Source organism: Mycobacterium sp. E2699 (genome assembly GCF_001666745.1).
GTDB lineage: Bacteria > Actinomycetota > Actinomycetes > Mycobacteriales > Mycobacteriaceae > Mycobacterium.
This window is the reverse complement of sequence record NZ_LZJH01000077.1, coordinates 285,053-336,693: the sequence shown is the minus strand read 5'-3', so window position 1 is coordinate 336,693 and position 51,641 is coordinate 285,053. Positions and strand designations below refer to the sequence as shown.

Annotated in this window: 48 protein-coding genes and 1 pseudogene (1 of these 49 cut by a window edge); 19 read left to right on the top strand and 30 right to left on the bottom strand. The window is 68.7% G+C overall.

Annotated elements, in window-relative coordinates:
• Positions 1-276, top strand: a 276-nt coding sequence (locus tag A5696_RS13445; protein WP_231964313.1) for a nuclear transport factor 2 family protein, incomplete at its 5' end; no start/stop codon positions are given.
• Positions 277-278: 2 nt separating this feature from the next.
• On the opposite strand, the gene A5696_RS13440 is transcribed toward A5696_RS13445, so the two are convergent.
• From A5696_RS13440 to A5696_RS13430, 3 genes are all read right to left on the bottom strand, one after another.
• Complete coding sequence (locus tag A5696_RS13440) at positions 279-662, bottom strand: DUF5073 family protein (RefSeq protein ID WP_067879128.1); 384 nt, start codon at positions 660-662, stop codon at positions 279-281.
• Positions 662-1,447 carry a heavy metal-binding domain-containing protein gene (locus A5696_RS13435; protein ID WP_067879123.1) on the bottom strand — a complete coding sequence of 262 codons (786 nt, stop codon included), beginning with the start codon at positions 1,445-1,447 and terminating at the stop codon, positions 662-664. Before A5696_RS13435 ends, A5696_RS13440 begins: the two co-directional genes overlap by 1 nt.
• Positions 1,448-1,528: 81 nt before the next feature.
• A complete protein-coding gene (locus tag A5696_RS13430) occupies positions 1,529-2,929 on the bottom strand; it encodes a wax ester/triacylglycerol synthase family O-acyltransferase (protein ID WP_067879120.1) in 1,401 nt (466 codons plus the stop codon).
• 414 nt (positions 2,930-3,343) lie between these two features.
• Here A5696_RS13430 and A5696_RS13425 point away from each other — a divergent pair, with 414 nt between their 5' ends.
• Together A5696_RS13425 and A5696_RS13420 are read left to right on the top strand one after the other, a co-directional pair.
• Positions 3,344-4,042: an ABC transporter ATP-binding protein gene (locus tag A5696_RS13425; protein ID WP_067879269.1), complete on the top strand. Its 699-nt coding sequence runs from the start codon at positions 3,344-3,346 to the stop codon at positions 4,040-4,042.
• Positions 4,039-6,552, top strand: a complete 2,514-nt coding sequence (locus tag A5696_RS13420; RefSeq protein ID WP_067879116.1) for an FtsX-like permease family protein — start codon at positions 4,039-4,041, stop codon at positions 6,550-6,552. The genes A5696_RS13425 and A5696_RS13420 overlap by 4 nt, the downstream gene beginning before the upstream one ends.
• A 330-nt stretch (positions 6,553-6,882) precedes the next feature.
• Here A5696_RS13420 and A5696_RS28365 read toward each other — a convergent pair.
• From A5696_RS28365 to A5696_RS13390, 6 genes and pseudogenes are all read right to left on the bottom strand, one after another.
• Positions 6,883-7,444: pseudogene (locus A5696_RS28365) on the bottom strand (PPE family protein); the annotation flags it as partial.
• A gap of 108 nt (positions 7,445-7,552) precedes the next feature.
• Positions 7,553-9,115, bottom strand: coding sequence for a PE domain-containing protein (locus tag A5696_RS13410; protein ID WP_067879113.1), 1,563 nt, complete (start codon positions 9,113-9,115; stop codon positions 7,553-7,555).
• 263 nt (positions 9,116-9,378) lie between these two features.
• Positions 9,379-10,008: a class I SAM-dependent methyltransferase gene (locus A5696_RS13405; RefSeq protein WP_067879263.1), complete on the bottom strand. Its 630-nt coding sequence runs from the start codon at positions 10,006-10,008 to the stop codon at positions 9,379-9,381.
• Complete coding sequence (locus A5696_RS13400; protein WP_067879266.1) at positions 10,005-10,574, bottom strand: DUF4389 domain-containing protein; 570 nt, start codon at positions 10,572-10,574, stop codon at positions 10,005-10,007. The genes A5696_RS13405 and A5696_RS13400 overlap by 4 nt, the downstream gene beginning before the upstream one ends.
• A 56-nt stretch (positions 10,575-10,630) precedes the next feature.
• On the bottom strand, positions 10,631-11,821 hold the full coding sequence (locus tag A5696_RS13395) for an NAD(P)/FAD-dependent oxidoreductase (RefSeq protein ID WP_067879260.1): 1,191 nt from the start codon (positions 11,819-11,821) through the stop codon (positions 10,631-10,633).
• 132 nt (positions 11,822-11,953) lie between these two features.
• Complete coding sequence (locus A5696_RS13390; protein ID WP_067879110.1) at positions 11,954-12,841, bottom strand: SDR family NAD(P)-dependent oxidoreductase; 888 nt, start codon at positions 12,839-12,841, stop codon at positions 11,954-11,956.
• A gap of 479 nt (positions 12,842-13,320) precedes the next feature.
• Here A5696_RS13390 and A5696_RS13385 point away from each other — a divergent pair, with 479 nt between their 5' ends.
• The 3 genes from A5696_RS13385 to A5696_RS13375 all read left to right on the top strand — a co-directional run bounded on the left by A5696_RS13385 (position 13,321) and on the right by A5696_RS13375 (position 15,397).
• Positions 13,321-14,124 carry a SigB/SigF/SigG family RNA polymerase sigma factor gene (locus A5696_RS13385; protein ID WP_067879106.1) on the top strand — a complete coding sequence of 268 codons (804 nt, stop codon included), beginning with the start codon at positions 13,321-13,323 and terminating at the stop codon, positions 14,122-14,124.
• A 117-nt stretch (positions 14,125-14,241) separates the two neighbouring features.
• Entirely contained in the window at positions 14,242-14,871 is a 630-nt protein-coding gene (locus tag A5696_RS13380) for a hypothetical protein (RefSeq protein ID WP_067879103.1), read from the top strand.
• Positions 14,872-14,905: 34 nt separating this feature from the next.
• Complete coding sequence (locus A5696_RS13375) at positions 14,906-15,397, top strand: DUF2231 domain-containing protein (RefSeq protein WP_067879099.1); 492 nt, start codon at positions 14,906-14,908, stop codon at positions 15,395-15,397.
• An 8-nt stretch (positions 15,398-15,405) separates the two neighbouring features.
• On the opposite strand, the gene A5696_RS13370 is transcribed toward A5696_RS13375, so the two are convergent.
• Positions 15,406-16,509: a sulfite oxidase gene (locus A5696_RS13370; protein ID WP_067879257.1), complete on the bottom strand. Its 1,104-nt coding sequence runs from the start codon at positions 16,507-16,509 to the stop codon at positions 15,406-15,408.
• Between the two features lie 120 nt (positions 16,510-16,629).
• A complete protein-coding gene (locus tag A5696_RS13365) occupies positions 16,630-17,106 on the bottom strand; it encodes a nitroreductase family deazaflavin-dependent oxidoreductase (protein ID WP_067879096.1) in 477 nt (158 codons plus the stop codon).
• 137 nt (positions 17,107-17,243) lie between these two features.
• Here A5696_RS13365 and A5696_RS13360 point away from each other — a divergent pair, with 137 nt between their 5' ends.
• From A5696_RS13360 to A5696_RS13335, 6 genes are read left to right on the top strand one after another with little or no spacing between them, the layout of a single operon-like run.
• Positions 17,244-17,936, top strand: coding sequence for a TetR family transcriptional regulator (locus A5696_RS13360; RefSeq protein WP_067879093.1), 693 nt, complete (start codon positions 17,244-17,246; stop codon positions 17,934-17,936).
• Positions 17,933-19,156 (top strand): cytochrome P450, encoded by a 1,224-nt coding sequence (locus A5696_RS13355; protein WP_067879089.1) that lies wholly within the window; start codon positions 17,933-17,935, stop codon positions 19,154-19,156. Before A5696_RS13360 ends, A5696_RS13355 begins: the two co-directional genes overlap by 4 nt.
• Positions 19,150-20,112, top strand: coding sequence for an SDR family oxidoreductase (locus A5696_RS13350; RefSeq protein ID WP_067879087.1), 963 nt, complete (start codon positions 19,150-19,152; stop codon positions 20,110-20,112). Before A5696_RS13355 ends, A5696_RS13350 begins: the two co-directional genes overlap by 7 nt.
• Positions 20,113-20,114: 2 nt before the next feature.
• The gene (locus A5696_RS13345; RefSeq protein ID WP_067879083.1) at positions 20,115-20,702 is read left to right on the top strand and encodes an amidohydrolase family protein; all 588 of its coding nucleotides are present in this window, start codon (positions 20,115-20,117) and stop codon (positions 20,700-20,702) included.
• A complete protein-coding gene (locus tag A5696_RS13340; RefSeq protein ID WP_067879079.1) occupies positions 20,703-21,947 on the top strand; it encodes a Xaa-Pro peptidase family protein in 1,245 nt (414 codons plus the stop codon). It begins immediately after the preceding gene.
• Complete coding sequence (locus A5696_RS13335; RefSeq protein ID WP_067879076.1) at positions 21,937-23,046, top strand: Xaa-Pro peptidase family protein; 1,110 nt, start codon at positions 21,937-21,939, stop codon at positions 23,044-23,046. Before A5696_RS13340 ends, A5696_RS13335 begins: the two co-directional genes overlap by 11 nt.
• A 28-nt stretch (positions 23,047-23,074) precedes the next feature.
• Here A5696_RS13335 and A5696_RS13330 read toward each other — a convergent pair whose 3' ends face one another.
• The 8 genes from A5696_RS13330 to A5696_RS13295 all read right to left on the bottom strand — a co-directional run bounded on the left by A5696_RS13330 (position 23,075) and on the right by A5696_RS13295 (position 32,786).
• Complete coding sequence (locus tag A5696_RS13330) at positions 23,075-24,457, bottom strand: HNH endonuclease signature motif containing protein (RefSeq protein ID WP_067879073.1); 1,383 nt, start codon at positions 24,455-24,457, stop codon at positions 23,075-23,077.
• Between the two features lie 74 nt (positions 24,458-24,531).
• Positions 24,532-25,815 (bottom strand): hypothetical protein, encoded by a 1,284-nt coding sequence (locus A5696_RS13325; protein ID WP_067879253.1) that lies wholly within the window; start codon positions 25,813-25,815, stop codon positions 24,532-24,534.
• Complete coding sequence (locus tag A5696_RS13320) at positions 25,812-26,576, bottom strand: SDR family NAD(P)-dependent oxidoreductase (RefSeq protein WP_067879070.1); 765 nt, start codon at positions 26,574-26,576, stop codon at positions 25,812-25,814. The genes A5696_RS13325 and A5696_RS13320 overlap by 4 nt, the downstream gene beginning before the upstream one ends.
• Positions 26,573-28,891, bottom strand: a complete 2,319-nt coding sequence (locus tag A5696_RS13315) for a CaiB/BaiF CoA-transferase family protein (protein ID WP_067879068.1) — start codon at positions 28,889-28,891, stop codon at positions 26,573-26,575. The genes A5696_RS13320 and A5696_RS13315 overlap by 4 nt, the downstream gene beginning before the upstream one ends.
• 18 nt (positions 28,892-28,909) lie before the next feature.
• On the bottom strand, positions 28,910-29,878 hold the full coding sequence (locus tag A5696_RS13310) for an enoyl-CoA hydratase/isomerase family protein (protein ID WP_067879065.1): 969 nt from the start codon (positions 29,876-29,878) through the stop codon (positions 28,910-28,912).
• 28 nt (positions 29,879-29,906) lie between these two features.
• Positions 29,907-30,743 carry a mycofactocin-coupled SDR family oxidoreductase gene (locus tag A5696_RS13305; protein ID WP_067879062.1) on the bottom strand — a complete coding sequence of 279 codons (837 nt, stop codon included), beginning with the start codon at positions 30,741-30,743 and terminating at the stop codon, positions 29,907-29,909.
• Entirely contained in the window at positions 30,743-31,945 is a 1,203-nt protein-coding gene (locus tag A5696_RS13300; protein ID WP_067879059.1) for a cytochrome P450, read from the bottom strand. The genes A5696_RS13305 and A5696_RS13300 overlap by 1 nt, the downstream gene beginning before the upstream one ends.
• A 154-nt stretch (positions 31,946-32,099) precedes the next feature.
• Entirely contained in the window at positions 32,100-32,786 is a 687-nt protein-coding gene (locus tag A5696_RS13295; protein ID WP_067879056.1) for a TetR/AcrR family transcriptional regulator, read from the bottom strand.
• A gap of 121 nt (positions 32,787-32,907) precedes the next feature.
• Between A5696_RS13295 and A5696_RS13290 the strand changes: the two genes are divergently transcribed.
• Positions 32,908-33,765 carry a sugar phosphate isomerase/epimerase family protein gene (locus tag A5696_RS13290; RefSeq protein ID WP_369803333.1) on the top strand — a complete coding sequence of 286 codons (858 nt, stop codon included), beginning with the start codon at positions 32,908-32,910 and terminating at the stop codon, positions 33,763-33,765.
• A gap of 116 nt (positions 33,766-33,881) precedes the next feature.
• Here A5696_RS13290 and A5696_RS13285 read toward each other — a convergent pair whose 3' ends face one another.
• From A5696_RS13285 to A5696_RS13275, 3 genes are all read right to left on the bottom strand, one after another.
• Positions 33,882-34,880, bottom strand: a complete 999-nt coding sequence (locus A5696_RS13285) for a Gfo/Idh/MocA family protein (RefSeq protein ID WP_067879053.1) — start codon at positions 34,878-34,880, stop codon at positions 33,882-33,884.
• Between the two features lie 85 nt (positions 34,881-34,965).
• Positions 34,966-36,615, bottom strand: a complete 1,650-nt coding sequence (locus A5696_RS13280; protein ID WP_067879050.1) for a cytosine permease — start codon at positions 36,613-36,615, stop codon at positions 34,966-34,968.
• 81 nt (positions 36,616-36,696) lie between these two features.
• Positions 36,697-38,307, bottom strand: a complete 1,611-nt coding sequence (locus A5696_RS13275) for an arylsulfatase (protein ID WP_067879047.1) — start codon at positions 38,305-38,307, stop codon at positions 36,697-36,699.
• A 77-nt stretch (positions 38,308-38,384) separates the two neighbouring features.
• Between A5696_RS13275 and A5696_RS13270 the strand changes: the two genes are divergently transcribed.
• The 3 genes from A5696_RS13270 to A5696_RS13260 all read left to right on the top strand — a co-directional run bounded on the left by A5696_RS13270 (position 38,385) and on the right by A5696_RS13260 (position 40,772).
• Positions 38,385-39,404, top strand: coding sequence for a nitronate monooxygenase family protein (locus A5696_RS13270; protein WP_067879044.1), 1,020 nt, complete (start codon positions 38,385-38,387; stop codon positions 39,402-39,404).
• An 82-nt stretch (positions 39,405-39,486) separates the two neighbouring features.
• The gene (locus A5696_RS13265) at positions 39,487-39,957 is read left to right on the top strand and encodes a GbsR/MarR family transcriptional regulator (protein WP_067879041.1); all 471 of its coding nucleotides are present in this window, start codon (positions 39,487-39,489) and stop codon (positions 39,955-39,957) included.
• On the top strand, positions 39,954-40,772 hold the full coding sequence (locus A5696_RS13260) for a class I SAM-dependent methyltransferase (RefSeq protein WP_067879039.1): 819 nt from the start codon (positions 39,954-39,956) through the stop codon (positions 40,770-40,772). The genes A5696_RS13265 and A5696_RS13260 overlap by 4 nt, the downstream gene beginning before the upstream one ends.
• Before the next feature lie 15 nt (positions 40,773-40,787).
• Here A5696_RS13260 and A5696_RS13255 read toward each other — a convergent pair whose 3' ends face one another.
• The 6 genes from A5696_RS13255 to A5696_RS13230 all read right to left on the bottom strand — a co-directional run bounded on the left by A5696_RS13255 (position 40,788) and on the right by A5696_RS13230 (position 47,527).
• Positions 40,788-41,780, bottom strand: coding sequence for an alpha/beta fold hydrolase (locus A5696_RS13255; protein WP_067879036.1), 993 nt, complete (start codon positions 41,778-41,780; stop codon positions 40,788-40,790).
• A gap of 206 nt (positions 41,781-41,986) precedes the next feature.
• Positions 41,987-43,162 (bottom strand): serine/threonine-protein kinase, encoded by a 1,176-nt coding sequence (locus A5696_RS13250; protein ID WP_067879034.1) that lies wholly within the window; start codon positions 43,160-43,162, stop codon positions 41,987-41,989.
• Positions 43,163-43,370: 208 nt separating this feature from the next.
• Positions 43,371-44,639: an amidohydrolase family protein gene (locus A5696_RS13245; RefSeq protein ID WP_067879031.1), complete on the bottom strand. Its 1,269-nt coding sequence runs from the start codon at positions 44,637-44,639 to the stop codon at positions 43,371-43,373.
• A gap of 134 nt (positions 44,640-44,773) precedes the next feature.
• A complete protein-coding gene (locus A5696_RS13240) occupies positions 44,774-45,547 on the bottom strand; it encodes a class II aldolase/adducin family protein (RefSeq protein ID WP_067879028.1) in 774 nt (257 codons plus the stop codon).
• Positions 45,534-47,156 (bottom strand): class I adenylate-forming enzyme family protein, encoded by a 1,623-nt coding sequence (locus A5696_RS13235; protein ID WP_067879020.1) that lies wholly within the window; start codon positions 47,154-47,156, stop codon positions 45,534-45,536. The genes A5696_RS13240 and A5696_RS13235 overlap by 14 nt, the downstream gene beginning before the upstream one ends.
• Before the next feature lie 56 nt (positions 47,157-47,212).
• The gene (locus A5696_RS13230; RefSeq protein WP_067879017.1) at positions 47,213-47,527 is read right to left on the bottom strand and encodes a hypothetical protein; all 315 of its coding nucleotides are present in this window, start codon (positions 47,525-47,527) and stop codon (positions 47,213-47,215) included.
• Between the two features lie 97 nt (positions 47,528-47,624).
• Between A5696_RS13230 and A5696_RS13225 the strand changes: the two genes are divergently transcribed.
• Positions 47,625-48,134, top strand: a complete 510-nt coding sequence (locus A5696_RS13225) for a hypothetical protein (RefSeq protein ID WP_067879015.1) — start codon at positions 47,625-47,627, stop codon at positions 48,132-48,134.
• Between the two features lie 71 nt (positions 48,135-48,205).
• Positions 48,206-48,571: an SHOCT domain-containing protein gene (locus tag A5696_RS13220; protein ID WP_067879012.1), complete on the top strand. Its 366-nt coding sequence runs from the start codon at positions 48,206-48,208 to the stop codon at positions 48,569-48,571.
• 28 nt (positions 48,572-48,599) lie between these two features.
• On the opposite strand, the gene A5696_RS13215 is transcribed toward A5696_RS13220, so the two are convergent.
• Positions 48,600-49,340 (bottom strand): SDR family oxidoreductase, encoded by a 741-nt coding sequence (locus A5696_RS13215; RefSeq protein ID WP_067879009.1) that lies wholly within the window; start codon positions 49,338-49,340, stop codon positions 48,600-48,602.
• On the opposite strand from A5696_RS13215, the gene A5696_RS13210 reads away from it, so the two are divergent.
• Positions 49,339-50,223, top strand: coding sequence for a DMT family transporter (locus A5696_RS13210; protein ID WP_067879006.1), 885 nt, complete (start codon positions 49,339-49,341; stop codon positions 50,221-50,223). The genes A5696_RS13215 and A5696_RS13210 overlap by 2 nt on opposite strands.
• Here the strand turns inward: A5696_RS13210 and fadD1 are convergent.
• A protein-coding gene (fadD1, locus tag A5696_RS13205) for a fatty-acid--CoA ligase FadD1 (protein WP_067879003.1) crosses the window boundary here: on the bottom strand, positions 50,220-51,641 show its 3' portion. Its footprint extends 180 nt past the window's final position; only the last 1,422 of its 1,602 coding nucleotides appear in the window; its start codon lies beyond the right edge, outside the window — the gene reads right to left on this strand; it ends in the stop codon at positions 50,220-50,222. The genes A5696_RS13210 and fadD1 overlap by 4 nt on opposite strands.

The window sequence follows — 51,641 nt, the reverse complement described above, 5'->3', positions numbered from 1 at the left end:
ATCGATACGGTGATGAGCCTGCTCGCGGTGAGGAAGGCGGGATTCAAGGCCGAGAACAACCAGCGGCGCCACGCGCTGAACTCGTTCTGGTTCTCCGGCCAAAGCGACAGCGAGGCCACCGGGCACTGCTATGTCCAGGTCTTCGCGGTCAAAGACGGCGGCCCGCCCACCCCCGACCTGACCGGCCGCTACGAGTTCACCGCGGTCAAGCGGGACGGCGCGTGGCGGTTCAGCAGGTGGGTGGTGGCGCTCGACCAGCAGCAACCGGCCGACTGACGTCAGAAGCGGGTCCCGGAACCGGTCTCCAGGGCTTCGAGCGCCGCGTCGATGTTGGGAATGATCGTCGGACCGTAGCCGGTGACCAGCTGCCCGAGCGCGCGGGCGATATGCGGACCGACGGCGCCGGCGGCGAGCACCTCCTCGGCGAGGACGACGCCGTTCACCACATGGGCGGCGCCGAGCCGGCCGTCGGCGCTCAGCTCGTACCGCCAGTCGCCGATCTGGACGCGCTCCGGCTGCGAGCGGAAAAAGCCCCGCCGCGCCGGGACGACGATCACCCCGGGAACACCGGAGAACACCTTAACGACGAGGGCGACGCCTCCGGGGCCGGCCAGGGCCGACGCGATAGCGTGACTGACCCGCTCGTGGTCGAAGCCTGTCATCAATCGCTCATCGGCAGGACGAACGACGGCGTCAGGGTTTGCGCCTCGCCGCCGCGGCGCACGGCCGTTCCCGCGACGTAGAACTCCACCGTGTGATGCCCCCAGGCATAGTTCGAGATCGCGAAATGCACGCCGACGACGCCGTTTCCGCCGTCGCGCTCGGCCTCGCTCTGCATGCGCGACATCGCCAACTCCCGCGCCTGGTAGCTGCCCTGCGTCCATTGCGGCATCTCGGTATTGCGTCCCGCCTGCTTCATCATCGCCATAAACCCTTGCACGGCAACGTGAAACACGCAGTTGCCCATCACGAAGGCGACCGGGGCGTACCCGGACCGCAGCAGCGTCGTCATGTCCTGGCCGGACAAATGGCTGGTGAACGCCTGGCCGTTGGGGCGTCGGTACGCACCCGGCTTCGGCGTGTACCGCACGGCGGTACCGACCGCGATGAACTCGAGGTGCTCACCCTCCCCCTGATGGCGCCATTCGAGGCGGACGCCGACCACTCCGTCGGCGCCGAGCGAATCGGCCTCGGCCTGCATCCGTGACATCGCGTTCCACCGCGCGCGGTAGGTCGCCTCGGTGAGCACGGGCAGCTCGGATTGCTGCCTGATGCCGGTGAATTGGTAGCCGACGTGATAGACCGATACGCCCATCACGAGTTCGATCGGTTCGAAACCGGCCCCGTGCAGCAAGGCGAATTCGTTGATCGACAGGTCGGAGGTGAAGACCTTGCCTGCGTGTGACAGCCGTTCGCTGGCCACCGGGTCGAGCGGGTTAGGTTGCATCGGCCACCAGCCCTCCTGAGGTTCGGAAGGCCAGCGTAGCTTGCCGACGGGCGATCGCCGGGTGGCTTGACCTCGCGAGAACTAGCTCGGGCAGCTACCCGCCGGCTGATGCTCTCCGCATTCCAGCAGTTCCTTGAGCGCGTCGGGAAATGCATCGGCGATGCCCCACAGGTCGGGCAGCAGGTCGGGACAGGCGATGATGCCGATCCCCAGGTCCCCGTTGAGCGACATGACGGTGATGTTCAGGCCCGCGCTGCCGATGATCGGGCCCATCGGATACATGCTGTCCACGTGGCAGCCCAGGAAATACAACTGGTTCTGCGGGCCGGGCACATTCGACAGGATCAGGTTGTACGCGGGGCTGTGCGATATCGGGATGTGCGGGAGGATCCGCATGGCCGCACCGAACATGGTTGGTCCGCCGAACTGGGTCCAGTCGTGCAGCAGCGTCGGCCCGATGGCCGCGGTGTGGTCTTTCGCGGCGGCATTACCCGCCGCGGTGGCACGGATGCGTTCGGCCGGATCGCCGATCTGGCTCGGCACCCGGCAAAACATCCACGTGGTCTGGTTGCGGCCGGGTCGGTCGCACTTCTCGTGCACCGACACCGGCACGGTGGCCACCAGCGGCTGGTCGGGCAGCTCGCCGCGCTCGAGCAGGAACCGCCGCAGCACCCCCGCGCAGAGGGTCACGACCACGTCGTTGACCGTCACGCCGAACCGGTCCTTGACGCGCTTGACGTCGCGCATGTCCAGCTGGGTGAAGGCGATGTTGCGGTGCCGGCTCACGGCGCCATTGAACGGCGTCGGGGGTGCCGTGAACGGGGCGGCCATGGTGCGGCCGTCGCGCGCGCGAAGCATCGTTTGCGCCAGGGTCAGCATTGTCGCCGGCACCACGGTCGCGAGCCGCAATGGCCGCAATGCGAAACCCATCAGTCCGCTCGCGGCAATCTGCAGCGAATTACCGCGGCCGGCGCCGCACGCCGGCTGTGGTGGCGGCGCGTCGGGCTCCAGGGTGCACAGCTGGGCCAGCAGATTCGCGCCGGCGACCCCGTCGACCACCGCATGGTGGACCTTGAGCATCACCGCCACCGCGCCCGTGCGGGCACCGCCTTCCAGCACCCACATCTCCCACAGCGGGTGATCGCGATCAAGCGGAAGCCCGGCGATATAGCCACAGATGTCGGCCAGCTCGCGGCGCCCCCCGGGCGCCGGCACCCCGATGCGCCGAAAGTGTCGTCGCAGGCGGAAGTCCTCGTCATCCACCCACACCGGGTGATCCAGGTTCAGCTGCGTATCGGCGAGCTTCATGCGAAATTCCGGCATCGCGGCCACGCGTTTGGCCACCGCGGCGCGGAAGCGCCCGTAGGTGTAGCCGCCCGGCATCGTGGACGTGTCCAACTCCAAAATGCAACACACGTTCAACGGCTGCGTCGGCGTCTCCAAATAGAGAAAGAATGCGTCAAGTCCGCTGAGTCGTTCCATAGCCGCCCGCCCGACTAGTGACCTGTAAATCCCCGCCTAACCCCACAGAGTTTAGGTAGCGAAAATGCGGACATCCACTGCTTAACAAATCTTTACGCGTTAATTGTTGATGACCGTGGCGTGGTATCACCGGCCCGCTCCGAAACAGGCCGCAATAAGCCCCCGGGTGCGGCGCGCGCCCCTCAGGAACCGTCGGATTTCCCCGGACGCCGCGAAAGTTAAACATCCCTTTCGGCCATCGCCGCCCACGAGACGCAAGCGGAGTGAACCGATCGGGGCGCGGCCTCGTTATCTCCGATACCAGCGCCTCGGGGGCACGGTCTGTGTGGGGCGGTGCGTGCGCTGACGAGTGCGACGCGCGGGAGGATCATGTCCGGACGGATCGACACCTGCGGTGCTACGACGCACCGACCGCTGACCATCGAGCTTCGCGACGTCGTGCGCGAGTACCGGGTCGGCGGTCAGTCCGTGCGCGCGCTCGACGAGATCGGGCTGCGCCTCGACGGCGGGCACTTCGTCTCGGTCGTCGGGCCTTCGGGGGCGGGCAAGAGCACCCTGCTGCATCTGCTCGGTGCCCTCGACTCGCCCGATTCGGGGTCCATCGAATTCGACGGCGACGAGATCGGCCGCCTCAGCGATGAGCAGCAGTCGGCGTTCCGCCACCGCCGGGTCGGCTTCGTCTTCCAGTTCTTCAACCTGCTGCCGACGCTGTCGGCGTGGGAGAACGTCGCGGTCCCGAAGCTGCTCGACGGCGTCCGGCTGGGCAGGGCCAAACCGGACGCCATTCGGCTGCTGGGCCGCGTGGGGCTGGGCAACCGGACCGAGCACCGGCCCGCCGAGCTGTCGGGCGGCCAGATGCAGCGGGTCGCCGTGGCGCGCGCATTGATGATGGATCCACCCCTGATCCTCGCCGACGAACCGACCGGGAACCTCGACTCCACAACGGGGGCGTCGATCCTGGCGCTGCTCGGCGAGGTCGCGCACGATCCGGGCCGCCGCCGGCTGGTAGTGATGGTGACCCACAACGCGGAGGCGGCAGACGCGACCGATCGCGTGATCATGCTGCAGGACGGCCGGATCAGTTCCGATGAGCGGCTGGCGGTCCCGGTGTGACACCGGGTTCCGTGATCGGCGCCGCGGCGAGCCGGCTGCGCCTGTTCAGCCTGCGCGAGCTTGCCGTGCACCGCCGGCGCACGATCGCGTCGATCGCCGTGATGGCCGTGTCGGCCATGTACCTGGTCGCGGTTTTCGGCATCTTCGGCTCGATCACCGGATCGGTCAATCGGCTCGCCGACGGGATCGCGGGCGTCGCCTCACTGGAAGTGTCGGGCATCACCGACTCCGGGTTTCCCGACACGGTCACCGCCGACGTGGCCGCCGTTCCCGGCGTGGCGACCGCGGCGCCGATGATCCGGACGACGGCGTCGACACCGTCGGGGCCGGTCCTGCTGTTCGGTGCCGACGACCGCCTCGCCGCGCTGGGCGGAGCCCTGAAGGACGCGTTGAAAGGCGGGGTCGACGACGGCGCGCCGGGGCGGCTGTCGCCGAACGCGGTCCGGGTGGGTCCCGGCGTCGGTCACGCCAAGGGTGACACGTTCACGCTTGGTTCGGCCCCGGTGACGGTCGGCGAGGTGCTCACCGGCAGGCAGGCCGCGGCCCTCAACGGCGGGCACTACGTCCTCGCTCCACTTGCCCTGGCGCAGAACGTCACCGGGCGGCAGGGCCAGCTCGACTCGATCCTGATCACCACCGAGCCCGGCGCCGACCTCGCCCAGGTGCGCGCGGCCGTCACCCGCGCGGTGAACGGCCGGGCCATCGTCGCCGACCCCGGCATGCGGGCTACGCGTGCCGGCGACGGTGTCAAGCTGATGAACTACATGGCCCTGATGGGCGCCATGGTTGCGCTGATGGTCGGCGCGTTTTTGATCTACACCACCATGACGATGGCGATCAGCCAGCGCCGCCCCGCCATCTCGCTGCTGCGTGCCCTGGGCGCCCGGCGCGCCACCATCGTCCGCGACATGCTCGCGGAGGCGGCGATACTCGGGGTCGTCGGCGGGGCCCTGGGGTCGGCCATCGGAATAGCGCTGGGCCACATCGCGATTGGCCGACTGCCTCCGGCCATGACCCAGGGGCTGGAAGCCCGCATCGAGTACTGGCTGCCGGGCTACGCCATCCCGGCGGCCGTCGCGGTGACGGCGCTCACCAGCGTGGTGGCGTCGGCGATGGCGGCGCGGCAGGTGTACAAGGTCGCCCCCATCGAGGCGTTGGCGCCCGTGGGGGTTTCGGCCGCCGACCGCGTGACGCGGTGGCTGCGGATCACCAGCGGGGTGGCGGCGATCGCGGTCTTCGGTGTGTCCATCGCGGTGGTGCTCAACGAGCGTGGCGCCCCCACCTTTGCCGCCGTCTCCGCGGTGTTCGCCGCCGAGATAGCGCTCGGCTTCGCGCTCACCGTGCCAGTTGTCAGCGCCACCGCCGGCGTGGCCCGGGCCTTCGGCTCCGTCGGTGCGCTCGCGGCCGCCACCATCGAGCGCGCGCCGCGACGGGTGTGGGCGACCGTGATGACGGTGCTCATCGCCGTGGTCACCACCGTCACGATCACCGGCACCAATGCCGACATGATCCGGTCCGCGCGGGGCATCTTCGCCCCGGTCGCCGAGGTTCCGGTGTGGGTGAGCGCCAACGCCCCCGACGGGTTTCCCACCGACGCTCTGCCACAAGGCATTTCGGAGACGGTCACGGCGTTGCCCGGCGTACGTCGCGTCACCGAGGGCGCGCTCGGCTTCGCCGAGGTGGGCGGCACCCGCGTCATGCTCGACGGGTTCGCCGCTGGAACGGCCGATCCGCTGTACCGCGCGCTCGACGAGCGTGCTCGCGACGACGTGCTCGCCGGCCGGGGCGTGGTGCTCTCGCAGAACCTGGGCGCGACCCTGCACGTTCGGGTCGGCGGCCAGTTGCGGATGCAAACACCGCACGGAGCGCGTGCGGCGCGGGTGCTGGCCCTCGTCCCCTACTTCTCCACGGTCATCGGCACGATCGGGATGGGCCTCGATCAGATGCGCGCCTGGTTCGACCGCCCGGTGGCGACGACGCTCGAAATCGCCGCGGCGCCGGGCGCGGACACCCGGCGCCTGCTGGCGGAGGTCCGGGGCGTGGTGCCGGCGCCGAACTACGTCTACGACGGTCGCACCAAGCTGGCCGGCCTACAGGCCCCGATGCGCCAGAGCATGTTCATCGCGAATGCCGTGTGGATCATCGTCGCGTGCGTGGCCGCGGTGGCGTTGCTGAACACCCTGACCCTGTCCGTGCTGGAACGGCGTCGCGAAATCGGTGTGTTGCGGGCGATGGGCGCCAGTCGTCGGTTCACGCTGGCCATGGTGCTGGCCGAGGCGATGGGCATCGGCGTCATCGGTGGCGTGTCGGGGCTGATGTTCGGGTTTGCCGACCAGTGGCTGTTCAGCCTGGTCAGCGGGGACATGATGAATTTCCGGGTCGCGTTTCACCCGGGCTGGACGGCGGTCGGCTTCTGCCTCGGCGCCCTGACGCTCAGCCTGCTCGGCTCGCTGCCGCCGGGCCGGCGCGCGGCCCGCCTCAACATCATCGAGGCCGTGAGCGCGGAATAGGCGGAATGGTCACCCGCGCCGGAACTCAGAAGCCGAGCGGAAGCAGCGCGGTGAACAGCGGGGCCAACGGATCCGTCACGGGCAGGGCGATCGAACTGTTCAAGAACGGAGCGACCGGACTCTGGAACGTCAAGATCGTCTGCCCGGGCGCCCCCAGTCCCAGCGTCGGCTCGGCGCCGGAGGTCACCGCGGCCGTGAACAACGGGCTGGTGATGTTGGTCGCGACGAAGTTGTTGTCGTCGGGGTCGGCGACGGAAGTGTTCGACACCAATCCGCCGAACCCGGTCGTCTGGCTCATGAAGTCGGGGTCGCCGGGCACGGGGTTGGTCACCGGGCCGAGGCCCAGCGCCGTGGCGAGCCGGCTCGCCAAGCCGTGCACCGCTTGCTGCCACTCGGGCAGTTGCGCGGCCGCGGCGGAGGCGCCGGCGTGATAGCCGGCCATGGCGGCCACGTCCTGGGCCCACATCTGCTCGTACTCGGCCTCGACCGCAGCGATCGCCGGAGCGTTCTGCCCGAACAGGTTAGACAACACCAACTGCACCAACCCATTTCGGTTGGCCGCCACCTGTAGCGGGTGCACCGTCGCCGCCCGTGCGGCTTCGAAGGCACCGGCCACCGCGCGGGCCTGGCCGGCGGCCCCGGTCGCCCCGGACGCCGCCGCGCTCAACCAGCCCGCATACGGGGCCGCCGCGGCCGCCATCGCCTCCGAGGCCGGACCCTGCCACGCCTGGCCCGTCAGGCCCGACGTGACCGACGAGAACGACGACGCCGCGGACCCCAACTCGGAGGCCAGCGCGTCCCAAGCGGCGGCCGCGCCCAACATCGGGGCCGAACCCGCGCCAGCGAACATCCGCGCCGAGTTGATCTCGGGCGCCAACACCGAAAAGTTCATCACGACAGTCCATTCCTCGACGGTCCGCGACGATTGCCGGCGGCGTCAGCACCGCCGACACGCCCCGTGTACGGCTACACGAGATGGGCACCCGGAAAGTTCAACGGACTACCCGGCAGGTGTGATCGCCAGCGCGAGTTGCTCGGGAGCGTAGACAAGGAGCGCGGTGATGAGCCCGCTGGTCGGCGTGCCCAGAACGTCAACGTTCAGCGGGAGTTGGGTGTTGACGAGGGCCGCGGCAGCAATACCCGCAAGACCAGTGCCCGTCGCGGTTCCGGTGACCGACCCGGTTATCGGGGTTTGCGGTACGAGAAGGCCATCGAGCGGAATGTTGATGTCGGCGTTGCCGTTCGTCAACGATAGGGTGCCCCCGAAGGGCAGTGGGCCGAGGTTTGTGGTGAAGTCCGGCAAGGGGATTGACAGCGGTAGGGTCGTCTCTCCGTTGAGGAAGCCGTTGGTGACGACGGCCGGAGCGTCGATGAGTGTGGCGATCGCGCCGGTGAGATTGCCTGTTTGCAGCTCGCCGGCGAACTGCGATGCGCTGGCAGACATCGCGTCGAATGCGTTGACGGGCGCGCCCACAGCGTCGATGAGAAGCGCCGCCGGCAGCCCGATGTCGCTCGTGAGGGTGGCACTGAGACCGGACGTCCCGAGCCCGAGTAGCGCGGTTGCGTTGATAGACGTGTCCGTGAGCGTATCGATCACGTTGGTGAAGTTCTGCGAGACCTGCGCCGGGATGGAGCCGGCCGGCAGCAGATTGGTGAGGTTCTGGGCCATCATCCCGGGAATGGCGAGGATGGGTAACAGGTCTCCCAGTGTGCCCGTCGGGGTAACGGTGAGGGTGAGCCCCGGGGCGACCAGGGGATCGCCGGTCTCGGTGATATCGAAGCCGGTGAAGAACAGACCGAGGAAGCCCTGCGCAATGTCGTGCACCGCGCCACCGAGGTTCCCGGCCATGAGGGCCCGGACGGCGGATTGGAAGGCCGCCGGTAATTGCTCCAGGCCGACTACGAAGTCGCGGGCCGCGTTCTGCAGGGATGTCGCGACGATCTGGGCGTAGGTCAGCTGGTGGGCAATGAACTGCTGGATGACCGGCAGCGGATTGAAGGCCAGCAGCGCCTGAATGTTGGCCGGCACGCTCGCCAACACGGCGGGCAGATTCTGCAACACGTATTGGACGCCCGCGGCAATCTCCTGCGCGTAGCGGACTTGGTTGAGGATGAACTGGTGCAAGAAGGGCGCCGGGTTAGCGGCTATGGCACTTGCGAGTGTCTGCAGATTGGCGGCCGTGTTGGCGAACAGCGTTTGGTACGGTCCGGCGATATCGGCGAGGCCGGTGCTCGCGGCCGACGCCAACAGCCCGGCTGGCATGGTGTGCAACGGAGCGACGCTGGCGGCCTCGGTGCTCGCGTACGCGCCCGCAGCGGAGTTCAACGTTTGCACGAACTCCTCATGAAACGCCGCCGCCTGCGCGCTCAGCGCCTGAAATGCCTTGCCGTGCGTGCCGAACAACGCCGCGATGGCCGTCGACACCTCGTCCTCGGCAGCATGCAGTAATGCCGTCGTCGGGCCCGACGCGGCCGACTTGGCTTCGCTGAGCATCGACTTGATGTTCTCCAGATCCCTGGCCGCCGTCGCCACCAAATCCGGCGCCGCCATGACAAATGACATTTCCTGCCCCGATCACCCGCGCTGCGAACTGATCACCTGACCCGCGTCAGGTGAGATCGCTCGATGGGCCACCACCGTGAGGGGCAAGACCCGGACGCCGCGTGGCTCACCGGGCTTACTTGAACGAGCGTATAACCCGATGACGAATCGGCCTAGCCCCGACGCGAACAAATGATCAATGCGGTTGAGCGAGTGACAAGACCGCCGGCCACACAATCGACCGAGACGGCGAGAGATAGCGCATCCCAACCGATCACGCCGATTCAGGCGTTGCCATCCATAGCGGTGGCGAATCCGTGCAGATGCGGCTTGCAGGGGAACGGCACCGGGGTCCGGATGCGGCGCAACGCGGTCGTATCGAAGCCGGCCGCGGCGATCGCGTCGACGGTGCGGCGGTTCGGATGGCAGCCGGCGGCGAGCCAGGACCACGGCCCTGCGACGAGGTCCTGGAGCCGACCCGTGGCGCCCTCGCCGCGGACGTGTTCGAGGACCACCAACCTGCCCCCGGGGACGAGCACCCGCCGAATCTCACCCAGCGTGGCCGCCACATCGCCGACCGAGCACAACACCAGCCCGATGTGGACCGAATCGAAAGTGTTGTCCGGGAACGGGATTGCCTCCCCCGTCCCCTCGACGATCTGGGCAGCGATGCCGTGGCGGTCGGCGAGGCGGGACGCCATCCGCCGGAAGGCCGCCACGGGCTCCACGGCGGCGACCGACGTCACCGCGGGGGGCACGAACTTCAGGTCCGTCCCCGGCCCCAGACCGACCATCAGCAGCCGGCCGGTCGCGTGTGCGATCGCCGCGCGGCGATACCGATTGTAGAAGAGTCGGTCGAAAACCGGCTGACCGAACCGGTATACGTAAGGGAAGAAAGGATTTTCGCGCGTTATCGACCACCTTGATCCAGCCGGAACGGTGGGTATTCGTCGGACATCAACGATACGTACACCGCCACCCGGTAGCGCCACCGAACGATCCCCATCAAGAGGTCGAACATGCCGGGGTGCACGGATCCCGTGCACAGCAGCCACGCCGCGGAGATCACGCAAAGCACCTGCAGCAGTGGCTCCATCGCCCAGCACAGCAGGATCTGTGGCAGCCCGAGCAGCCACCACTTCACCAGCACCGCCGAGTTCGTCAGCCGCTCGGGGTAGTCGACCACCAGGTCGCCGGGATAGTCGGGACGCGACGCCAGCGCGAACGGCGGGTACTTGTCGGTGCTGTTCATCGGAAATCGGTAGTTCATCACCCGCCAGGACCAGCGCAGCACCCCCACGTTGAAGTCGAAGAGTGGGCGCGGATAGCGCCCGGTGCACAGGATCGCGACACCGGCGGCGATCGTCAGCAGCGGATACACCGAATACAGAAGTATCAATATCGGGTAGTGCGGCACCGCCAGCACGCACCACTTGACGAGCCATCGCCAGCGCGAGGGTGCGTCGAGATCCGCGCGCACGCGCACCGGGCCGCCGGCCTCCCGCGCCGGGCTCAGATCGGTCGTGGCGGGCGCGTTCACCGGCGGCCCGACGTGACGGGGGGTGCGGCGGCGAGGTTCCGATCGATCTCCGCCGACACCCGGCGGTGACTCGTCAACTGCAGGAACGCGGTGAGCAGCCAGGTGTGTAGCCGGTCCGGGAGCAACGCCGCCGGCCGCAGCACGTTCTCGCTGTGGGCTATCTGCACTGACGCCACGCGCGACACCGCCGCGACGCGGCGGCGGCGGGTCGTCTCGTATCGGCGCAGCGCGTTGGAAACGTCGTTCGCATCGCCGCGGACCCGCGACAGCGCCTTGCACAACACCATGGTGTCGAGCAGCGCCTGGTTGGTGCCCTGGGCGAGGGTGGGGGGCATGGTGTGGGCGGCGTCGCCGAGCAACGTGAGCGGACCGGGGGCCCGGGCCGGGGCGACGGGATGCCGAAAATGGGGGTACGGCGAATCCAGCAGGTCGTGGTCGCTCAGTTTGCCCAGGACGAGGTCGATGGCGTCGGACCAGCCGGCGAAAGTGGACCGAATCACCTCGAGCGGGTGCCGCGGCCTGACGAAGTCGTAGGACCATGGCAGGTCGAACCACCACTGCACCTCCGGACCGCCGGCCGGCCAGACGCCGGCGTTTCCCTGCGCGCCCACGGCGATCGTCGCCACGCGCGTGCCGGCGAGCTCGGGAACCGCGAGGAGCCCCTGCCAGCTGCACCAGCCGGTCGGTTCGGCGGCCGGCGCGCCGACCGCGTCGCGGAGCACCGAATGCAGACCATCGGCGCCGATCACCACGTCGGCACGCGCGACGCCGCCGTCTTCGAACTCGACTTCGGCACCACTGGGGGTGGCGGCGACGCCGACGGCACGCGCACGGCTCCGGATGCGGTCGAGCGGGAAGCCTTCCAACAACCGTTCCAGCAGGACGCGGCGGGGAACCATCCGCACGGGTGCGCCCAGCCGGTTCGCCATCGCGGTCACGTCCAGGGTCGCCAGCCGGCGCCCGCGCGACGTCACCACCCGCACGCGGGAAAGCAGTTGGCCGGCCCCGTCCATGTCGACGCCCAGCTGGCGCAGCACCGCGTCGCCGTTGGACCAGATCGTCACGGCGCCGCCGCCCGGGCGGATGTCGTTGCGCCGATCGAAGACCGTGACGTCATGGCCGTCGCGCAGCAGCCCCCGGGCGACGGAGATGCCGCTGACGCCGGCGCCGATGACCACGACCCGCAGTGCGGTCGCCGTCCTCTTCGTAACCCGCCCCGATGGCTCCGGACCCCGGTAGCCGGACGCGAAGGCCCCGCCGCTCGTCACTTAAGTGGATACGTAGGCGGCGGCCGGTCGGTTCACGCCGCCATGCGCGGCTCAGGCGGTCGCCGGCGAGCCGAGCATCCCGTGCAGCTCCTCGACCGACCACGGCTGGGCGTCGTGATGGTCGCGGTACGCGAGCACGCGCGGCGCCGGCCGGTCGAAGCTGCCGACGAATCCGCCCGCGGCGACGTAGATTTGGCCCGTCACGCCGCGCGACAGGTCGCTGGCGAGGTACGCGTAGAGCGGGGCCACGAACGCGGCCGGAGCGCTGTCCAACGAGGCTCGCATCGTCATCTCGTCCAGCAGTCCGCGCCGGTGCAGATCGGCGATGTGCTTTTCGTACTCGGAGCCGGTCGACAGGCGCGTCCGCGCGCCGGGACACACCACGTTGGCCCGCACACCATGCGGCTTCAGCTCCGCCGCGATGGCCATCGTCAGTCCGTTGACGGCGCCTTTGCCCGCGGGGTAGCCGGTTCCGCCGTAGTCACCGAGAAACGCCACCGAGCCGGTGTTGATGATCGTCCCGTGCCCTTGGGCGGCCATGACGGGCGCGGCGGCCCGGCAGGTGTGAAACACCGTGCCGAGGTGCGCGCCGATCAGGCCGTCGAATTCCGCCGGCGTGACATTCAGGATCGACGAGCCGGCGGGCTCGGCGATGCCGGCGCAATTGACCAGGGCGTCCAGTCGGCCGAAGGAATTCAGGCATTCGCCGATGAGCGCGGCGGCCACGCCCTCGTCGTTGGCGGCCCCGATGACCGGGCGGACGCGGCCCCCGGCGTCCTTGACCGCGGCGACCGTCTCTGCCACCGCCTCGGCATCGCGGCCGTTGACGACGACACCGGCTCCCAGTTCGCACAGCAGTTCGGTGACGGCGCGTCCGATGCCGCGGCTGCCGCCGGATACCACCACACCGCGGCCGGCCAGCAGGTTCGGGCTACCCATCGGCGTCGGCCGTGGTGGTCACAGACATGGGGCGAACAGTACCCAGCGACACGAAACCGAGGAACCGCGCCGGACCGGCGGCAACCTGGTCGCGGCCCACTCGTCGGCCCGCTCGGCAGAAACCGACCATTCGCCTTCGCCGCCGTGATGCGCGCGAACTCGCAGAGTCTTCGGGGGGCGTATAGTCGACAGTGAAGTCCGTTTTGGACAGGTCGCCGTTTAGCTCAAAGCGGTCATCAGCCCGCACGGCTGTTGGGCTTGACGTGGCGCCGGCGATTTCGGCACCGTCTACCCCTCCCGTTGTAGCCACGTGCGCTGATCATCGACTCGTCCCGCGGATAGAAGTGCGGCGGAGGCGACTGTGCGCATAGTTGCGATGCCCCGCTGCACGTGACCCATAGGAAGTGGGCCGAGATGAAAATCCCTTCGTACACGCAGCTTTTCACTGCGAGTTGCGTCGCCGCGACGCGATTCAGCCGATGACCGACGTCGCAACCGCCCCCCGCCCAGCAAGATCAGCCAGCACGGACGATTCCTACGACGACGTTGTCGAGATGTTCATCGTGCTGCGCCAATTGCCGGGCGAGTCCCACGAGTACTGCCGGCAGCGCGAGCGCATCGTCGCGCGGTGCCTGCCTCTGGCGGACCATGTGGCCAGCCACTTCGCCCGCCGCGGCGAAGGTCTCGACGACCTGATACAGGTCGCGCGCCTGGGCCTGATGAATGCCGTCAACCGGTTCGACCCGGACAAAGGACCCAGCTTCATCGGGTTCGCCGTGCCCACGATGATGGGCGAAGTTCGGCGTTACTTCCGCGACTACAGCTGGGGCATGCGGGTGCCGCGGCGGTTGCGCGAGCTGCACGTCCAAATCAGCAGGACCACAAGCGATTTGGCGCAAAAGCTGGGTCGCGCCCCCACCGCCGGGGAGCTGTCCCAGGTGCTCGAAGTCCCGCGCGAGGAAATCGTCGAATGCCTCGTCGCAGGCGACGCCTACCGGCTCGACTCCCTGGACGCACCCCTGGGCGCGGACGGCTCGGGCAAATCCCGGCTGGTGGCCGACGCGGTGGGCGCCATCGATCCGCAAATCGAGCACATCACCAACCGTGAGGCGGTGCGGGCCCTGGTGGGCGCGCTCCCCGAGCGCGAGCGCCAGGTGCTGCATATGCGGTTCTTCGAATCGATGACCCAAAGCCAGATTGCCGAGCGCATCGGCGTGTCGCAGATGCAAGTCTCTCGCATCCTTGCCAACACGCTGCGCTGCCTGCGCGATCAGCTGGAATAGCCGTTCGGTCGCCGCCCCCGGCCCGGCGGCGCCTTCGGCCAGGCCCGGCGATGTACTGTGCGATTCGGAAACGAGTCGACTGCGTCGCCGGCGTCAGCCTGGAAGGAGCGCGATGCCATGAGGGTTTCTCGGACGTTTGTCGCGGGTCTCGCGGCGGCGACGGCGCTGACCGTGGCGCTGGCCGGCTGCGGCGGCAAGCCGACCACTTCGACGTCACAGACGTCGCAGCCCGGCTCGTCCGGCGCGGCGACGAATGGCAGCAGCCCGGCGGCGAAATCCCCGGCGCCGGGGCAGCCGGGTGAGTACTCCGGCCTGTTGATCCAGGCGACGGACATCGACGCTCCGATCCAGTTCACCGGCAGCCCGCCGACCAACAACCCCAACGGTCAGCCGGGCGTCGCGACCACGTTCAAGACCGACGACGGCAGCCACGTCATCAAGGACACCATCCAGGTGCTCCCGGACCCGGCAGCCGCCACGAACGCGCTGAACGCGGCAAAGGGTGCACAAGGCGGCAACGTCAAAAACCCTAAAACGGATCCGTTCAACGTCGGGACCGGCGGAACGACGCTGACCGGGAACTCGCCGGACAACTCCAAGGGCGTCTTGGTCTTGATGTTCACCGAGGGCCGGGCGTTCGTCACGCTGGAGTTCGACGGCCCGGTGGACTCGCTTCCGCCACAGGACTTCGTCACCGACGTGGCGCAGAAGCAAGATGCGGCCGTCAAGAAGGGGCTCGGCGGCTGAGCCCCGTGGCTGCCACGACAATCCGAGGGGGTTTATGAACGTCGTAAACGGCCTGCCGGCGCACGCCCTGTGGCTGCATCTCGTAGTGGTGCTCGTACCGCTGACCGCCCTGCTCGACATTGTCTGCGGTTTGTGGCCCGCCGCCCGACGGGGACAGCTGCTGTGGCTGACGCTGGTGCTGGCCATTGCCACGATGGTGATAACGCCCATCACCATCAACGCCGGCGAATGGCTCTACGACCTGAGGAAAAAGCCCAGCCCCATCCTGCAAGAACACGCCGAACGCGGCGGCACGATGGTCTACTTCGCCGCCGCGCTGCTGGTCGTGGCGGTCGGGCTCGTCTTGCTGCGCTTCATCGAACGACGCTCCGACAACCGCAGGACGGCCACCCGGGTCATCGTCGCGATAATCGTTGTGGCCGTCAGCGTTTCGTCCATGGTCCAGGTCTACCGCACCGGCGACGCGGGTGCCCAATCGGTGTGGGGCGGCGAGATCGCGCACCTCGAAAAGTCCAACGGCACCTAGCGACCGCCTCAGATCACGCGGCACGCGACGCGCGCCCACGCGTTGTTGCCGTACCCGCGCGGGTTCCACAGCGGTGCGGGCCATTCCGGCTGCGCGGCACCGGTCTCGTCCCAGGCGCGGGCGGTGATGTGCAACGGTCCCGGCGCGACGTCGGCGACGAGCGACCACGGCCGCCACGACCATCTGCCGGTTGCGGGGTGCAGCACGGCTTGCCGCCAGGTGAGTCCCTCGTCGAGCGATACGTCGACCCGCTCGACGCGGCGGCCGTCCCCGGCGATCCCGTAACCGCGGATGGTCAGCCGGCCCCGCGGCACCCGGTCGCCGTCGGTCGGGTCCAAAATGTCGCAGTTGAGCGCCAGGGACGACAGCGAAATGCCCTCCCCCGCGGCGACGCTGTCGGTGTCGGCCTCCGCCGGCAGGATGCGGTAGTCGTGCGCCTGAAAGTAGTTCTCCGAAGGCCCGCGCCGCACAGTGATCGCGGAGACCCACTTGACGCTGCGCGCACCGATGTAGCCGGGAACCACCACCCGCACCGGTCCGCCGTGGGCGCGCGGAAGGGGTTCGGCATTCATCCGCCAGGCGAGCAGCACTTCGTGCGACATGGCCTTGGTCAGCGGAATGGAGCCGCCGTACGGCTGGACGGGTCTCGCCTCCTCGGCGATGTCCGACGCCTGGAAGGCGACGTGCAGCCCGTCTTCGCGATGCGCTCCCGCGGCCGCCAGGACGTCGGCCAGCCGGACCCCGCGCCACTGGGCGGTGGAGATCGCCCCGTGCGCCCAGGGCTCTTTCCCCGGTATGGGCCGCACCCTCAGCAACTCGTCGCGCCGGTTGCCGGCGCATGCCAGCGTGGCCACCAGATCGTGTTGATCGAATTCGCTGATCAACTGTTCGTACGTCACGACGAGCGGCCTTTCCACCCGCCCGTCGACTGCCAGCCGCCACTGCTGCGGCGCGATGTCGGGAAACCGCCCGTGATTGCGGGCGTAGAACGCGTCGATCGGGGTGATGTCGCTGCCGGCCAGAACCGCGGGAGGAGGTTCGGCGTTGTAGGGATGGTGTGTGCGCACGATCATGTCATCGCGTTTACCCCACGATGCCGTGGTCGGCGTCATGGCGTTCATTGTCACGCTTCCGCATGCCGTCGGCGACATCACCGGATCGTTCCCGGGTCGACGGGCCCGCACAGGTCGGCGGATTGATGGGGTGTCGCGCCGCCCTCGCCGGCTGAACAGCTATGGCGTCGGCGTGAGAAGGAAGAGCCGAAACCGGCGGCGCTCGGCGCGGTCCTGCGCGATCTGATAGTTCGGCCAGTGCCGCACCACCGTGGCCCAGGCCTCGTCGCGCTCCTCCCCGGTGAGCAACCGCACGGTCGCGGTGAACCGGTGACCGCGCATGCGCACCGTGACCCGTTCTGTCGCTTTGAGATTCGCCGACCAGGACGGGTGGCGGGGAAGACCCCAGTTGGAGCCGACGACTATCAGCCCGTCGCCGGTGGGCACGCACTGCACGGTGGCCGTGCGGGCCAGGCCCGTCTTGCGCCCTGAGGTGGTGACCTGCACGTTGGGCAGGCCGGTCAGGTCCAGGACGCCGAGGCGTCCCTTGCTGGCGAACCGGAGCAACGCCTCGGCTCCTTCGGCGACCGGTCGGCCGCGCAACACCAGCCAGCGGTAGGCGGTCGGGTTGCGCGCCACCCGCTGAAGCGGATTCACATCCGTACCCTATTCCGCGCCAGCCGTTTCGGCGCGGCCGCGGTGGCGACCCGGTGAATCTGCGGACGAAGTGCGGGCAAGGAAGCGCGTCAGGCCGGGCGACATTAAATAAATTGCTTGATTTAACTCGGGGCGCGGTGTTCACTGAGGCGGTGAACGCCGACCGGATGGCACGCTCCGTGAGGTCGATGGGCACCCGGGAGGCGATCCTGTCCGCCGCCGAGGTGCTGTTCGCAGAGCGCGGCATGTACGCGGTGTCCAACCGGCAGATCAGCGAGGCCGCGGGGCAGGGTAACAACGCCGCGGCGTGCTACCACTTCGGGACGAGGACCGAGTTGCTCCGGGCGATTGAGAGCAAGCACCGCGAGCCGATCGAGGAGCTGCGCGCGCAGATGCTGGCCGACGTGGGCGATTCGACCGAGCTACGGGACTGGGTGGGTGCGCTGGTGCGCCCCCTCACCGACCACCTGGCCGCCCTGGGCACCCCCAGCTGGTATGCACGGTTCGCGGCACAGGCGATGGCCGACCCCACCTATCGGCACGTCGTCACCAAGGACGCGCTCACTTCGCCGCGGCTGGTGCAGACGATCGACGGCATCACCCGCTGCCTTCCCGAGCTGCCCAAGCGGGTGCGTTTCGAGCGCATCGCGATGGTCCGCAACCTCCTGATGCACACCTGCGCCGAGCACGAGGGCGCGCTGGCCGAGCATGGGCCGCGGTCGCGGTCGAGCTGGCCCGTTGCCGGCGAGGGACTGATCGACGCGATCGTCGGTCTGTGGCGCGCGCCGGTCCATGTGGGCCCGGCAAAGGAGAACCGAGGATTCCGATGACCCAGACCTCGACGGCCACCGATGTTCCCGACTTTCCGATGACGCGGGCGCCGGGTTGCCCCTTCGCCCCGCCGCCAAAGGTGTTGGAGCTCAACGCCGACAAGCAGCTCAGCAGGGTCCGGATCTGGGACGGCAGCACGCCCTGGCTGATTCACGGCTATGACGCGATACGGGCACTGTTCACGGACGCGCGCACCAGCGTCGACGACCGCCTGCCGGGTTATCCGCACTGGAACGAGGGGATGCTGGCGACTGTTCATAAAAGGCCGCGCTCCGTGTTCACGTCCGACGCCGAAGAGCACACCCGATTCCGTCGGATGCTGTCCAAGCCGTTCACCTTCAAGCGCGTCGAAGGGCTGCGGCCGGCCGTGCAGCAGATCGCCGACGATCGCATCGACGCCCTGCTGGCCGGCCCCGACCCCGGTGACGTCGTGAGCACCGTGGCGTTGCCCGTCCCCTCGCTGGTCATCAGTCAACTGCTGGGCGTGCCGTACGAGGACGCGGATTTCTTCCAGGAGCAGGCGCAGCGCGGCACCGGCCGCTACGCGACCGAGGAGGACACGGCCCAGGGCGCCGCCTCGTTGGCCAAATACATCGCCAAGTTGGTCCGCGCCAAGATGGAAGATCCCTCGGAGGATTTGGTGTCCGATCTGGCGGAGCGGGTTAACGCCGAAGAGCTCAGCGTGCGCGAGGCCACCCAGCTGGCCCTCGGCGTGCTGATCGCCGGGCACGAAACCACCGCGAACATGCTGAGCCTGAGCGTGGCGGCGCTGCTGGAGCACCCCGATCAGCGGGCGGTGCTGTGCGACGCCGACGACCCGAAGACGATCGCCACCGCGGTCGAGGAATTGATGCGCTACCTGAGCATCATCCAGACCGGGCAGCGCCGCATCGCCGTGGAGGACATCGAGGTCGGCGGCGAGACCATCCGGGCCGGCGAGGGCATCATCCTCGACGTCGCGCCGGCGAACTGGGACGCCCGCCAATTCCCCGAGCCGGACCGGCTTGACCTGCGGCGCGAGGACGGCCCGCACGTCGGCTTCGGCTACGGCCGCCACCAGTGCGTGGGCCAGCAGCTGGCCCGGATGGAACTGCAGATCGTGCTGCCCACCCTGCTGCGCCGCATCCCGACGCTGCGGCTCGCGGTCCCGCTGGCCGAGCTGCCGTTCAAACACGACTCGCTGGCCTACGGGCTCTACGAGCTTCCCGTGACATGGTAAAGCCCGATCTGACCCTCGAGGTGCCGGACCTGTCGGGCCGGTTCGCGGTCGTGACCGGCGCCAACAGCGGCCTCGGCCTTGGCTTGGCGAAACGGTTGGCGACCGCGGGCGCCGACGTCGTCCTGGGGGTCCGTTGCCGGACGAAGGGCGAAGCCGCGATCGCCGAGATCCGCCGGGCGGCGCCGGCGGCCAAGCTGGCCATCAGGCATCTCGACCTGTCGTCGCTGAAAAGCGTGGCGGCGCTCGGTGACGAGCTGACCGCGCAGGGCCGCCCGATCGACATCCTGATCAACAACGCCGGCGTCATGACACCGCCGCAGCGCCTGGAAACGCGGGACGGCTTCGAATTGCAGTTCGGCACAAACCATCTGGGCCACTTCGCGCTGACCGGGCGCCTGCTGCCCCTGCTGCGCGCGGCGAGGGGTGCGCGCGTGGTGACCGTCAGCAGCATCGCCGCGACGCAGCGCGGTCTCGACTTCACCGATCCCAACGCGCAACATGGCTACAAACCCATGCGCTCCTACGGAATGGCAAAGCTGGCGCAACTGATGTTCGCAATCGAGCTGGATCGGCGCAGTCGCGCAGGCGGCTGGGCCGTCACGTCCAACGCGGCGCACCCCGGGTTGAGCAAGACGAACCTGCTCAGCGGCGCCTCGTACGGCCGGGACAGGCCGACGCTGCAGGCCCGGCTCACCCGGCTTACCTGGCGCCTGCTGCCCTTCATGTGGCTCGACGTCGACGAGGGCATCAAGCCGGCGCTCCATGCGGCGGCGTCGCCGGATGCCCGGGGCGGCGCGTACTACGGGCCGCGCGGGTTCTACGAAACCGCCGGCGGCGGAGTCACATTCGCGGGCGTCCCGCGGTTGGCCCGTAATGAGGCGGACATGCGGCGCCTGTGGCAACTGTCCGAACGGCTCACCGGCGTTGTGTACCCCTCGACCGGAGCGCAGGGATGACGATGTCAGGCCGAGCCCGCACCCTGTACCCCGAGGGCGTCATCGGCGCACCCAAGCACCGCCGCGGCCGCGCAGCGGAATCCGTCACGGGCCTGCCCGCGTGCACGGAGGTGTTCTCGGCCGACAACCACATCTCGGTCGCCGACGACATCTTCTACGAGCGCTTCCCGGACGACCTGAAGGACTACGCACCGCGGATCTGGTACGAGGACGGCGGCGGCATCCTCGACCGGCATCCCGGGCTGCGGGTCGGCTGGTTCGAGGGCGGAATCGCCTGGGTGCCAACGGCTCTGCAGGACGCCGAGCACGTGCTGGCCTCCTACCGGCACATGCTCAAGGGCCACCCGGAGCACGACATCCGCTACTACTGGGACCAGCACATGTGCGCGTCGTTCATGGTCGACGGTCTGGGGCTCGGCCAGCTCGAGGAGATCGGGATCGACAAGGTGATGTGGTCGTCGGATTACCCACACAACGAGAGCACCTTCGGCTACTCCGAGCGGTCGCTGGCGGCGGTGGTCGACGCCGTCGGGCCCGACGACGCCGCCCGCGTCGTCAGCGGCAACATCAAGAGGTTTCTGGGCATTTAGATGACGAACTCACTCACCGCCCGCGGCTCGGTCCTCGACATCCCCGACGTGCCGGACTTCGCGCGCATGCGCGCCGAGACCGGCGCACGGCTGCGAGCCGCGATGACGGACCACGGCGTCGACGCGCTCATCCTGCTGATGAACGGCTACGTCGGGTACGCGACGGGCACCAGTTGGCCGCTGCTCGACGCGGGCCTCTCACACGTGGAGCGCCCGGTGGCCGTGGTGCTGGCCGACGACGAACACCCGCACCTGTTCCTGCCGTTTGGGCGCGGGGCGTTCCCCGAAACCTCCGCCCCACCACTGCCGGATGGCCACCTGCACGGCCCGGTCTATCTCGAATTCGACCAGGGCGTGCGGGATTTCGCCGGCGAGCTGGCCGACCTGATCCCGCGAAACGCGAGCGTGGCCGTCGACGAACTCACGGGCGCGATGCGCCGGGCGGGCGGCACCCTGTTTCCGTCCGGCCCGCCGTCGGATGCGGCGATCGTGGTGGGCGCGGCGCAGTTGGTCAAGACGCGCGACGAGATTTCCTGCCTTCGCCGCGCCTGCCGTATCACCGAGCAGGCCATGGCCGACGTGCAGGAGTCGTTGGCACCGGGGGTGCGGCAGATCGACCTCTCGGCCAAGCTGGTTCGGCGCGCGTTTGAGCTGGGCGCCACCACCAACATGCTGGAGGCCATCTGGCAGGTGATGCCCAGCTCGCGGGAAGCCGGTGTGTGGACGACCCACGGCGATCTCGCGTTGCCCCTGCTCCCCACCGCTCGCGAATTGGCCGCGGGCGACGTGCTGTGGACCGACATCAGCATCAGCTACGCCGGATACTGCTCGGACTTCGGGCGAACCTGGCTGGTCGGCGACCGGCCTTCGCCGCGGCAGCAGGACCAGTTCCGCCGGTGGCGAGCCATTCTCGACGAGGTGCTCGCCGTCACGAAAGCCGGTGTGACGTCCGGCGATCTGGCGCGGGCGGCGATCGCCGCCGACGGTGGACGCAAGCCGTGGCTGCCGCACTTCTATCTCGGCCACGGCATCGGCACCTACCCCGCCGAGGCCCCGATGATCGGAACGGATCTCGGCGAGGAGTTCGACGACAACTTCGTCTTCCCGCCCGGCATGGTGCTCGTGCTAGAGCCGGTGGTGTGGGAGGACGGCACGGGCGGCTACCGCAGTGAGGAGATCGTGGTGATCACCGAGGACGGCTACACGCCGATCACCGACTACCCCTACTCCCCCTATGGCGACTGAGGTCCTGCCCGACCCTCTGCCCTTGCGGACGGGGCGTCGGGAGCGCGCGCTGGCGCAGATGGACGCGTATGACCTCGACATCCTGGTGCTCGGGCGGCAGGCCAACATTCGTTACGTCACCGGGGCGCCGCAGCTGTGGATCGCCGGGACGCGGCCGTTCGGCCCGATGTGCGTGATGGTGCGCGCCACCGGCGAGATCTACCTGAACAGCACCGACGACGAGGGCGTCCCCGACGAGATCGGCCGCGATCACCTCTATGGGCTGGCCTGGAACCCGATGACGCTGATCGAGGTGCTCAAGAACATCGACGGTGCGGCGACGGCCCGCCGGGTCGGAACCGACGCCATCACACCGACTTTCGCGGCGTTGCTGCCCGAGGCCTTCCCCGGCGCCGAACTCGTCGACGGCGAGCCGGCCTTGCGGACGGCGCGCCGCATCAAGACGCCCGATGAGATCAGCGCGATGGGCCCGGCGCTTCGCGTGGCGGCGCGCGGGCTGGCCGCCGCCGTTGCCGAGCTCCGGCCCGGGGTCTCCGAGCGGGAACTGGCCGGGGCCGCCCTGGAGGCCATGGCCGCCGGCGGGGTGAGCACGCCGGCCACCCAGGACGTCGCGTGGGTCACCTCACGGGATCACCCGTGGCGACGCTGCCACACCGACGTTGGCGCCGGCGATCTGGTGGCGCTCGCCACCGGCGCGCTGGCCGACGGGTATGTCGCCGAGGTCGCGAGGACCTGGCCGGCGGGCGATGCGTCTAACGGCGCGCTCCGGGAGCTCTGCGGTCGCTCGGATGCGCTGTACGACAGGATGATCGCCGCCTGTCGGCCCGGCGCGCCGGCGGCGGGGTTGCTCGGCGCCTACGAGGAAGCCGGCGAGCCGCTGCCGCCCATGCCCGTGGCGCACGGGTTGGGACTCGGCTTCGATCCGCCCGTTGTGTCCGAAACCCTTTCTGCCGCAGCCGAAGACGACCAGCTCGAGGCGGGAATGGTGCTGGCGATCAGCGGTTACGTGTGGCAAGAGGGCATCGGGACCGTGTTCCGCCGCGACACCGTCCACATCACCGATGAAGGCGCCGACGTGCTGACCAACGACCCCAGCTGACCGCTCGGCACGGCACATGGCAGCCGCCCTAGGACGCTGCTGGCTCGCCCTCACCCTCGTCGTCACCTTCGGGGTGGAGGAGTTTTTCGGGGTGATGGAAGGTGTTGGTTCGAGGTTGTCCGTGGTCGAGGTGTGGGGGTGGGATCCATTCGGTTTCGCCGCGGGCGTTGGTGCGGGTGGTCCAGCCTTGTTCGGCGAGTCGGTTGTCGGGGCCGCAGGCCAGGGTGAGGTCGTCGATGTCGGTGCGGTGGGTGGTTGTCCAGCCTCGGACGTGGTGGACTTGGCTGTGGTAGGCCGGGGCGTCGCAGCCTGGTTTGGTGCATCCGCGGTCTTTGGCGTAGAGCATGATGCGTTGGGCGGGGGAGGCCAGGCGTTTGGTGTGATACAGCGCCAGCGGCGTGCCGCGGTCAAAGATGGCCAGGTAGTGGTGGGCGTGGCCGGCCCAGCGGATCACATCGGACATGGGTACCAGGGTGCCGCCGGCGGTCAGGGCTTTGCCGGTGGCGGCCTCGAGGTCGGCGAGCGTGGTGGTGGCCACGATCGACACCGGCAAGCCGTTGTGCCGGCCCAGGTCGCCGGAGGCGAATAAGGCGCGTAGCCCGGCCAATAAGGCATCGTGGTTGCGCTGGGCTGGGGATCGCCCGTCGCGCCGCACGGCATCCTCGTCGGGTATTGCATCGACCACAGGTATCTCGTCGTCGGGGTTGCATGCCCCTGGCGCGGCCAGTTTGGCGAGCAGCGCTTCCAGGGCGGCGCGCAGTTCGGGGGTGATCAGCCCGCTGAGCCGCGACATGCCGTCGAATTCCTGCTGGCCCACTACGATCCCGCGTTTGCGGGCGCGTTCGGCGTCGCTGAAGTCCCCATCGGGGTTGAGGCAGACCATGATTCGGTGGGCGTATTTGGCCAGCTCGTCGGGGCGATAGCCGCGGGCCTTGCCGGCCAGGTCGGCTTCGGCGGCCGCCCGGGTGTACACGTTGACCTGCGCAGGCAGGTGGGCAAAGAAGCTGCGGATCACCCGCACGTGCCCGTCACCGATCAAACCGTCGCGCTGGGCGGCTGCGGTCGCACTCAGCTGCGGTGTCAACCGCTCACCGGTCAGGGCCCGCCGCTCGCCCAGATCCTCGGCCTCGTCGATGCGCCGGGCGGCTTCGGCCTTGGTGATGCGCAGCCGGTCGGCCAGCGCCGAGCGCAGCGTGCCGCCGAACTCTGCCCTGCTGGCCTGCGCCTCGAGTTGGTTGATCAACGCATGCCCGGGGGTCCGCAACCGTCGTGTCACGCGCTCCAGGCGCTCTAGCGCCCGCAGCCGTTCGGGGGTGGTGAGGACGTCAAAAGACAACGCGCACAACCGTTCCGTGGCGTGATCGAGCGCGTCGAAGTCCTCAACGATCTGCTCACGGCTGCTCGCACCCATGCCCCAAACCCTACAAACACCCACCGACAAAAACGGCCGCGTTGTGACCACTGAAACCGAAGTGGCACAAGGGATTATGCGACATCTAGATCGTCGGCCAGCGCCGCGTCGAGCAGGTCGCCCACGCGGTGGCGCTCCCAGAGGTTCAACAGGTTACACAACATCTGCAGTGGCGCACGCACGCTTTCGTCGTCGCGGATTCGCGAATCCATGCGGCTCGCGGGTGTGGCGGGCCCGAACCGCTTGCGAAGCAATGCCGGCACGTCCAGCAACCAGGCCACGCCCATCACCGCCGCATAGAGCAGCGTGTGCCGGCTCAGCCGCCCCGGATCCAGGCGCGGGCCGCGGCAACGCCGAACTTCCGCCACGAACAGGTCCAGTAATTCGCCGAAATGCACATTCCACAACTCTGTTTCGGCGCCGGACATGGCTCCCCAGATCGCCATGCCCATGTTCAGCTGCCCGACGCATCCCCAGTCCAGCAGGCCGCAACGCAGGGCTCCGTCGGCGTCCCGCCAGAACCAGGCGTTGTCGACGTTGGCGTTCCAGTGACACAGCGCAACGTACTCCAGGTCGCCGGCCAGCCGGCGCATGATCGCGTGCTCGTGGTGTGCCACGCGTGGCACGTCGTCGCGTAAGCGCGCCAAGAAATCTGGCGAGCCGACATTGGCGGGCACCAACCCGGGGTGGGTTTCGACGAATTGGGCCAGCCGGGCCACCCGGCGATCCAATCGATCGGCGTTGTGTGGCGCACGTTCGCCCACCGTGGCGGCCTGAATGTCGAGCGGAAAGTGCGCGACCAGGTGGCTGGGCAGGCGTCCGGGCCCATACGTGCCGGCGAGGCGGGCCAGCGCGGTCAGCAGCGCGCGGTAGTGCTCGACGGGATCGGGCATGTCATAGTCGAGACATTTGTGATATTGGCACTCTATCCCGTTGCCGCCGAACCGGATTCGCTCGGTGATGAGGATTCCGGTTCCGGTCCGGCGCTCGTAGTCGGCAAATTGCACGGCGGGTACCGCGATGGGAAATCCCGGAAGTTGGGCCAGCGCGGCAAACCGGACCTCGGGCTCCATCTGGGTCTTTCCCCCGTCGCGCACCGGATCGTCGAGATCGCGGGAGAACTTGACGAACAATTCGGTGGGCAGGCCGGGTTGCGACGCCTCGTATTCGACCGACAGGACGGCTTTTCGCCCGGTGCTGCCGCCGGCGACCTCGCGGAACCCCGTGATGCCACTGACGCCGTTGTCGGCCGCGAGCACGCCGAACGCCCGAAACGCCTCGGTGAGAAAGCCTGCCCCGACGCTGCGCAATGCGGCCGGGTCGACCGGGATTTCCAGGCCGAACTGGTCGCCGGTCACCACGTCTGCTCGGCCGCACGCACCAGCATGTGGTTGACCGCCACCCGGCGGTCCCGCGTCACCATGTAGCGAACGGCGTCGGCGATGTCTTCCGGGCGCAACTTGACCATCCCCGCGGTCTGACGCTCGACCGCCTCGCGCGCCGGTTCGGCCAGGTGGCTGAAGATCTCGGTGTCGACGGTGCCGGGACTGACCACCCCGACCCGCACGCGCTTGCCCAGCACTTCCTGCCGGACGCCTTCGCTGAACGCGTTGACACCGAACTTGGTCAGCGAGTAGACCGCGGTGTTCGGCCGCGCCACCCAGCCGCCGGTGGAACCGATGGTGACCAGGTCGGCGACACCGCGGGGCGAACTGGCGGCGGCGGCGATCAAGTGCGGGAGCGTTGCGCGGGTGACGTAGAGGACCCCCTGTACGTTGACCGCGACCATGTCGTCCCAATCCTGCAGGCGGGCCTCGGCCGCGGGCCCAGAGCGCATCAGCCCGGCGTTGTTCACGACGGTGTCGAGGCGGCCGAACTCGGCGACGGCGCGCTCGACGGCCGCCGCCACCTGCTCGGCGTCGGTGACGTCGGCCGCGACGGGCAACGCTGTGCCGCCGGCGGATTCGATGTCGGCCTTCAGTGCGGCGAGCCGGTCGGCGCGGCGCGCGAGCAGGGCCACCGCCGCGCCCTCGGCCGCCAGCGCTTTCGCCGTCGCGGCCCCGATGCCGCTGCTGGCGCCGGTCACCAGGGCCGCGGTGTGTGCGAGCGTCGGCCTCATGCGCCAAGTATTTCGTGTAGCACGTACTCGTTGTCCTCGCCGAGGTCCGGCGCGCCGCGCTCGATCCGCGTGGGACAGCGGGCCATCCGCCACGACGGTCCCACTATCGGGCGCTGGCCCTCGCGGTGGTCGGAGACGAAGCGAAACAACTCGCGGTCCCACAATCGTTGATCGCCGATCACATCGATTGCGGTGGCGCTCTTGCCCGCCGGCACAGCCGCGGCCCGCAGCCGGTGGGCCAGCTCCTCGGCGTCGTGGTTGCGGGTCAGCCCCGAGAGTTCGGCGTCGAGCGCTTCGCTGTGACGGCGTCGCGCGGCCATGGTGGCGTACCGCGGGTCATGGGCCAGTGCCACGGCGCCCAGCGCGCAGCACAGCCCACGCCATTCGGCGTCGTTGGCCACCGCCACCGTGACCCAGGAGTCGTTCGAGCACGGGTAGCAGCCGTGCGGGCACATATCGGGATGCGCGTTCCCGTTGCGCTCCAGGGGTTCTCCGGTCAGGCTTTCCTCGAGCAGGCAGTCCCCGATCATCGACGACAGGGCCTCCACCGCCGACACGTCCACGAATTGGCCGGCGCCGCTGAGCTCCCGATGCAGCAGCGCCACCACGGCGGCGTAGGCGCCGACAGCGCCGACGGTGGAATCCCCGTAGCGCATGCTCGTCCCGAGCGGCGGGCCGCCCGGACAGCCGACCAGCGCGGCGAGCCCGGCCAGCGCGGCAAAGCATGGCGCGTAACCGGTTTGATGACCGAGCGGCCCGTCGTTGCCCCACATCTTGATCGACACCGAGATGATGTCCGGCTTGAAGGCGGTGAGTTGTTCGTAGCCCAGGCCCTGACGCTCCATGGCGCCGGGCCGCAGGTTGTTGATCACGATGTCGCTGCGGGCGATGAGCTCGCGCAGCCGGGCCATGCCCTCGGTCGACTTGATGTCGAGGTCCACGCTGAGGATTTCGGGGTTGATGCTGAGAAAGTAGGGGGCGTGATTGACGTCGGTGCCGCCGTAGGCCCGCATCTCCTCCGGGCTGCGGGCGGTTTCGACCTTGATCACTTCGGCGCCCAGCATCGCCAGCAGCTTGGCGGCGTAGGGACCGGCCCACACCTTGGTGAGCTCGACGACGCGCACCCCTTCCAGCGGCCCGCCGCGGCGGCGCCCGGGCGGCTTGAGTTGCGGCGCCCTTGCCGAGGGTGGTGTGCGCGGATCATCGAGCCGGTCCAGGACCGAGGCGGTGTGCTGGCCGAGGGCCGGTGCGGCAGCCCCGATTCGGGCCGGCGAGGCGCTGAGCGCGTACGGCACGGTCGCGTATGCCGCGTCGCCCAGCACCGGGTGATGCACGGATTGGAAGAAGCCGCGGTGCCGGTACTGCGGCGACCGATGCAAGTCAGCGGCATCGTTGACGGGGACCAGCGGAACTCCCAACCGCTGCGCCCGGTCGGCCGCCGCCTCCTTGTCCAAATCGGCTACCCAGGCGGCGAATTCGCGCCGGAACGTGGCAACCTTTTCCGGGGTGACGGAGAACTCGAGCCAGTCGTCGTCGAAGGCGGTCAACCACTCCGGGTGACCCATCAGCTTCTTGACGCCGAGCCAGTGCGCGCGGCTGGTCATGTACAGGTACACGAAGCCGTCGGCGCACGCGAAAAACGCCGCCGGTCCGGCCTGGTCGTAATCGCCCCGGCGCCCCTCGGCCGGCACCTCGCCGGTGATGAAACGGCCCAGGATGCAGTCGGCGCGCGAGACCAGCGCGGCGTGCTGCGACACGTCGATGACCTCACCACGCCCGGTGTGTATCCGCCCGAAGAGCGACGCCGCGACACACAGGGCCGCGTCCAGCCCCGCCTCGTAGTCGGCCAGGAATCGTCCGGGTCCCCGCAGCGGGGGCCTGGCGGGATCGGCGTGACTGGGCGTGTGATACCCCCAGCCGCTGGCGTGGAAAACGTTGAGGCTCTTCGCGTTGTCGAATTCCGCGGGCGCGCCGACGCCGAACGGGGTGATCGAGCAGAACACGACGGACGGATGCCGTTCCGACCAGCCGGTTGCGCGGTCTTCGATCACCGCGTCCCCGGTGCCGATCAGGCTGTGCAGGCGGTCGGGATCGTCGAGCACCACGGAGCGCTTGTTGGTGTTGAGGTAGGCGAACAGCGCGCTGCCTTCGCACCCGTCGGCGAGAACAGGTGCCATCGCGCGGGTGGGGCTGCCGCATCCCGGCGCCTCGACCTTGATCACCTCCGCGCCGAAATCGGCCAGCAGCTTTCCGCAGTACTCCCCCGCGACCGTCCCGGCCAACTCGACGATCCTGAAGCCCGTCAACGCCGACATGGGCGCGCCCTCGGGCGGTCAGGGCTTCTTCCGGCCCGAGCGGCTCAGGCGCCACTCCGGCGGGAAGTTCAGGTCGTTGTCCTTGACCACGTTGTTGAGCCCCTTTTCGAAGGTGCCCTCGGTGAGGTCGACTTCCTGAGCGTCGTTTTGGATCAGCGGCAGCATGCCCTCGACCAGGCCGGTGAGCAGGCTGCCGAAGTATTCGCCCTTGTGCTGCTTGTACAGCTCGAGGAACGTCTTCTGAACGGCCACGGTGTCCGTCGGACGGGAACGGGAACAGGCCATCGCATACTTCAGCGTCTCGTCCTCCAGCTTCTCGCGGGGCACCACGCTGTTGACGAAGCCACACTCGTACATCTCCTTGGCGCTGAAAGGCCGCCCGGTGAACAGCATTTCGGAGAACTTGCGCAGGCCCATGGTCTCGGCCCACCACCACAGCCGCGGTCCCCAGCCCACGTAGCGGAAGGCCGGGTGCCCGAACAGGGCATCGTCGGAGGAGACGACCAGGTCGGCGTCGCCGGCCTGATAGAAGTGCCACCCGTAGCAGTAACCTTTCGCCTCGATGATGCTGATCTTGCGCAACTCCTGCAGCGGCCGGTTCCCGGCCCGGGCCTTGGCGTAGAAGTCGGTGACGGTGGACAGGTAGCGGTACGACCCACCCGGCGGGTACTTGACGTCGTCGTCGTTGATCGCGAGCTCGTGCAGCAGCGGCAGGCCCGGGTTCTCCAGCATGGGTCGCTGCTCGGGCAAGTCTCCGCCGCTGCCGAAATCCTCACCCTCGCCGCGGATCACCACGACCTTGACGTCGTCGTCGACGTTGCACTTGTGAATCAGGTCGGCGTAGTTCTGCCGCATCCCCAAGGTGGTGGCGTTCTGGGCGTCGGGGCGGTCGAAGGTGATGTAGGCGATGCGGTTCTTCTTGTCCTTCTCGAACTTGATGTACTGCTCGGCTTCCTTCTTCAGCTTCTCGTAGTCGTACTCGGGCATAGGGTTTTCTCCACTTCTGCTATTTGAGTTATTTGAGCAAGGCGCCCGCATCAACCGGCAACGAAACGCCGGTGACATAACGAGATTCGTCGGAGGCGAGGAACAGGACGGCGTTACTGACGTCGGCGGCCTCCACCCAGGGCACCGGCAGCGTGTGGGTCATCTGCGAGAACGGGGCGAAGTCGTCGGGTCCGGGGTTCTCCAAGTCCGGGCGAAAGAGGCGGAACGTCACGTCGTTCATGGTCATCGGGGTGTTGACCTGGCTGGGGTGCACCGAATTGACGCGGATCATGTGCTGGCCCAGCTCGACGGCGAAGGCGCGCATCAGCCCGATCACGCCGTGCTTGGCGGCGATGTAGTGGCCCGTGTAGGCCATGGCCTTGTGCGATCCGACGGAACCGGTCAGCACGATGGACCCACCGCGCCCGCCGGCGATGATGTGCGGCACACCGGATTTCACGGTGTGCCACACACCGGACAGGTTGACGTCGATCATGTCCTGCCAGACCTTCTCGCCGATCTTGTGCAGCTTGTTGCCGAAGGTGCCGATGCCGGCGTTCGCGACGATGATGTCGAGCCGGCCGAGCTGTTCCACCCCGCCGTCCACCGCGTTCTTGAGGGCGTCGTAATCGCGCACGTCGACCTGGGCGGTCACGATGCGCCGATTCTGGGCCTTCACCAGCTCGGCGGTTTCGGCGAGATCGGCCGGGGCGGAGTGCGGGTAGGCCAGGTTGTCGATGGGTCCGCAGATGTCGACCGCGATGATGTCGGCACCCTCCTGCGCCAGGCGCACCGCGTGGCTGCGGCCCTGGCCCCGGGCGGCGCCGCTGATGAGCGCAACCTTCCCTGCTACCCGCCCCGTCATCAGGGCACTACCGTCGGCATGGTTTCCCAGCCCCGCACCGACGACGTCGGGCTCAGCTTGGCGCTGGCCAGATCGGGCTCCCACTCGGGGAAGCGCTTGAGGATTTCCTCCAGGGCGACACGGCCTTCCAGCCGGGCCAGCGCCGAACCGAGGCAGAAGTGCGCGCCGACGCTGAAGGTGAGGTGCGGGCGGGCGGGGCGATGAATGTTGAATTCACCCGCGTCGGGACCGAATTGGCGCTCGTCGCGGCACGCCGACCCGAGGAGCATCATCATCACGCTGCCCTCCGGCACCGTCTTGCCATACAGGCTGACGTCGCGCGTAACGTAGCGCGCCATGTGGGGCGCGGGCGGTTCGAAGCGCAGCAACTCCTCGATCGCCTGCGGGATCAGCTGGGGGTTCTGCACGAGTTCGCGGCGCTGGCCGGGATGCTCGGCGAGCACCTTGCCCGCCCAACCGATCAGCCGGGTCGTCGTTTCGTTGCCCGCTCCGGCAACGACGTTGAGGTACACGAGGATCTCACTGCGCGTGAGCCGCCGGGTGGTGCCGGTCTCGTCTAGGAACTCGACGTTGAGCAGCTCGGTCATGATGTCGTCGGACGGGTTGTCGGCGCGCCAGTCGATGTAGGCCTCGAACTGCTCGCCCACCGACAAGCCGTGCTCGGCGGCGCTCATCGGCTTGCCGGGTTCGGTGCGCAGTTGGGCGTTCCCGCGATCGCGGATGTACTGCTGATCTTCTTCGGGAATCCCGAGCAGGGCGCTGATGACCTTCATCGGCATGATCGCGCCCAGGTCCGTGACGAAGTCGAACCGCCCCGACCCCACCAGTGGATCCAGCGATTGTGCGCAGAACTCGCGGATCATCGGCTCGAGCGCGTTGATCTTGCGGGGGGTGAACATGCGCGACAACAGCTTGCGGTGCACGTCGTGGATCGGCGGATCTTCGAAGATCAGCATCCCCGAGGGGATTTCGAGGTTGGCCTTGATGAGCTCGAGGATGACGCCCCGGGCCGAGCTGTAGGTGCCATGGTCGACGAGCGCCTTGTTGACGTCGGCGTACCGGCTCAACGCGAAGAAGTCGTATTCGGCGTTGTAGTAGAGCGGCGCCTCGTCGCGCAGGCGGGCGAACATCGGATACGGGTCGGCGATCAGCTCGACGTCGTAGGGGTCGAAATGAACATCGCTGTCGGTGCTCGCCGTCACGAAATGCCTCCTGTCGCCGCGCTTTCCGGAATCGGTCCGGGCAATTTGTACACACCGCTTAAAGCGCGTGAATGCCGGATTACTCTATTCTCGTAGAGAACCATACGGCGGGTGCCCTGGCAAGACCCGGCGGGGCGAAACATGGTCGGTGCGCTCAACCCGGGGCGGCCGCCCGGCGCCGGCCCGCCGGTGCGCCCCCGGTCCGGGTGAGCCGCCCCTTGTCCGAGCTCTTCAGAATGCCCGTGGCCATGGCCGTCAAGATGCCATCGAGCTGTTCGGGAGTGTCGACGATCCGGTCGCCGTGGGCGAAGCGCAGCAGCAGCCCGTTGATGAAGGTCAGGGTGATGTTGCTGATGTCCTCGACCACCGCCGGCTCCAACTCGCCGCCGCGCGGCATGAGCTGCACCAGGATTTCGCGGTGCAGCTTGGTGAATCCGTCCGTGGCCTGCTGCAGGATCGCGGCCAGCGCCGGATCCCGGCTGGCCTGCATCGTGAGCTCGTATCTGGCCTTCGTCCGCGACAACTGCGGTTCGCTGCCGGCTTGGATCACCACCTGCGACAACCGCGACGGCGACGGGTGCTGCAGGCGGTCGGCGGAGTCGTCGTCGGCGACCGACTGCAGCGTCGCCAGGTCGAGGTCCGCCAGGCGCTCGGCCACGGCGCGCAGCAGCGCCGAGCGGGTCCGGAAATAGAACGAGGTCGTGCCGTCGGGCACGCCCGCCTGTCGGTCGACCTTGAGATGGCTCAGCCCCTTGGCCCCCTCGTCCGCCAGGAGATGGATCGCCGCATCGCACAGATCACGGCGGCGCTCGGTGGGGTTGGGTTTCCGTCGTTTGTCCATGGTGTTATTCCGGACCGTAAGGCTACTCTATATTCGTAGTGTTGGTAAAGAGACGAGCGACCGTCGGCCGGCACCGGTCGGGGCAACCGTGTCTCCGGCAACCGTGTGGTGAAATGTTTCGGTGGGCACCCCGGTGGCGCCGATCATCGAAGAAACAGGTGAGCCTGTGGATCGGCTCGGGATCGGTTTCCTCGGCGGGTTCGGGCTCCCGCCAGTGGAATTCGTCAACCTCACCGGCGACCTCGGCTGCAGGCACATGTCCGTTGTGGTGCGGGGAGCGCCGCTGGTGCCCCTGGGTTATCAGCCCTACTCGCTGCGCGATGCGCCGCTCAGGCGTGGCATCCTCGCGGCCATGCGGGAGCGCGACGTGACCATCTCGCTCGGCGACGGGTTCCTGGTCCTGCCCGGCGCCGAAATGGGCGGCTTCGCCGAAGATCTCGATGTGCTGGCCGAACTGGCCGTTCCCCGGATCAACGTCGTCAGCCTCGACCCCGACCTCGACCGCACCTTCGACCAATTCGCGCTTCTCGCGGAGCTTGCGGCCCAACGGGGGATCCAGACGGTCGTCGAGCCGGTACCGGGCCTGACCGTCGGTGACCTGCGCACCGCACTGGCCGCTGTGAATCACGTGGCGCGGCCCGATTTTCGCCTGCTGATCGACACCATGCACCTGGTGCGATCGGGTTCCGGCGCCGCCGAGCTGGCGGCGATCGACCCCGGCCACATCGGTTATGCCCAACTCAACGACACCACCTTGCGTCCGCGCGGCGACAACTACATGGAGGAAGCCATGTTTGAGCGCATGGTGCCCGGCGAGGGCGAATTGCCGCTGCGCGAAATCCTTTCCGCGTTACCGCCCGACATCGTCATCGAAATCGAAGTGCCACGGCGGTCGCTGGCGCTGGCCGGTGTCGCCCCGGTCGATCGCTTCCGCCCCTGTGTCGAAGCGGCGCGCCGGCTGCTGGCCGAGATTCCTTGATCCGCGTCAGGCCATCGGGGCGGCCTGGCCGAAAGGCTCGGTCCTGGCCGCGGAGCAGCGCCCTGGGCTCGAACGGGGCCAAACCCCTACACCCCGGGCAGGCGCGCAGTGCAGGTTCAGCTCGGATTGCGCAGGGGAAGCCCGGCGGCGCGATAGATCGCGTCGATGACGGTCATGTTCTCGATCGCGTCTTCCGGGGTCGTCTCAAACGGCTGAGCGCGTAGCACCGCCCCGGCGAAAGCGTCCAGTTGATAGGCGTAGGAGGGACGGCGCGAGAATCGCTCCACGCGTTTGCCCTCGGGCGACCGGACGCTCAGCCGATTGATCAGGTGCGGTAGCACCGGATTCAGGACGCGTACCTCGCCCTGTTCGCCGACCACCCGCGCGCTGATCTCCAGCAGCCGCGACGACCACATCGAGCAGCGCACCCGGCCGGCGTGCCCGCGGGCGAACCTCACCTCGGCGGTCATGGCCCGGTCGACGCGCGGGTTCCGCAATTTCGCCTGTGCCGAAACGACTTCCGGGGTCGAACCGCCGAACGTGCGCACCATGTGGACCGCGTAGCAACCCGCGTCCATCGTCGCCCCGCCGGCCAGCGAGTAGTTGTAGCGGATGTCGGAGAATCTCGGCAGCGGGAAGCACAGGGCGGCCTCCACCCGCTGGAGCTTGCCGAGCTCGCCCGAGGCGATGATCTCCTCGACGCGCCGGGTCAACGGGTGATAGCGATAGTGGAAGGCCTCCATCACCACGCGGTCCGAACTCGCGGCCAAATCCGCGATTTCGCGCGCCTCGGCGGCGTTGGCGGCGAACGGCTTTTCACACAGGACGTGCTTGCCCGCGGCCAGCGCGGCGCGGGTCCACCGGCCGTGCAGGCCGTTCGGCAGCGGGATGTAGACCGCGTCGAGGTCCGGGTCGGCGATCAGCGCTTCGTAGCTGTCGTGCACGCGGGCGATGCCGTGTTTGCCGGCGAAGGCCTTCGCGCGCGACGCATCGCGTGCCGCGACCGCGGCCACCTCGACCTCGCCGCTTTCCTTGGCCGGGTTGACGAGCGCGAGGGGCGCGATGCGGGCCGCACCCAGGATCCCGAACCGGATCGGAGCCCGATTTTCAGCCACGGGTCAGACGCTAGCACTTGGTCAGATCCGCCGCGGCCATCGCCGAAATCGACGTCGGCGCCCAGGCCCGAACTCGCCGGAATCGTCACGCGCGGGCCGGGAGCACGTGGTCGCCCACCCGGTCGGTCGACAAACACAACGAGCAGACGTGCGCGCCGTGGGTTGCACAGGCCAGCATGTCGGGGCGTTCGTAGTCGTGATGGCAGACGTGGCACTTCAACTGCTCGGCCGAGGGGTTGCCGTGGCCGTCGTACATGGGCAGGTCGATGCCGTCGTCGCTGCGCCGCAGGTAGTACCTGCCCTTCGTCGCGATCGCGAGGACGGGCGGCATCACCACCGCCAGGACGATCGCGACGAGCGGCGAATACGGCCGAAGCGCCGCGCCCAGGCCGCCGAAGAACGCGACGATCGACAGCCCCGCGGCCAGCAGCAACGAACCGAAGCCGACCGGGTTGATGGCGTACAACATGCCGCGTCGGAACTCGGGCGTCCTCGGCGACAGCTTCAGCAGGTATTTGTTGATCACGATGTCGGACGCCACCGCCACCACCCACGCCATCCCGCAGTTGGCGTAGAACCCGAGGATGGTGTTGAGGAAGTCGAACATGTTGGCTTCCATCAGGATCAGCGCGATGACGAGATTGACGCCGAGAAACACCACGCGCCCGGGATAGTGCTTGGTGACGCGGGTGAACGAGTTGGTCCACGCCAGTGAGCCCGAGTAGGCGTTCGTCACGTTGATCTTGATCTGGCTGATCACCACCAGGACCACGGCGAGCGTCAGCGCCAGCCACGGCGGCATGAAGTTGCGGTAGATCAGCAGGAACTGGTGGACCGGCTGGTTGGCGATCGGCGTCGAGCCGGCGACGTTGGAGATCAGGTAGACGGCGAGAAACAGGCCGATGACTTGCTTGATCGCCCCGAACACCACCCAGCCGGGGCCGGCCAGCAGCATCCAGGTCCACCAGCTGCGGGCGTTGGCCGGCGTCCGGGGCGGCATGAAGCGCAGGTAGTCGATCTGCTCGGCGATCTGGGCGATCAGCGAAAGACACACCCCGGCCGCCAACAATGTTGAGCCGATGTTCATTTGGCCGTTACCCGCGCGGCCGCCGTACGCGAAGAACTGGCCGATCGAGTGCGGGTGGCCGACCAGCAGATAGACGAACGGGGCGACCATCAGGATCAACCAGAGCGGCGTGGTCCAAACCTGCAGCTGGGAAAGGACTTTCATGCCATAGATCACCAGCGGGAAGATGAGCAGCGTCGAGCAGGCGTAACCCAGCCACAGCGGCACGTGAAGCCCCAACTGGAGGCCCTGGGCCATGATGGAGCCCTCGAGCGCGAAAAAGATGAACGTGAACGTCGCGAAGATGACGTTGGTGACCACCGACCCGTAGTAGCCGAAACCGCTACCGCGGGTGATGAGATCCAGGTCGATGTTGTAGCGCGCGGCGTAATAGGCCAGCGGCAATCCGGTCAGGAAGATCACCCCCGCGAAGATCGCGATGCCGCACAACGCGTTGCCGGTGCCGTAGGCGATCCCGACGTTCGCGCCGATCGCGAAGTCGGCGAGATACGCGATGCCGCCCAGGGCCGAGATGCCCACCACCGCGGTGGACCACCGTCGGTAGCTGCGCGGCGCGAAGCGCAGCGTGTAATCCTCCAGCGTCTCCCTGGCCGCCGTCATCGTGTCGAGATCGGCCGCCGCCACGGACTTCTCGATTCCGCGCGTCATCCCAGCCCCCCGCCCTTGCCCGCCGCAAATACGCGCCGAAGATAGCCGATGCGCCTGGTGGTTTCCTGTGAGGGCTGGCCGCTACAGGTCGGCGTCGTACACCGAGACAGGGCCGAGGAGCACCCCAGTTTCCTCGACGTAGCGGTCCCACAGCGCCAGCAACTCGGCGAGCTTGTCGGGCCGTGCGTCGGCCAGATCGTCGATCTCACCGGGGTCCCCGGAGAGGTCGTAGAGTTGCCAGGCGCCCGGCCCGTACGGCGCCGGCAGATACACCGCCTTCCAGTCGCCCTGCCGAATCGCCCGGCGCCCGAACAACTCCCACCCCGTGCCGGTTTCGGAGCCGTGTACCGTCTCGCTGTCGCCCGACAGATAGGAGACCAGCGAGCGACCGCGCATGGGTTCGATCGCACGGCCTCGGTAGGTGGTGCCGGGGTGGGTGACGCCCGCGAGTTCGAGGACGGTCGGGGCGATGTCCATCACGGTGGTGAACGCCGTGCCGATCTCGGCCTGCCGGGCGAAGCCGGGCCAGGTGACGAAGCCGACCACCCGGATCCCGCCTTCGGTGGTGAACGCCTTGTGCAGGCGCGACGGCGCGGTGGCGGCCTGCGCCCACCGGGGGCCGTACCAGATGAACGAGCTGGCTCGGCCCAGGTTGTCGAGGCTGTTGTCGCAATACTTTTCGATCTGCGCGACGATCTGGGGGCCACGCAGCGGCATCGCCTCGACCATCGCGCCCTCGGCGCCGTTGTCGGACAAGAAGATCACGACCGTGTCGTCCAGCTCCCCCGTTTCGGCCAGGTAGTCGATCACCCGCCCGATGTTGTGATCCATCCGGTCCACCATCGCCGCGTAAACCTCCATGCTGCGGGCCGACCGCGCGCGCTCGTCGTCGGTCATGTCAGCCCACTCGGGAGCGCCGTCGGCCACGACGGGGTGTGGCACCACGTCGGGCGGGCACAGGCCGAGCTTCTTCAGCGCCTCCAGGCGGGCCTCGCGCAACGCGTCCGGGCCCGCGTCGTAGCGGCCGCGATAGGCCGCGATGGATTCGTCCGGCGCCTGCAGCGGCCAGTGTGGCGCCTGGAAGGGCAGGTAGGCGAAGAACGGGCGGTCTTTATTTTCAGGGTCGTCGGGACGTTCGCGGAGGTACCGCAGCAGCGTGTCGGTGTAGGAGTCGGAGGAGTAGAAGTCGTCGCCAACGGTGACGAACTGGTCGTCCTCGGTGTAAAGCGTTGCCACCGGCGAGAATCCGCCGCCCGCGGCGGGGCCGTAATGGCTGGCGCCGGCCGGCAGCAAGGCGAACGAACGCTCGAACCCCCGAGCCCACGGCGAGGTCTCGATGGTGTGACCGAGGTGCCACTTGCCCGACATCAACGTCAGATATCCGGCGTCGCGCAGCAGTTCGGGCAACGCCACCACGCGGTCGTTCAGGTAGCCCTCGTAGCCGGGCGCGCCCTGAAATCCGGGCGCCGCGACCTCGAGCATCGTGCCGATCCCGGCGATGTGGTGGTCGGTCCCCGTCAGCAGCATCGCCCGGGTGGGTGAACAGGCCGGGGCGGAATGAAAATCGGTGAACCGGACGCCCGCGCGGGCCAGCCGATCCAGGTTGGGCGTATTGATCTCGCCGCCGAACGCGCCGATATCCGAAAACCCGAGGTCGTCGGCCACGATCACGAGGAAGTTGGGTCGCTTCACGGTCAAGCATCCTGTCAGGTCCGGGGCCGGGATGGAACGCCGGAGCCGCCTCGGCACCAGCGGGCTATTGTCGATGAATGCTGGCAGAGTTCGGGATGTCCGTTCCGCTCGTCGCCGCCCCGATGTCGGGCGGTCCCACCACGCCGGCGATGGTGTCGGCCGCGACCCGAGCGGGCGCCCTGGGCATGCTGGCGGCCGGCTACAAGAGCGTCGACGCCGTCGAAGCGGAGATCAAGAAGGTCCGCGCCGAGGGAATCCCGTTCGGCATCAACCTGTTTGCGCCCAATCCCCTGCCGATCAACGCCGACGACTACCGGGCCTATGCGGCGATCGTCCAGAAGGACGCCGACCAGTTCGGCATTACCCTGCCGCCGGAGCCGATCGGGGACACCGACAGGTTCGACGAGAAGATCGCGTTGCTGCTCGACGACCCCGTGCCGATGGTGTCGTTCACCTTCGGCATACCGCCGCGCGACGTCATCGCGGCCCTGCAACGCGCCGACAGCGTCGTCGTCCAAACGGTGACGACGCCGGAGGAGGCGGCGCTGGCCCACGAAGCCGGCGCCGACATGCTGGCCGTACAGGCGGCGGCCGCCGGGGGGCATTCGGGCACGCTCTCGCCACGTCGGCCACTGACGCCGGTGCCGATCGCGGACCTCGTGCGACAGGTCGCGGCGACCGTTCCGCTGCCGATCATGGCCGCCGGCGGGCTCGCCACCCCGGCCGCGGTGGCCGACGTGATCGGCGCCGGCGCCGCGGCGGCCGTCGTCGGAACCGTGTTGCTGCGCGCCACCGAGAGCGGCGCCTCGGCCACCCACCAGGCGGCCCTGACCGATCCGGCTTACACCGAAACGGTGATCACCCGGGCGTTCACCGGCCGCCCGGCGCGCGGACTGCGCAACGCGTTCATCGACGCCCACGAAGCCGAGGCCCCGCTGGGCTATCCGGCGATTCACTACCTCACCACCGGGATGCGCAAAGCCGCCGCGGCCGCGGGCAAGCCCGACTACGTCCACCTCTGGGCGGGCACGGGGTTTCGGCAGGCCACCGCCGAGCCCGCGGCGGACATCCTGCGGCGGCTGGCATCCGGCCTCTGATCATCGCCTCGTCCCTTCCCACAGCCGGCACGGCGCTGTACATTACGTTTAGTACGTACTGAACGAACAGTGTGAGGTCGTGATGTCGCCGGAAGAGGCCGAGTTCGTCGACCGCCTCGGGCTGTTCTTCGAGCTCCTCGGCGCCACCCGCACCATGGGCCGGGTGTACGGCTGGCTGCTGATCTGCGATCCGCCGCGGCAGTCGTTGACCCAGCTGGCCGACGCGCTGTCGGTGAGCAAGGCGTCCATCAGCACCGTTGCCCGGCAACTGCTGGAAGGCGGCATGGTGCAGCGCCTGCCGAGCCCCGACCGCCAGCATCTCTACCGGGTGGCGCCGGGCGGGTTCACCAGCGTGCTGGAAACGCAGCTGTCGCTGATGCGGCTGGGCATCGAGCCCGCCGAGTTCGCTCTGTCCGTGCTGGGTGACGACCGCGCCGAGCAACGGCAGCGTGTCGAGGACTTCCGCGATTTCTGCGAGTTCTGCACCCGGGACTATCGCGAGGAGCTGATGCGCCTGTGGACCGAATATCGGGAGGGGAAAAGGCAGCCATGACTTTGACGGACAAAGTCGACTTCAGCGACGTGGCGTGGGGTTCGGTGGAGTGGACGAACCTGTGCACCCTGTATCTACGGGCATACGAAAGCCGTTCGCCCGCGCCCATTCTCGGGGACACCGCCGCCGCTGAGGCGGTGGACCGCATCGATTACGACTGGGCCCGGATGCGTCGCGCCATGCGCCCGGGCTCCAACCAGTACATGGTCACCATGCGCGCCAAACAGCTCGACGACTGGAGCGCCAACTTCCTGCGCCGCCATCCGGACGCCGTCGTGCTGCACCTCGGCTGCGGCATGGACACCCGGGCGTTGCGGCTGAACCCACCGAATACCGTGCGGTGGTTCGACGTCGATCAACCCGACGTGATCGCGTTGCGCCGCAAGCTGTACGACGACCGTGACGGCTACCGGATGATCGGCTCGTCGGTGACCGACGACTGGCTGGACGAGGTCTCGACGGATCGTCCCATGCTGATGGTCGCCGAGGGGCTGGTGATGTATCTGACCGAACCCGAGGTGCGCACGCTGCTGCGGCGCCTCACCGACCGGTTCGGCAGCGGGGAACTCCTGTTCGACACCGTGTCGCCGATGGGTCCCCGGCTGTCCAAGCTGTTCACCAAGGGCATCACCAAATGGGGCATCCGCGACGCCCGCGAGATCGAGCGATGGAACCCGCGCCTGCGCCTCCTCGAGCGGTCCACCGCGGGGGCGCTCTGCGAGCGGATACCCTCGGCGCCGCTGCGGCTGCTGTGGCGCCTGGTCAACGCCACGCCCCTGCGCAACTACGACGTGCTCAACCGCTTCGCTTTCTGACGCGTCCTCCGCTGGTCAGCTGGCCGCACCGCGAACGGCCGGTGCCCGCATGCCCATCACGCGGTCGATCGCCTCGCCGACGCACTGCGGGTGCTCCCCGAGCAGCATGTGCCCGGCCCCCGGCCGGTGCAGGTGGGTCGCGTCGGGTATCGCGGCGACCATGTCCCGCGCGTGCTCGGCCGGCGTCGTCTTGTCCGCTCCGCCGCTGATGACGATCGTGTTGGCGACAATCGAGGCCAGCGCCGCGTACTGGTCGTAGCGCTTCAGGCTGGGCAGGAAGCCGGCCGCGGTCGTCAGCGAGACCGAGCGGATGGCGGATGCGGTGAGAGCCGCGGCGCCGTTGCGGTCGGCGCCGGTGTACTTGATCAGACCGTCGACGACGGGCCGCACAAATCCCCTGATCGTCTTGTCCATGGCGCGGCGGGGCAGGTGGTGAACGAGGTCGAACAGCAGCTCGGTGGCGCGGCTGCCCAGCAAGCGGCCGAGCCCGCGCTCGGCCAGCCGACCCGCCGCGGTGGCGACCAGGACGAGGCCCTGCGGGTCCACCGGGCGCTCGGCGGCGGGGCGGGCCAGGTATGCGAGCGCCGTCATGCCGCCCATCGAGTGGCCGGCCAGCGTGAGCGGTCCGTCCACGCGCAGGATGGTGAGTACCTCGGACAGGTCGGCGGCGAGCCGGTCGATGCGGTACGTGTGCATGTCGGCGCCGGTCGAGCCACCGTGGCCGCGGTGATCGTAGGTGATGATCCGAAGGCGGTCGCCCCACTGGCGCTTCAGGTGCCGGACCTGTAGTTCCCAGCTCGCCTGCGTGAGGCAAAGGCCGTGCAGCAGGACCACGGTGTGCTCGCGACCCGCCGGGTTGTGGTCGCGGACCGCCAGGCGCACGCCGTCGCTGGTGACCACAGTGCGCTCGACATAACCGTTGCGCTTGGCGTCCAGTCGTTGCGGAAACGGCTGGGCGGCAGCGCGATACGCATTTGTTCCCGTAGTCAGGTCTGGCTGAGTGAACACGGCGGACTCCTGCTCGGTGCGATGTCGAGCGGGTCCCGACACCTTGTGCACTCGAAGCTACGGAGCGGCGCCGGCGCCGGCGCGCTTGTGCGCAATAGCCACGCAACAAGCGATTTTCAGCTTTTGCGCATTGTGCTCACCGGCACTCGGGTCACCCGGGCCGGGAATCAGACCCCTTGCTGCGCAACGTGATTCGCCCGGTTTGGCTAGTCGCCTGCCGGGCCGTCGTGTCCCTTGCCGTGGCCCTTACCGGGCCCGTGCGGTGGCGGAGCCGGCGCCGGAGGCTGTTCCGTCGGAGGGGGCGGCGGCACGGGATTGTTGACGGGTACCGGCGACGGGGTGCTGGTGGTCACCGGTTCGGTGGGCGTGGGCACCGGCGCGGGGTTGGCCGCGAACGCGAAGAGCACGACAAGCACCGCCAGCACCGCCCCGAGGGTGGCCAGCAGCTTCTTGTGGCGGCCCGACAGCCGCGGGACGGGCGGCGGCGCAGATGGGTTCACGACAGGGGGAGGCAGCGGCATGTCCAGCACCTTGGTCGGCGGCCGCGGCGGTGCGGCGACCGCGCCAGTGATCCGGCGGCCGTGCAAGACGTCTCGCATCTCCTCGGCGCTACCGAAACGGTGGCGAGGATCGGGTGCCATCGCGCGCTCGATGACGGTGAGCAGGGCGGGGTCGACGTCGGGGCGCAACCGGGCAAGCGGCGGCGGCCGGTCGTGCAGGATGGCGCGGGCGAGCGCGGCCATGTTGTCCTGTGGGAAGGGCCGATGCCCGGCCAATGCCTCGTAGCCGACGACGCCGACGGCATACAGGTCATCGGCCACCGTGGCGGGCGCGCCGGCGAGGCGCTGGGGGCTCAGGTAGGCGATGGTGCCGACGACCTGGCCGGTCTGCGTGTACGCGACACCCGGGGTCTTGGCGATCCCGAAGTCCGCGACCTTCATGACTCCGCCGTCGGCGGACAGCAGAACGTTGCCCGGCTTGATGTCCCGATGCAGGATTGCGGCACGGTGCGCCGCCGTGAGCGCGGCGAGAATGTTGTCGAGCGTCGCGCGGGTGTCCGGCGGCGGGAGAGGACCACCCGCGATCTGGTCGGCCAGGGTGATGCCTGGCAACCGCTCCATCACGATGAACGGCATCCCATTGTGCTCGCCACTGTCGTGGACCGCGACGATGTTCGGATGGTTCAGCGCGGCCGCCGCGCGCGCCTCCGCGTCGAATCGGCTGCGCATGTCGGTCCGCGTATTGAGCGCCGGGTGCAGCAGCTTGATGGCGACGGGGCGACCCAACCGGGTGTCCCAGCCGTCGCGGACCTCGGCCATGCCGCCACCGCCCAGCCTGCCGCGCACCTCGTAGCGGCCGGCCAGCAATACGAGGGTGTTCATTCGCCCTGCCAATCCCGTGCGACCTTGTTGACGATCGTGCGTTGGACGCAAAGACGGACGTCCAGGCTCGGCTACCCGAAGACCCGCGGTTCGAAACCCGCGCCCGCAACCGTCTGCCCCACACTTTTGCGCGTTGTGCTCGGTCGGCGAGTCGCGCTGGGCGGCGGCGACTGCGCGTGCCCCCGGCAATTGAGCCGCGAGGACGGTTTCAGAACGCCTCGGGATCCCGTTGGACCTCGACCGGAACCGGATGCCGATACAGGCGAGACGCGTTCTCCCAGCTGATCTTCCGGATGGCGTAGGGCGGCAGGTCGCCGATTTGTTCATGGATGGTCTGTTGGGTGTGCGGCCAGGTGGAGTCGCAATGCGGGTAGTCGGCTTCGAGCATGATGTTGTCCACGCCGATCCGGTCGCGCTGCACGAACGACGACTTGTCCTCCACGGCGCAGAACCAAAAGTTCCGGGTGAACACCTCGCCCGGGGTGAGGCTTTCGCCGAGCGCCTCCCAGGTGCCGTACATGGCGTGGTAGCTGAGCATGTGGTCGAGGCGGTCGAGCAGCCCGGCCACCCACCCGATTCCGCCTTCCGACAGGCAGATCTTCAGTTCCGGGAACCTGCTGGGCAGGCCGGAGTACAACCAGTCGACCGCGGCGGAGATGGCGTAGGCGAAGAACAGCACGCCCTGGACGTCCGGGGGCGCGTCGTCGGTGGTGGACGGCGAGGATCCCGACGACCCGATGTGCAGGTTCACGACGGTGCCCGTCTCGGCGCACGCCGCCATCATGGGGTCCCAGTGGCCGGAGTGGATGCTCGGCAGTCCGAGCATCGCCGGGTTCTCGCTGAACGTGATGGCGTGAAATCCGCGTTCGGCGTTTTCGCGGATCATCGTCGCGCCGAGTTCGGGGTCCAGCAGCCACGGCAATTGGCAGGCGATGATGCGGTCGGGATACGAACCCGCCCACACCTCGAGGTGCCAGTCATTCCAGGCGCGCACGGAGGCCAGGGCCAGGTCCCGATCCGCCGTCACCTGCTGCAGCCGCTGACCGGCGAAGCCCGGAAGGAAGGACGGGAAATTCAGCGAGGCGTAGATGCCGTTCAGGTCCATGTCCTTGATGCGCTCGTGGATGTCCCAAGCGCCCCTGCGCATCTCGTCGAAGCGGACCGGCTCGAACCCGTACTCGGCGACCGGCCGCCCCACCACGGCGTTGAATCCGACGTTCGGGAGTTCCCGGCCGTCGTAGACCCAGGTCTGTCCCCCGTTCCCGGTCTCCACGACCCTGGGGGCGCGGTCGGCGAACTTTCGCGGTAGGCGCCCGGTGAAGGTGTCCGGGGGTTCGACGATGTGGTCGTCGGCCGAGATCACCGTGTAGCGGCGTGGCGCCCGGGGCGGGTCGGGCAAGAACGTGACCGAGCGCTGCTCCCCGGTTTTCGCCGTGGTGAAGTTCAGGTCACCGGCCAGCTCATCGATCGATTTCACTCGTCAATCTCCTTGCCGCGGCGGGGCGCTCGAGTGTGCAGTTATGGCTTTGTGTGTGAGCTGACGGCGCAGCCGCCCGGCGTGTCGCCACCATGACTGCACACTCGACGCCGTCACCGCACACTCGAGGGCGATCACGTGAGCACATCGGGGTCGGCCTTGATCGTCATCCGTGCGGCCCCCGCCCAGTACACGTCGGCGGCACGCTCGATGAGCGACCGCTGCATGCCCGCCATGTCCGACCAATTCATCTGCACCGGCTCCTTGCCGGTGAGCGTGACGTCGTAGGCCAGCTTGCACACCCGCTCGATCGATGCCGCCCGGTATACGGCCTCCGGGAGGTTGCGGCCGGTCGCGATCACGCCGTGGTTGGCCAGGATCGTCAGGTTGGCGCCGCCGATGCGCGCGGCGAGATCGGCGGCGCGGGCGGGGCTGTCGATTTCCCCGTCGTAGGTGTCGACGAGGCACAGGTCGTCGAGGTAGAGCGAACCGGTCTGGTGCACGAGCTCGGGGAGCCTGCCCAGCGCGGCGAGCACGCACACGTAGTAGGGGTGGTTGTGAATGACCACCCGGGCGTCGTCGCGGACCCGGTGCAGCTCGGTGTGGATGTGGATGGCCGGCGTCACATCCCAGCGACCGCGGACCACCCGCGCGTCGCTGTCCACGACGCAGATGTCCGATGCGGTGAGCTCCTGCCACCACAGTCCCCACGGGTTGACGAACATGTCCGTTTGGCCGTCGAGCTGCCAGGTGATGTGTCCGGCCATGTTCTCCGCGAATCCGATGCCGGCGAGGTGGCGAAAGGCGATCGCGAGCGCCTGTTCGTCGGACAGCTCGACTCCGATCGGCGGCACCACCGACGGCGCCCACACCTCGAGACCACCGCGCCGCGCGTCAGGAGCGTTCATGATCGGCCTCCATCCTGGTTCGAATGTCCTCGCGGAGCACGCCTTTGGCAACCTTGCCCCCGGACGATCGCGGAAGTTCGTCGACCACGATGAGCCGCTCGGGCAGGAGTTCCTTCGAGACCCCCTGCGCCAGCAGATGGTCGACGAGCTCGGGCAGGTCGATGGTCGCAGAGTCGACGAGTTCGGTGTACACGCAGACCTTTTCGCCGAACACCGGATCGGGCATCGCGACCGCGGCCGCCACCGCGATCGCGGGGTGGGTTGCGACGGTGTCCTCGACCTGGGTCGCGCTGATGTTCTTGCCGCCGCGCAGGATGAAGTCGGAAGTGCGGCCCGTGACGGTCAGATAGCCCTCCGCGTCGATCTCGCAGAGGTCGCCCATGCGCATCCAGCCGTCGGCGGTGAACAGCTTGTCGTGATCGGTCCCGCCGAGGTACCCGAGGCTGGTCGCCGGCCCCCGGCACGCGGGCTGGCCGCGCCCCGATGCGGTGACGTCGCGGTCCCCGTCGAAGAGCCGGACCGCCATTTCCGGAACGATGCGGCCGCCCGTGCGGAGCCTGCGTTCGCGCGAGTCATGGACCGTCGTCGCGCTGAGCATCCCGGTCTCGTTGGAGCCGTAGAACTGCAAGATCTTCGCGCCGGTGAGCTCCTCGAACTCGGCGGCCGGCCGGTAGGGCAATGCCTCGCCGCCGGCGAAAACGACGCGCAGCGAGCTCAGGTCGTGCTCGCGACAGGCCGGATCCGCGATCAGCATCGTCAATTGCGTGCTCACACAACACAACACGGTGACCGCGTGGCGGGCGATCGCCTCGCATGCCGCGCGCGCGGTGAACCGCTGCATGATCACCGCCGTGGCGCCGAGGTAGATCGGCGTGGTGTGGCTGGTCCACAGCCCGAAGCCGAAAGGCGTGGGGATGACCGGCAACAAGACGTCGTCCGGCGTCAGCAATCCGTTGGCCACGGCCTTGCGGTGGAAGTAGTGCCAGCGGTTTTGCGTGTGTACCACGCATTTGGGCAGGCCGGTCGTGCCGGAGGTGGAATTGATGAGAAACACGTCGTCGGGGCCCAGCGGTGAGGACGCGCTCAACGCCCCGGGCGGGGTGTCGACGTTGAGCCGCAGCGCGGCGGGCTCGCCGCTCAGGACCAGCACGGACACCGGGGTTTCGCCGGCCACCTGCGCGGCCGCCTCGCCGTGCTGTGGGTCGCTGATCAGCATCTTCGGTCGCGAATTGCGCAGTATCGCCGCCAGCTCGCGGGTGCCGGCGCGCGCACCGACGCCGACCACGACGGCGCCGCACCGTTCGATCGCGACGAACAGCACGTGGATGGCGGTGGAGTCGCCGTGCCACACCGCGACCCGATCGCCGCGCAGCACACCGGCGCCCGCCAGTCGCTCCGCCAGTTCGGTTGCCGCACGGTCGAATTCACGCCAGGTGAGCGACGCCCCGAGATCGTCGATGTAGGCGGGACGTTCGGGTGCCGATTCGGCGTTGCGACGCACCGCGTCCGACAGCGTCGAATCGGACCACCAACCGGCGGCGCGGAACCGGGCCGCGTCCTCGTCGGTGAATGCCGGCGAGCCCACAGCATCCAGCCCAGCGGCGCTCATTCCCAAATGATAGGAAAACGGCCCCTGAATGGGTTGGGAAGCCCCGTCGCGGCGCCCTACGGATTCTGCGGGGCGGGCGGGTTGTGCTGGTTGGTGCCCGCGGTGCCCGGGCGGGGGTGCGGCGTCGGGCAGGTGATGCGCGGAATGCAGCCGCAGTTGAGGCCGATAATGCAGGCGCCCCCACCGGCGGGCTGCACGGGCAGGGCCCCGCCCCCATCGCTGTCGGTCTGGGCAACGGCGGACGAAGCGCTGGCCGCGGTGTGCGGCGGCTCGCCGGCGCCGAACTGCCCGCCCGCGAGGCCCACTCCGACCGCAAACAGCAGCGCGGCCCCGCACGCCGCGGCGGCCGGTTTGCTTTTGCGATTCGTCACGGCTCTCACTGTAATTTCCGTTCGCGAGATGCGCACAGCGACACAGGGTGCTTTAGTCAAATCCTACGAAAGCTGCCAGCACGGGAGGCGGTGGCCCATGCGGACCACGCGCAGGGCCGGGCTCTGGCCGGGGCTGCTCGGCGGCGCCGTCGCCGGGGCGGCGGGCACCACGGCGCTCGACGTGATCACCTACCTGGATATTGCGGTGCGGGGCCGGCCGATCAGCACGACGCCCGAACGAACCGTCGAGGCCATGGCCGGGCTGTTCGGCTGCACGGTGCCCGGGACCGGCGATGTCCTGGCCAACCGACTCCTCGGCCTCGGCGCGCTGACCGGCTATGCCGCGGGCATCGGGATGGGCCTGGTTCTGGGGCTGGCCTACGGCCTGGGGTGGCGCCCGCGCCTGCTGGTGGCCACGCTGGTCGCCACCGCGATCGCCCTGATCGGCACCAATGGGCCGATGACCGTGCTCGGGGTGACCGACCCGCGAACGTGGGGCGTCGCGGGGTGGATCAGCGATCTGGTCCCGCACCTGGGCTACGGGGTCGTCACCGCGCTGGTGCTGCATTACCTGTATCGGGCGCCGGCCGGTTCTTGGGATCGGTAGCGACGCAGCGGGTTTCCACTTGCCGCGTGACCGCTGCGACGCGGCGGCGCTGCGCAAGGAGGAACCCGCGAATGAAGATCAAGGCCGCAATCCTGCTGTTCGGGGCGCTGTTCGCCCTGTTGCTGCTGGCGCGGTATTTCGCGCTGAGCCGCTCGGGCCTGCCGCCGGGGTGGATGCTCTACCTCGGGCTGCCGATCGTCGCCGCCGGTGTGCTGTTCGCGCTGCGGCTGATCAACCTCGGCGCGGGATGGGGCGCCGGTGATGTGGGCCGCGACGTCGCGGCGCCGATGCGTCCGATCGCGCTTTCGCAGTCGGAACCGCCGGCGCAGGCCTCGGTCTCGGAGCAGCTCCGGGAGCTCGAGGGGCTTCGTGCCGACGGCGCCATCAGCGACACCGAGTACAGCGCGCGCCGACTCCGCATCATCTCCGAACTGTGAGCCGGTCCGGTCGGCCATCACCGTGGCCCTAGCCCTGGACCGTCGGGCGAATGACGACCTCGCCGATCTCGACATCGTGGGGTTGTTCGATCGCGAAAGCTACGGCGCGCGCCACGGCCGCGGGCGGCAGCCCGAAATCGCTCATCGTGCGGCGGGTTTGCTCGCGCAGGGCCGGGTCGTCGATGGACGAGTCGAGTTCCGTGTCGACGAATCCCGGTGATATCGAGGTGGTTCGGATCACGCCGTCGGTCGACTCCTGACGCAGCGCTTCCATCACGGTCCGCACGGCATTCTTGGTGGCCGCGTACACCGCCATGGTGGGCACGATCTTCAACCCGGCCGTCGACACGGTCGTCACGAAGTGCCCCCGGCCCTGGCGACGAAAGACCGGTAGGGCCGCGGCGATGCCGTGCAGCACCCCGCGCAGGTTGACGTCGATCATCGCCGACCAGCCGTCGACGTCGCCGTCTGCCATCGGCCCGATCTTGCTGATGCCGGCGTTGCTCACCAGGACGTCGAGCCGGCCGAAGTCGTTGACGGCCCTATCGACCAACCGCTCGACGTCCGCACGGCGCGCGACATCGCCGGGGCAGGTGGCGACGGCTCCCCCACTGGCGCGGATCCGGTGTGCGACGTCGTCGAGGCGCTCGGCGCGCCTTGCGCCGAGGACTACGCTGGCGCCTCGCCCGGCGAGTAGCCGCGCGGTCGCCTCGCCGATCCCGCTGCTCGCGCCGGTGATCGCGACGACCTTCCCCTCGATGCCGTTCATGGCGCGTCCCTTCGTCTCGTATGGTCATTCCGTGCTGATCGGGTTTCTGCTCGCGCTGGGTTGCTCGGTCTGTTACGGCGCCGCCTCGGTGTTGCAGGCCGTCGCGACGCGGTCGGTGGAACCCGCCGGCAGGTCGGGCGTCGACGCGGTACTGCTGATGCGCGCCGTCCGGCAGTGGCGCTACCTCGCCGGCATCGGCCTCGACGGCCTCGGGTTTCTGCTGCAGGTGATCGCGCTGCGTTTGGTGCCGATCTATGTCGTCGCCGCGGCGCTGGCCGCTTCGATCGCGGTCACCGGCATCGTATCCGCCTGGGTGCTGTCGGCGCGGTTGTCACGGCCGGAGTGGACGGCCGTCGGGGTGGTCTGTGCGAGCCTCGTCGCGCTCGCCTGCGCGGCCGGGCCGGGGCACTTCCGTCACGCCCCGGCCGGGCTGGGTTGGGCGCTCATCGGCGTGGTCGCCGCGATATTCGTCGCCGGCGCGGCCGCGGGCCGGCTCCGCGATCGCGAACGCGCGCTCGCCCTCGGGTTCGGTGCCGGAAGTGGATTCGGTGTCGTCGAGGTCGGCGTGCGCCTGATGGATGTGATGGATCCGACCAAGGCCGCGTTCTACACCAACCCGGCCCTGTACGCGGCCGCCGGCGGCGGGGCGGCGGGATTTCTGTTGCTCACCTCCGCGTTGCACCGCGGCTCGGTGACCACCACGGTCGCCGCCATGGTCGTCGGCGAGACGATCGCTCCCGCGCTCGTGGGGGTGGTGTGGCTGGGTGACAGCGCCCGCGACGGTCTCGGCTGGTTGGTGGTCCTCGGATTCGTGGTCGCGGTGTCGGCGACGCTGGTTTTGGCCCGCTTCGGCGAAGCCCCCACTCCCGCCGAGTCCGGCTAGGTCTCCGCCGCGGGATAAGCCGAATAGGTCGTGCCACGCGGCGGGCGCGTCCACAGCACGCCGCCTTGGGCGCTGATGCCGGCGGCGATCAACTCCCGCTTGAGGACCTTGTTGGTGGCAGTCGCCGGCAGGCCGTCGTTGATGCGCACGTAGCGCGGCCACGCCTTCGGCGACAGGTCGGGCTGCGCGGCCAGGAACTTCTCGAAATCCGCCGGCTCCAAGGGCATCCCGTCGCGGAGCACGACGGCGGCCATCACCTGGTCGCCGACGCGCTCGTCGGGCACCGCGTAGACGGCGACCTGGCTGACCTGCGGCAGCCGTTCCAGGATCCGCTCGATCGGCGCCGCCGCCAGGTTCTCGCCGTCGACGCGCATCCAGTCCGCCGTGCGGCCGGCCAGATAGATCCAGCCGTCGGCGTCGCGGTAGGCCAAATCGCCCGACCAGTACATGCCGTGCCGCATGCGCTGCGCCGTCGCGGCCGGATCGTTGTAGTAGCCGGTGAACGGCCCCGCGCCCTGGGTGTTGACGAGTTCACCGACCGCGTCGTCGAAGTTGACCAGCGCGCCGTGTTCGTCAAAGCGCGCGACGGCGCACTCCTGCAACGTCGCCGGGTTGTAGACGGCGACGCCGGGGTAGGGCTTGCCGATCGATCCGGCCGGGGCGCCGTCCTCGCGGACGACGATCACGGCGAACTCGCTGGAGCCGAAGCTGTCGATCACCCGGCAGCCGAAACGCCTTGCGAATTCGGCGATGTCACGATCGGTGGCCTCGTTGCCGAACGCGATCCGCAGGGTCGTGTCGGCGTCGTCGGGGCGTTCGGGGGTGGCGAGGATCAGGGCGAGGGGCTTGCCGACATAGTTCAGGTAGGTGACGTTGTGACGGCGCACGTCGTCGATGAAGCGCGACGGCGAGAACCTGGCGGGGACCATGGTGGCGCCACTGCCGATCGCGACGGCCCACCCCGCGGCGATCCCGTTGGAGTGAAACAGCGGCATCGCCAGGTAGCAGACGTCATCGGCGGTGACGTCGTACTGGAAGATCAGGCTGGCCCCGCACATGATCGCCATCCCGTGCGCGAACCGGACGGCCTTGGGGTCACCGCTGGTGCCGGAGGTGAAGATCATCATGAGGGTGTCGGCGGCGGTGACCTCGCGGTGGGCCACCAGCGGTGGTGCCGCGGCCACGGCCTGGGCGTAACGCCCCGAACCCACGTCGATGACCTGAATCCCGTTGAGATCCAAGGCGTTCAGCAGCGGCAGGTGCTCGTCGTCGGCGAGCAGGATCTGGCAGTCGGATCGCCGGATGTCGGCGAGCAGGCCGGCACCGCGGCGGGTGGTGTTGATGCCGCACAGCACATATCCGCCCAGTGCGGCGGCCGCCATGGCGCGCAGCATCGCCGGGGAGTTGCCGAGCAGGGC

What these genes read in the sequence shown, in the direction of transcription:
- A5696_RS13320 (WP_067879070.1), bottom strand. Translation starts at nt 26,576, where the DNA reads ATGAGGCCGACGCTCGCACACACCGCGGCCCTGGTGACCGGCGCCAGC.
- A5696_RS13410 (WP_067879113.1), bottom strand. Translation starts at nt 9,115, where the DNA reads ATGTCATTTGTCATGGCGGCGCCGGATTTGGTGGCGACGGCGGCCAGG.
- A5696_RS13350 (WP_067879087.1), top strand. Translation starts at nt 19,150, where the DNA reads ATGGTAAAGCCCGATCTGACCCTCGAGGTGCCGGACCTGTCGGGCCGG.
- A5696_RS13430 (WP_067879120.1), bottom strand. Translation starts at nt 2,929, where the DNA reads ATGGAACGACTCAGCGGACTTGACGCATTCTTTCTCTATTTGGAGACG.
- A5696_RS13265 (WP_067879041.1), top strand. Translation starts at nt 39,487, where the DNA reads ATGTCGCCGGAAGAGGCCGAGTTCGTCGACCGCCTCGGGCTGTTCTTC.
- A5696_RS13295 (WP_067879056.1), bottom strand. Translation starts at nt 32,786, where the DNA reads ATGGACAAACGACGGAAACCCAACCCCACCGAGCGCCGCCGTGATCTG.
- A5696_RS13235 (WP_067879020.1), bottom strand. Translation starts at nt 47,156, where the DNA reads ATGAGCGCCGCTGGGCTGGATGCTGTGGGCTCGCCGGCATTCACCGAC.
- A5696_RS13330 (WP_067879073.1), bottom strand. Translation starts at nt 24,457, where the DNA reads ATGGGTGCGAGCAGCCGTGAGCAGATCGTTGAGGACTTCGACGCGCTC.
- A5696_RS13385 (WP_067879106.1), top strand. Translation starts at nt 13,321, where the DNA reads ATGACCGACGTCGCAACCGCCCCCCGCCCAGCAAGATCAGCCAGCACG.
- A5696_RS13280 (WP_067879050.1), bottom strand. Translation starts at nt 36,615, where the DNA reads ATGACGCGCGGAATCGAGAAGTCCGTGGCGGCGGCCGATCTCGACACG.
- A5696_RS13305 (WP_067879062.1), bottom strand. Translation starts at nt 30,743, where the DNA reads ATGACGGGGCGGGTAGCAGGGAAGGTTGCGCTCATCAGCGGCGCCGCC.
- A5696_RS13335 (WP_067879076.1), top strand. Translation starts at nt 21,937, where the DNA reads ATGGCGACTGAGGTCCTGCCCGACCCTCTGCCCTTGCGGACGGGGCGT.
- A5696_RS13225 (WP_067879015.1), top strand. Translation starts at nt 47,625, where the DNA reads ATGCGGACCACGCGCAGGGCCGGGCTCTGGCCGGGGCTGCTCGGCGGC.
- A5696_RS13345 (WP_067879083.1), top strand. Translation starts at nt 20,115, where the DNA reads ATGTCAGGCCGAGCCCGCACCCTGTACCCCGAGGGCGTCATCGGCGCA.
- A5696_RS13215 (WP_067879009.1), bottom strand. Translation starts at nt 49,340, where the DNA reads ATGAACGGCATCGAGGGGAAGGTCGTCGCGATCACCGGCGCGAGCAGC.
- A5696_RS13220 (WP_067879012.1), top strand. Translation starts at nt 48,206, where the DNA reads ATGAAGATCAAGGCCGCAATCCTGCTGTTCGGGGCGCTGTTCGCCCTG.
- A5696_RS13315 (WP_067879068.1), bottom strand. Translation starts at nt 28,891, where the DNA reads ATGTCGGCGTTGACGGGCTTCAGGATCGTCGAGTTGGCCGGGACGGTC.
- A5696_RS13250 (WP_067879034.1), bottom strand. Translation starts at nt 43,162, where the DNA reads ATGAACACCCTCGTATTGCTGGCCGGCCGCTACGAGGTGCGCGGCAGG.
- A5696_RS13310 (WP_067879065.1), bottom strand. Translation starts at nt 29,878, where the DNA reads ATGCCCGAGTACGACTACGAGAAGCTGAAGAAGGAAGCCGAGCAGTAC.
- A5696_RS13380 (WP_067879103.1), top strand. Translation starts at nt 14,242, where the DNA reads ATGAGGGTTTCTCGGACGTTTGTCGCGGGTCTCGCGGCGGCGACGGCG.
- A5696_RS13240 (WP_067879028.1), bottom strand. Translation starts at nt 45,547, where the DNA reads ATGAACGCTCCTGACGCGCGGCGCGGTGGTCTCGAGGTGTGGGCGCCG.
- A5696_RS13435 (WP_067879123.1), bottom strand. Translation starts at nt 1,447, where the DNA reads ATGCAACCTAACCCGCTCGACCCGGTGGCCAGCGAACGGCTGTCACAC.
- A5696_RS13440 (WP_067879128.1), bottom strand. Translation starts at nt 662, where the DNA reads ATGACAGGCTTCGACCACGAGCGGGTCAGTCACGCTATCGCGTCGGCC.
- A5696_RS13260 (WP_067879039.1), top strand. Translation starts at nt 39,954, where the DNA reads ATGACTTTGACGGACAAAGTCGACTTCAGCGACGTGGCGTGGGGTTCG.
- A5696_RS13210 (WP_067879006.1), top strand. Translation starts at nt 49,339, where the DNA reads ATGGCGCGTCCCTTCGTCTCGTATGGTCATTCCGTGCTGATCGGGTTT.
- A5696_RS13340 (WP_067879079.1), top strand. Translation starts at nt 20,703, where the DNA reads ATGACGAACTCACTCACCGCCCGCGGCTCGGTCCTCGACATCCCCGAC.
- A5696_RS13370 (WP_067879257.1), bottom strand. Translation starts at nt 16,509, where the DNA reads ATGACGCCGACCACGGCATCGTGGGGTAAACGCGATGACATGATCGTG.
- A5696_RS13270 (WP_067879044.1), top strand. Translation starts at nt 38,385, where the DNA reads ATGCTGGCAGAGTTCGGGATGTCCGTTCCGCTCGTCGCCGCCCCGATG.
- A5696_RS13355 (WP_067879089.1), top strand. Translation starts at nt 17,933, where the DNA reads ATGACCCAGACCTCGACGGCCACCGATGTTCCCGACTTTCCGATGACG.
- A5696_RS13390 (WP_067879110.1), bottom strand. Translation starts at nt 12,841, where the DNA reads ATGGGTAGCCCGAACCTGCTGGCCGGCCGCGGTGTGGTGGTATCCGGC.
- A5696_RS13375 (WP_067879099.1), top strand. Translation starts at nt 14,906, where the DNA reads ATGAACGTCGTAAACGGCCTGCCGGCGCACGCCCTGTGGCTGCATCTC.